This window comes from Methylobacterium sp. AC832 (assembly GCF_979256025.1).
In genome coordinates, this window is record NZ_CEEDMV010000006.1 from 55097 (window position 1) to 112767 (window position 57671).

General features: G+C 66.6%; 46 protein-coding genes (1 of these 46 cut by a window edge). 19 read left to right on the forward strand and 27 right to left on the reverse strand.

What is annotated here, in order from left to right:
• Positions 1–54: 54 nt before the first annotated feature.
• Positions 55–7500 (forward strand): SDR family NAD(P)-dependent oxidoreductase, encoded by a 7446-nt coding sequence (locus AC0IXR_RS19280; protein WP_471761837.1) that lies wholly within the window; start codon positions 55–57, stop codon positions 7498–7500.
• Between the two features lie 66 nt (positions 7501–7566).
• On the forward strand, positions 7567–8940 hold the full coding sequence (locus AC0IXR_RS19285; protein ID WP_461233103.1) for an aminotransferase class I/II-fold pyridoxal phosphate-dependent enzyme: 1374 nt from the start codon (positions 7567–7569) through the stop codon (positions 8938–8940).
• Between the two features lie 177 nt (positions 8941–9117).
• Here the strand turns inward: AC0IXR_RS19285 and AC0IXR_RS19290 are convergent, their stop codons facing one another.
• The 3 genes from AC0IXR_RS19290 to AC0IXR_RS19300 form a co-directional block, all read right to left on the reverse strand.
• Complete coding sequence (locus AC0IXR_RS19290; protein ID WP_471761838.1) at positions 9118–10287, reverse strand: polysaccharide biosynthesis/export family protein; 1170 nt, start codon at positions 10285–10287, stop codon at positions 9118–9120.
• A gap of 234 nt (positions 10288–10521) precedes the next feature.
• On the reverse strand, positions 10522–12015 hold the full coding sequence (locus tag AC0IXR_RS19295; protein ID WP_471761839.1) for an LTA synthase family protein: 1494 nt from the start codon (positions 12013–12015) through the stop codon (positions 10522–10524).
• Complete coding sequence (locus AC0IXR_RS19300; protein ID WP_471761840.1) at positions 12015–13511, reverse strand: capsular polysaccharide export protein, LipB/KpsS family; 1497 nt, start codon at positions 13509–13511, stop codon at positions 12015–12017. The genes AC0IXR_RS19295 and AC0IXR_RS19300 overlap by 1 nt, the downstream gene beginning before the upstream one ends.
• 316 nt (positions 13512–13827) lie before the next feature.
• On the opposite strand from AC0IXR_RS19300, the gene AC0IXR_RS19305 reads away from it, so the two are divergent.
• The 3 genes from AC0IXR_RS19305 (at position 13828) to AC0IXR_RS19315 (ending at position 16874) form a co-directional block, all read left to right on the forward strand.
• Positions 13828–15135, forward strand: coding sequence for a capsule biosynthesis protein (locus AC0IXR_RS19305; protein WP_471761841.1), 1308 nt, complete (start codon positions 13828–13830; stop codon positions 15133–15135).
• A 117-nt stretch (positions 15136–15252) separates the two neighbouring features.
• Positions 15253–16023, forward strand: a complete 771-nt coding sequence (locus tag AC0IXR_RS19310) for an SDR family NAD(P)-dependent oxidoreductase (RefSeq protein WP_471761842.1) — start codon at positions 15253–15255, stop codon at positions 16021–16023.
• Entirely contained in the window at positions 16020–16874 is an 855-nt protein-coding gene (locus tag AC0IXR_RS19315) for a formyltransferase family protein (RefSeq protein WP_471761843.1), read from the forward strand. Before AC0IXR_RS19310 ends, AC0IXR_RS19315 begins: the two co-directional genes overlap by 4 nt.
• Positions 16875–17004: 130 nt before the next feature.
• On the opposite strand, the gene AC0IXR_RS19320 is transcribed toward AC0IXR_RS19315, so the two are convergent.
• The 4 genes from AC0IXR_RS19320 to AC0IXR_RS19335 form a co-directional block, all read right to left on the reverse strand.
• Positions 17005–17871, reverse strand: coding sequence for an outer membrane protein (locus tag AC0IXR_RS19320; protein WP_056429153.1), 867 nt, complete (start codon positions 17869–17871; stop codon positions 17005–17007).
• Between the two features lie 388 nt (positions 17872–18259).
• Positions 18260–19912: an energy-dependent translational throttle protein EttA gene (gene ettA / locus AC0IXR_RS19325; RefSeq protein ID WP_056429151.1), complete on the reverse strand. Its 1653-nt coding sequence runs from the start codon at positions 19910–19912 to the stop codon at positions 18260–18262.
• 308 nt (positions 19913–20220) lie between these two features.
• Positions 20221–20520 (reverse strand): hypothetical protein, encoded by a 300-nt coding sequence (locus AC0IXR_RS19330; protein ID WP_419952728.1) that lies wholly within the window; start codon positions 20518–20520, stop codon positions 20221–20223.
• Positions 20521–20546: 26 nt separating this feature from the next.
• The gene (locus AC0IXR_RS19335) at positions 20547–21398 is read right to left on the reverse strand and encodes a DNA/RNA non-specific endonuclease (RefSeq protein WP_471761844.1); all 852 of its coding nucleotides are present in this window, start codon (positions 21396–21398) and stop codon (positions 20547–20549) included.
• 679 nt (positions 21399–22077) lie between these two features.
• On the opposite strand from AC0IXR_RS19335, the gene dxs reads away from it, so the two are divergent.
• The 7 genes from dxs to AC0IXR_RS19370 all read left to right on the forward strand — a co-directional run bounded on the left by dxs (position 22078) and on the right by AC0IXR_RS19370 (position 31179).
• Entirely contained in the window at positions 22078–24039 is a 1962-nt protein-coding gene (gene dxs / locus AC0IXR_RS19340) for a 1-deoxy-D-xylulose-5-phosphate synthase (protein WP_471761845.1), read from the forward strand.
• 152 nt (positions 24040–24191) lie between these two features.
• Entirely contained in the window at positions 24192–25232 is a 1041-nt protein-coding gene (gene hpnA / locus AC0IXR_RS19345) for a hopanoid-associated sugar epimerase (protein WP_471761846.1), read from the forward strand.
• Positions 25229–26143, forward strand: a complete 915-nt coding sequence (hpnC, locus tag AC0IXR_RS19350) for a squalene synthase HpnC (RefSeq protein WP_471761847.1) — start codon at positions 25229–25231, stop codon at positions 26141–26143. Before hpnA ends, hpnC begins: the two co-directional genes overlap by 4 nt.
• Positions 26140–26994 carry a presqualene diphosphate synthase HpnD gene (gene hpnD / locus AC0IXR_RS19355; protein ID WP_471761848.1) on the forward strand — a complete coding sequence of 285 codons (855 nt, stop codon included), beginning with the start codon at positions 26140–26142 and terminating at the stop codon, positions 26992–26994. Before hpnC ends, hpnD begins: the two co-directional genes overlap by 4 nt.
• Positions 26994–28310, forward strand: a complete 1317-nt coding sequence (hpnE, locus tag AC0IXR_RS19360; protein WP_471761902.1) for a hydroxysqualene dehydroxylase HpnE — start codon at positions 26994–26996, stop codon at positions 28308–28310. The genes hpnD and hpnE overlap by 1 nt, the downstream gene beginning before the upstream one ends.
• A gap of 37 nt (positions 28311–28347) precedes the next feature.
• Positions 28348–30345 carry a squalene--hopene cyclase gene (shc, locus tag AC0IXR_RS19365; RefSeq protein ID WP_471761903.1) on the forward strand — a complete coding sequence of 666 codons (1998 nt, stop codon included), beginning with the start codon at positions 28348–28350 and terminating at the stop codon, positions 30343–30345.
• Between the two features lie 153 nt (positions 30346–30498).
• Positions 30499–31179 carry a phosphorylase gene (locus AC0IXR_RS19370; RefSeq protein WP_471761849.1) on the forward strand — a complete coding sequence of 227 codons (681 nt, stop codon included), beginning with the start codon at positions 30499–30501 and terminating at the stop codon, positions 31177–31179.
• A 125-nt stretch (positions 31180–31304) separates the two neighbouring features.
• Here the strand turns inward: AC0IXR_RS19370 and hpnH are convergent, their stop codons facing one another.
• Positions 31305–32468: an adenosyl-hopene transferase HpnH gene (gene hpnH, locus AC0IXR_RS19375; RefSeq protein WP_018044393.1), complete on the reverse strand. Its 1164-nt coding sequence runs from the start codon at positions 32466–32468 to the stop codon at positions 31305–31307.
• Positions 32469–33231: 763 nt separating this feature from the next.
• Here hpnH and AC0IXR_RS19380 point away from each other — a divergent pair.
• Positions 33232–35898 (forward strand): MMPL family transporter, encoded by a 2667-nt coding sequence (locus AC0IXR_RS19380; protein ID WP_471761850.1) that lies wholly within the window; start codon positions 33232–33234, stop codon positions 35896–35898.
• A gap of 105 nt (positions 35899–36003) precedes the next feature.
• On the opposite strand, the gene hpnK is transcribed toward AC0IXR_RS19380, so the two are convergent.
• From hpnK to AC0IXR_RS19405, 5 genes are all read right to left on the reverse strand, one after another.
• On the reverse strand, positions 36004–36843 hold the full coding sequence (gene hpnK / locus AC0IXR_RS19385) for a hopanoid biosynthesis-associated protein HpnK (RefSeq protein WP_471761904.1): 840 nt from the start codon (positions 36841–36843) through the stop codon (positions 36004–36006).
• A 488-nt stretch (positions 36844–37331) separates the two neighbouring features.
• Complete coding sequence (hpnJ, locus tag AC0IXR_RS19390; protein ID WP_056423872.1) at positions 37332–38768, reverse strand: hopanoid biosynthesis associated radical SAM protein HpnJ; 1437 nt, start codon at positions 38766–38768, stop codon at positions 37332–37334.
• A gap of 57 nt (positions 38769–38825) precedes the next feature.
• On the reverse strand, positions 38826–40040 hold the full coding sequence (gene hpnI / locus AC0IXR_RS19395) for a bacteriohopanetetrol glucosamine biosynthesis glycosyltransferase HpnI (protein WP_419952723.1): 1215 nt from the start codon (positions 40038–40040) through the stop codon (positions 38826–38828).
• Positions 40041–40146: 106 nt separating this feature from the next.
• Entirely contained in the window at positions 40147–40770 is a 624-nt protein-coding gene (locus AC0IXR_RS19400) for an MlaC/ttg2D family ABC transporter substrate-binding protein (protein WP_471761851.1), read from the reverse strand.
• Positions 40761–41912, reverse strand: a complete 1152-nt coding sequence (locus AC0IXR_RS19405) for an HpnL family protein (RefSeq protein ID WP_471761852.1) — start codon at positions 41910–41912, stop codon at positions 40761–40763. Before AC0IXR_RS19405 ends, AC0IXR_RS19400 begins: the two co-directional genes overlap by 10 nt.
• A gap of 211 nt (positions 41913–42123) precedes the next feature.
• Between AC0IXR_RS19405 and AC0IXR_RS19410 the strand changes: the two genes are divergently transcribed.
• Both AC0IXR_RS19410 and AC0IXR_RS19415 read left to right on the forward strand, forming a co-directional pair.
• Entirely contained in the window at positions 42124–43305 is a 1182-nt protein-coding gene (locus AC0IXR_RS19410; RefSeq protein WP_056424469.1) for a hypothetical protein, read from the forward strand.
• 109 nt (positions 43306–43414) lie between these two features.
• Positions 43415–44314, forward strand: coding sequence for a MipA/OmpV family protein (locus tag AC0IXR_RS19415; protein ID WP_471761853.1), 900 nt, complete (start codon positions 43415–43417; stop codon positions 44312–44314).
• Between the two features lie 43 nt (positions 44315–44357).
• Here the strand turns inward: AC0IXR_RS19415 and AC0IXR_RS19420 are convergent, their stop codons facing one another.
• The 9 genes from AC0IXR_RS19420 to AC0IXR_RS19460 all read right to left on the reverse strand — a co-directional run bounded on the left by AC0IXR_RS19420 (position 44358) and on the right by AC0IXR_RS19460 (position 50397).
• On the reverse strand, positions 44358–44591 hold the full coding sequence (locus tag AC0IXR_RS19420; RefSeq protein WP_471761854.1) for a hypothetical protein: 234 nt from the start codon (positions 44589–44591) through the stop codon (positions 44358–44360).
• A gap of 73 nt (positions 44592–44664) precedes the next feature.
• A complete protein-coding gene (locus AC0IXR_RS19425) occupies positions 44665–45276 on the reverse strand; it encodes a glutathione S-transferase family protein (RefSeq protein WP_471761855.1) in 612 nt (203 codons plus the stop codon).
• Positions 45277–45400: 124 nt separating this feature from the next.
• Positions 45401–46585, reverse strand: coding sequence for a dienelactone hydrolase family protein (locus AC0IXR_RS19430; RefSeq protein WP_471761856.1), 1185 nt, complete (start codon positions 46583–46585; stop codon positions 45401–45403).
• 159 nt (positions 46586–46744) lie between these two features.
• Positions 46745–46954, reverse strand: a complete 210-nt coding sequence (locus AC0IXR_RS19435) for a hypothetical protein (protein WP_056423859.1) — start codon at positions 46952–46954, stop codon at positions 46745–46747.
• A gap of 110 nt (positions 46955–47064) precedes the next feature.
• A complete protein-coding gene (locus tag AC0IXR_RS19440; RefSeq protein ID WP_056423856.1) occupies positions 47065–47499 on the reverse strand; it encodes a response regulator in 435 nt (144 codons plus the stop codon).
• Between the two features lie 238 nt (positions 47500–47737).
• The gene (locus tag AC0IXR_RS19445; RefSeq protein ID WP_461226548.1) at positions 47738–48637 is read right to left on the reverse strand and encodes a dienelactone hydrolase family protein; all 900 of its coding nucleotides are present in this window, start codon (positions 48635–48637) and stop codon (positions 47738–47740) included.
• Positions 48638–48706: 69 nt separating this feature from the next.
• Positions 48707–49168 (reverse strand): hypothetical protein, encoded by a 462-nt coding sequence (locus AC0IXR_RS19450; RefSeq protein WP_471761857.1) that lies wholly within the window; start codon positions 49166–49168, stop codon positions 48707–48709.
• Between the two features lie 155 nt (positions 49169–49323).
• Positions 49324–49758, reverse strand: coding sequence for a DUF192 domain-containing protein (locus AC0IXR_RS19455; protein WP_056424462.1), 435 nt, complete (start codon positions 49756–49758; stop codon positions 49324–49326).
• A gap of 63 nt (positions 49759–49821) precedes the next feature.
• Positions 49822–50397 (reverse strand): cold-shock protein, encoded by a 576-nt coding sequence (locus tag AC0IXR_RS19460; RefSeq protein WP_244478141.1) that lies wholly within the window; start codon positions 50395–50397, stop codon positions 49822–49824.
• A 483-nt stretch (positions 50398–50880) separates the two neighbouring features.
• On the opposite strand from AC0IXR_RS19460, the gene AC0IXR_RS19465 reads away from it, so the two are divergent.
• Positions 50881–51921, forward strand: a complete 1041-nt coding sequence (locus AC0IXR_RS19465; RefSeq protein ID WP_471761858.1) for an acetyltransferase domain-containing protein — start codon at positions 50881–50883, stop codon at positions 51919–51921.
• A 93-nt stretch (positions 51922–52014) separates the two neighbouring features.
• On the opposite strand, the gene efp is transcribed toward AC0IXR_RS19465, so the two are convergent.
• Positions 52015–52581, reverse strand: coding sequence for an elongation factor P (gene efp / locus AC0IXR_RS19470; RefSeq protein ID WP_056423850.1), 567 nt, complete (start codon positions 52579–52581; stop codon positions 52015–52017).
• A gap of 160 nt (positions 52582–52741) precedes the next feature.
• On the opposite strand from efp, the gene epmA reads away from it, so the two are divergent.
• The 3 genes from epmA to AC0IXR_RS19485 are packed head-to-tail and all read left to right on the forward strand — an operon-like array spanning position 52742 to position 55757.
• Positions 52742–53815, forward strand: coding sequence for an EF-P lysine aminoacylase EpmA (gene epmA / locus AC0IXR_RS19475; RefSeq protein WP_471761859.1), 1074 nt, complete (start codon positions 52742–52744; stop codon positions 53813–53815).
• 20 nt (positions 53816–53835) lie between these two features.
• Complete coding sequence (locus AC0IXR_RS19480) at positions 53836–54897, forward strand: lysine-2,3-aminomutase-like protein (RefSeq protein ID WP_419952882.1); 1062 nt, start codon at positions 53836–53838, stop codon at positions 54895–54897.
• 47 nt (positions 54898–54944) lie between these two features.
• Entirely contained in the window at positions 54945–55757 is an 813-nt protein-coding gene (locus AC0IXR_RS19485; protein WP_311274690.1) for a YdcF family protein, read from the forward strand.
• Positions 55758–55778: 21 nt separating this feature from the next.
• On the opposite strand, the gene AC0IXR_RS19490 is transcribed toward AC0IXR_RS19485, so the two are convergent.
• The 4 genes from AC0IXR_RS19490 to AC0IXR_RS19505 all read right to left on the reverse strand — a co-directional run.
• On the reverse strand, positions 55779–56075 hold the full coding sequence (locus AC0IXR_RS19490) for a DUF3253 domain-containing protein (RefSeq protein ID WP_056423843.1): 297 nt from the start codon (positions 56073–56075) through the stop codon (positions 55779–55781).
• Complete coding sequence (locus AC0IXR_RS19495) at positions 56072–56809, reverse strand: DUF599 domain-containing protein (RefSeq protein ID WP_471761860.1); 738 nt, start codon at positions 56807–56809, stop codon at positions 56072–56074. The genes AC0IXR_RS19490 and AC0IXR_RS19495 overlap by 4 nt, the downstream gene beginning before the upstream one ends.
• A gap of 169 nt (positions 56810–56978) precedes the next feature.
• Entirely contained in the window at positions 56979–57260 is a 282-nt protein-coding gene (locus AC0IXR_RS19500) for an acylphosphatase (RefSeq protein WP_311274692.1), read from the reverse strand.
• 37 nt (positions 57261–57297) lie between these two features.
• Positions 57298–57671 carry the 3' portion of a gamma-glutamylcyclotransferase gene (locus tag AC0IXR_RS19505; RefSeq protein WP_311274693.1) on the reverse strand. The gene runs 58 nt beyond the window's last position, so the window shows 374 of its 432 coding nt (coding positions 59–432); its start codon lies off the right edge, out of view; it ends in the stop codon at positions 57298–57300.

Sequence of the window (57671 nt, forward strand, 5' to 3'; positions counted from 1 at the left end):
GGCTGCATATTATGCATCCTCACGTCGGTTGTCCGCTGCAGGTGCGAGACGGCGATGTCCTCGATCAAGAGCGTGTGCGAACCGAACGTGATCAAGCGTACAGACATAGCGATCGTCGGCCGTTCGTGCCGGTTGCCCGGCGCTGCAAGCGTCGATGGCCTGTGGCAGCTTCTGAGCGAGGGCCGCTGCGCCGTCGGGCGTATCCCTGACGATCGCTGGTCGTTGGAGCGGTTCGGCCATCCACGCGCGCAGGAGCGCGGCAAGAGCTACACATGGTCGGCGGGCGTCTTGGACGACATCTGGTCGTTCGATCCCGGCGTCTTCGGCATTTCGCCCCGCGAAGCCGAGCAGATGGACCCGCAGCAGCGGCTCCTCCTCGAACTGACTTGGGAGGCCCTGGAGGATGCGGGTCTGCGTCCCTCCGCCGTGGCGGGGTCGCAGATCGGTGTGTTCGTCGGCGCCTCGTCCCTCGACTACGGAAACCTGCGCGTCCTCGATACCTCTTCGGGTGATGCCTATGCGGCGACCGGCAACACGCTCTCGATCCTGTCCAACCGGATCTCCTACATCTACGACCTGAAAGGGCCGAGCTTCACCGTCGATACCGCTTGCTCCTCTTCGCTCGTAGCGCTCGATGCCGCCGTCGCGGCGATCGCCAGTGGCCGGATCGACACCGCGGTCGTGGCGGGCGTGAACCTGCTCGCCAGCCCCTTCAACTTCATCTGCTTTTCCAACGCGCAGATGCTGTCGCGGACCGGGCTGTGCCAAGCCTTCTCGGCCAATGCCGACGGCTATGTCCGGTCCGAGGGCGGCGTCGTTCTCGTCCTGAAATCGGCGCGGGCCGCTTCGCGCGACGGCGATACCGTGCGTGGCGTCATTGCGGCGAGCGGCGTGAATTCCGACGGCCGGACCACCGGCATCTCCCTGCCTTCCGGCTACGCACAGGGTGCGCTGCTCGAACAGGTTTATCGCGAGGCCGAGATCGATTTCGATGCGGTCGCCTTCGTGGAAGCGCACGGCACCGGCACGGCGGTGGGTGACCCGATCGAGGCCGGCGCCATCGGCGGGAAGATCGGCCGGCCCCGCAAGGAGCCGCTGCCGATCGGCTCGATCAAGAGCAATATCGGACATACCGAGCCGGTCTCGGGCCTCGCCGGTCTTCTGAAGGCAAGTCTCGCCCTCGAGCACGATCTGCTGCCGCCTTCGCTGCATGCGACCGTTCTCAATCCCGACATTCCCTTCACCAAGCTCAATCTCTCGGTGGTCACCGCGCCGCTGGCGATCCCGCGTGGCCGGGGTGAGCGTTTCGCCGGCGTCAACTCCTTCGGCTTCGGCGGCACAAACGCCCACATCGTCCTCACCGACGGCGCGCCGGCCTCCGCCGCGAGCGATGCCGGGCGCGGGCCAGAATTGCTACTCCTCTCTGCCCAGAGCCGCGCCGCGCTGAACGAACTCGCTCTCGACTACGCCGATCGGTTCGAACGCGCAGATTCCGCCGAGACCGTGCGGATCGCCGCCGCCGCCGCTCATCGCCGCGAGCGACTGTCGACCCGCCTCGCCATGCCCATGGACGCAGACCTGCCCGCCACGTTGCGCGCGGTCGCCGATGCCGAGGAGACCGACATCGCCCGGGTCGGCACTGCCGTCGACCGTAGCGCCGAGATCGCGTTCGTCTATTCCGGCAATGGCAGCCAATGGGTGGGGATGGGCCGGGAGGCCTATGACCGCAACGCCATCTACCGGTCGGCCTTCGACCGGATCGACGTCCTGTTCGCCGAGATCTCGGGCTGGTCGCTGAAGGAAGCCCTGTTCGCCGAGGATCTGGCCGAGCGCATGGTCCTCACGCGGGTCTCGCAGCCGCTGATCTTCGCCATTTCCAGCGCTTCGACCACGGCCCTGAAGGCCGCCGGTCTCGTCCCGTCCTACGTGCTCGGCCACAGCGTGGGTGAGATCGCGGCGGCCGAGGGAGCCGGCATCCTGAGCCTGGAACAGGCGGTGAAGGTGATCTTCTACCGCAGCCAGCATCAGGAGACGACGCGCGGCCTCGGCACCATGGCGGTGCTGCTGGCACCCGTGGAGGAAATCGAGATCTTCCTCGAAGATTATCCCAGCCTCGACATCGCCGCCTATAACAGCCCGAAGGCCGTCACCGTGGCGGGCCCGGTCGCCGATATCGACGCGGCCATGAAGGCGCTGGCGCGCAAGCGCCGCCGTGGTCGCAAGCTCGACCTCGCCTACCCCTTCCACGGCCGGCTGATGAACCCGACCGAGAAGCCGCTGCTGCGCGATCTCGCAGGATTGAAGCCGCATCCCGGCACGATCCCCATGGTCTCCACCGTGACCGGGGCCGTGCTGCAGGGCGGGGAGTTCGACGCCGGCTATTGGTGGCGCAACATCCGCGAGCCGGTGCGCTTCTGCGAGGCTGTCCAGGAAGCGACCCGCAAGGGCGCCCGCATCTTCGTCGAGGTCGGCCCAAGAGCGACCCTGCTTCCGCATATCGGCGATTGCATCGAGCCCCTCGGCATCGAGAATGCCACGGTCGGCGTCCTCACCAACAAACCCGTTGGCAGTGACCCCTTCGCCCGTGCCCTGGCCTCGGCCCTCGTCCACGGTGCCGCCGTCGACGAGGCGGCGGTCTTCGGCGAGAACCCGAAGGGCGATGTCGCGCTTCCGACCTATCCCTGGCAGCGTCGGCCGTTCCGGCTGTCGGAGACCTCGGAAGGCGTGGGCGCCGCGACGGCCCGCGCCTATCATCCGCTCTACGGATCGCGCCTTTCGGCCGACGGGCTCGAGTGGAACGGCCATCTCGACATCGCTACGGTGCCGGAACTCGATGACCACCGTATCGACGGCCAAGCGATCCTGCCCGGTGCGGCCTTCATCGAGATGGCTTTGGGTGTCGCCCGCGAGGCGATGCGCAGCGACGACGTCGTCCTCGCCGAGTTCGAAATCCAGTCGCCGATGGTCTTCGGTGAGGACGCCCTCCGCGAAGTCGCCGTGCGGCTCTCGGGCAGCGGCAACCAGATCCAGATCCTCAGCCGGCCTCGGCTGACCCAGGCGGGCTGGCAGTTGCACGCCTCCGCCAAGATCGTGGACGGCACCTTCGCGGCGCGTCCCCGGCAGGACATCATCATCCCGGCCGAGAACGCCGTCGAGGGAGAGGGGCTGTATCGTCTCGCCGCCGCCTCAGGTCTCGATTTCGGGCCGAGCTTCCGCCAAGTGGCCCTCAGCGCCCGTGTGGACGAGACCGTGATCGTCTCCGAACTCAAGCCGGCGGAGCCGGATACGCGCTTCGGCCTCGTGCCGGCGCGGCTCGATGCCTGTTTCCACGGCCTGATCCTGCTCTTCGCCGACCTGTTGGGCGAGGGATCGACCAAGGCCTATGTGCCGGTGCGTTTCGGCGAGATTCGGCTGATTCGGCCCGGTGCCGTCATCGCCCGGGCCATGATCCGTACGCGGCGTTGCAACGAGCGCAGCATTCTCGCTGACTTCACCTTGGTGGATGAGGCCGGCGACGTCATCGCAACCCTGCGGGAAGGCCGGTTCCAGGCCTTGCGCGCCAAGTCCGGCCAGGATCTCGCCGCCTACGCCATCGCGCAGAGGTCGGAACTCGCCACGGAGCCGACCGCGATCCCCCTCGATCGCCGCGCCCGCATCGCCGATGCGGTCCGTCCGGGCATCAAGGCGGCTCTCGCGCCCGCCGATGCTGCACTCTCGCCGGGCCATCTTCTCCTCGAAGGCTGGGCCACCTCCCTCGCCTACCGCATGGCCGAAGGGCTGCAGCGCTCAGGCGCCGTCGCCATCGACGATCGTGTGCCGGAATCGATGCGGCCCTGGCTCCTGAACGCCCTCTACGCCCTCGAGAGCAGCGGGCTCGCCACCCTCGACGGAACGCGCTGGACCCTGCGCAAGGACGTGACCCTGCCCGCCCCCGACGAGATCATGCGTTGGATCGCGGCTGACCATCCCGAACTGTCCGCCGAACTGGTGCTCACGGCGGATCTCGGCGCCGTCGTCTCCCGCCTCCTCGACGGTGATCTCGCGAGCCAGCCCACCCTGTCGCAGAACGCTCTCGACGCCTTCGTCCTGCGCAGCGCCAGCGCACGCGCATCCTCGGATGTGATCGCCGGTATTCTCGACGGCGCCCACACCGACCTTCCGACGGACCGGTCCCTGCGCCTGCTTCAGCTCGGGTTCGGGCCGCTCTCGGCCCAGGCGGCCGCCATCGCCGATGGAATCGCCGCGCACCTTACGGTGTTCGAGACCGATCGCCGCCTCGCCGAGCGAGCCCGCCTCGCCCTGCCACGCGGCGTCACCGTGATCGAGGACGAAGCCGACCTGACGGAAGGCGGCTTCGACGCGATCCTGGCAAGCAACGTCCTGCACCGGACCGAGCGCGGCCTTCTCGGCAAGATCGCCGACGCCCTCGCCACGGGTGGGTTCCTGCTGGCGGTGGAGCCGGGCGCTTCGCTCTTCCGCGACCTCGTCTTCGGTCTGCTGCCGGATTGGTTCGAGAGTCTGGACGGGATGCCCCTGGGACGCCTCGACGACATCACCGGCTGGCAACGTTCGCTCAGCGATACCGGTCTCGTCCGCGTCGCCGTCGACCGGGCGGTCTCGGCCAATGGAGACGATCTTCTCTTCCTCGCGGAGGCACCGGTGCGGGCAAAGGCCTCCACCGGCCAGACCTTCACCTTCATCATCGGGTCACAGGATTCCTTCGCGGCGGAAACCGCCTCGTCGCTGGCGACGCTTCTCGCCGCCGCCGGTGTCCATGTCTCGATCATCCTCGATTCCGAGCAATCGCTGCTCGAACTCGAACGCGAGACCCCCGATACGGTGGTGTTCCTCGCCGGAGCCTTCGACACCAAGGGCGACGCCGCCGACCGGCTGCGCGAGCGCTGCCTCGGTCTCAAGCGCTGCGTCGAACATCTCGGGACCCGTCAGACCCGCCTCTGGGTCATCTGTCCGGGCGCGACGCGGCATGACGGAGACGCCGACGGAGCGGTGGAAGCGGGCCTCTGGGCCTTCACCCGCACCCTCGCCAACGAGGTCGCCACCCTCGACATTCGCCGCATCGATCTCACCGCGGCGATGCCGAGCAAGCAGGCATCCGAGCGCCTGCGTGACGTGATCCTGTCCGGCACCACCGAGACGGAGATCATCCTCGACGCGGACGCCACCCGCGTGATCCGGTTCGCGCCGGGGCAGCTTTCACGCCGTCCCGCCTCCGATGCCGTAGCGGCTCCAGCCGCGCAGCTCGAGCGCAGCGTCACCGGCGGCCTCAACGACATGCGTTGGGGACCGGCCGAGCGGCGCACGCCCGGACGCGGCGAGGTCGAGATCGCCGTGGAGGCCACGGGCCTCAACTTCCGCGACGTGCTCTGGGCCCTGTCGATGCTCCCGGAGGAGATCCTGGAGGATGGCTTCGCCGGTCCGCGTCTTGGCCTCGAAGTCGCCGGTCGCGTCGTCTCGGTCGGCAAGGGCGTCGCTGCCTTCAAGGTGGGCGACCCTGTCGTCGCCTTCGCACAATCGGGCTTCTCGACCCATATCGTGGTGCCCGAGCTCGTGGTGGCGCCGAGCCCGCCCGGCCTCGACCCGCAGGCGGCGGCCACCGTGCCGGTGGCCTTCCTCACCGCTTATTACAGCCTCGTCAGCTGCGCCCGGCTGCGGCGCGGCGAATGGGTGCTGGTCCATGGTGGTGCCGGTGGCGTCGGGCTCGCCGCCCTGCAGATCGCCAAGCTGAAGGGAGCCCGCGTCATCGCCACCGCCGGGTCGCGCGAGAAGCGTGCGCTGGTGAAGGCTCTCGGGGCCGAGCACGTCCTCGATTCCCGCTCCCTCGCCTTCGTCGACGAGGTCCGCCGGATCACGGGCGACGGGGTCGGCATCGTGGTGAACAGCCTGTTCGGCGAAGCGATGGAACGCAGCCTGAACTGCCTGAAGCCGTTCGGTCGCTTCATCGAGCTGGGCAAGCGCGACTATGTCGCCAACACCCATATCGGCCTGCGCCCGTTCCGCCGGAACCTCTCCTATTTCGGCGTCGATCTCGATCAGGTGCTCCAGCACCAGGGTGAGGACGGGGCGCGTCTGTTCCGAGAGGTGATGGCCCTGTTCACGGAAGGCGGTCTCAAGCCCCTGCCGTTCCAGCCCTTCACCGCCGACGAGGTCTCGGACGCGTTCCGGCTGATGCAGCAATCCGGGCATGTGGGGAAGATCGTCATCGCCCCGCCGAAGCCGGGCAGCATCGTGGTCGAGCGCAAGTCCGACTTCCGGGTCTCGTCGGAGGGCGTCCATCTCATCACCGGGGGGCTCGGCGGCTTCGGCATCGAGGCAGCCCGGTGGCTCGCCGACCGGGGAGCCCGTCACTTGGTTCTGGTCGGCCGAAAGGGCGCCTCGAGCCCTGAAGCCAAGCAGGTGGTGGCCGATCTGGCGGTCCGTGGCGTCAGCGTCGCGGCGATGGCCTGCGACATCACCAGTCGCGAGGCGGTGGACGATCTCCTTGCCGAGGTCGAGGGCGACGGCCGCAGGCTCGCGGGCGTGATCCATGGGGCGATGGTGCTGCAGGACGGCCTCATCGCTAATCTCGACGCGGCTGCCCTCGACGCGGTCATCCGCCCGAAGGTCGTCGGCGCGGAGCATCTGGATGCAGCCACCCGCGAGCGGCAGCTCGACTACTTCGTGCTGTTCTCCTCGGCCACGACCTTCATCGGCAATCCGGGACAGGGCGCCTACGTCGCGGCCAACGGTTTCATGGAGGGGCTTGCCCGCCGTCGCAAGGCGCTGGGACTGCCCGCCCTCGCGGTCGCCTGGGGCGCGATCGGCGATGTCGGCGTACTGGCGCGCAACCGCGCGGTGATGGAGACCCTGGCCGGCCGCGTCGGCGTGACGCCGATGGATGCCGGCCGCTCCCTCGACCTCATGGCCGAGGCCCTGGAAGGGCAAGGCTCGTCACCCGACGATGCCGTCCTGGCCATTGCCTCGATGCATTGGGGCAAGGCGCGCGAGCGTCTCGCGACCATGCGCTCGCCGAGCTACGGCGATCTCGGTTCCGACCAGCAGGCGGAATCCGGCACCGTGACCGCCATCGATATCGGTGGTTTGCTCAAGAGCCTGGACCTCGATGCGGTGCGCAAGACCGTGTCCGATGCCATCGTTGAGGACATTGCCCGCATCCTGCGTCTGCCCAAGGACGATATCAGCCGTGTCCGCCACCTCTCCGAGATCGGCCTCGACTCGCTGATGGGTGTGGAACTGGGCGCCAGCCTGCAGGAGCGCTTCGCCCTCGACGCGCCGCCTTCGGGTATCTCCTCGGGCCTGACCGTCGTCGAACTGGCAGAAACGCTGATCCAGTCCGTGGCGGCGCCGGTCGATGAGGCCTCGGCGGCGGTGATGAGCCTCGCCCAGCGCCATGCCAGCGAAGGCGTGGATGTCCGCACACTCGAGCCGTTCCACGAGCTCGTCGAGCAGAACAGTCTCCAGATCAAAGAAATTCTGCCATGATCCGCGCGGCCGGCCGAAAGGCCGGTCGCGTTCGGCGGCATCGGTCAATCGGAAGATTCAACACGCATGAGTAATCCAGCCCGCCCCGACGGCGGCCGCGCGGCGCTCGCGGGCTTCGTCACCAACCGGCTCGGCCGCAATGCCAACCGGCAGGCAGCGCCCCGCCCCGAGGCGAAGGCCACGGACGCATCGGTACAGAAATTCGAGACCCTGCCGGGCTACCGCGAGTTGCGGCTACAGCGCTCGGCCGCCGACCTGATCGGCCTCGGCAATCCGTTCTTCCGGGTCCACGAGACCAGGGCGGGCGCCACGACGCGCATCGCCGGCAAGGGCTTCGTCAATTTCTCGTCCTACGATTATCTCGGGCTCAACGGACATCCCGACGTCAGCGAGGCGGCGCGAAGGGCCATCGACGAGTTCGGCACCTCGGCCTCCGCGAGCCGGATCGTTGCCGGCGAGCGCCCAGGCCATATCCGCCTCGAACAGGCGCTGGCCGATCATTACGAGACCGAAGCCTGCGTCGTGATGGTGAGCGGCCACGCCACCAACGTCACCACGATCGGCGCCTTGCTGGAACCCGGCGACGTGATCTTCCACGATGCGCTGAGCCATAACAGCATCGTCACCGGGGCCCAGCTCTCGGGAGCCCAGCGTCGCTCCTTCGCCCATAACGATCTCAACGCCCTGGAGACCCTGCTCGGCGCCACGCGCCACGAGCATCGCCGCGCATTGATCGTGGTCGAAGGCCTCTACAGCATGGACGGGGATGCGCCGGACCTCGCCGGCCTCGTCGCCCTGAAACAGCGCTACGATGCCTGGCTGATGGTGGACGATGCCCACGGGCTCGGCGTCCTCGGCCGTACGGGAACCGGGCTCGCTGAGCATTGCGACGTCGATTCGCACCTCGTCGATATCTGGATGGGCACGCTCTCGAAGACCCTGTCGTCCTGCGGCGGCTACATCGCCGGCCCGGCGGCCCTGATCGAGTACCTCAAATGCACCGCCGGGGGCTTCATCTACAGCGTCGGCCTGTCCCCGCCGCTGGCCGCCGCCGCCGAGGCGTCCCTTGCCCTGATGCAGGCCGAGCCGCACCGGGTCGAGCGACTGCGCCAGAACGGCCACCTGTTCCTGTCATGCGCCAAGAAGCATGGGCTCGATACCGGAACGAGCCTCGGCCTCGCCGTGATTCCCGTCATCGTCGGCGATTCGCTGAAATCGGTCACCTTGTCGGACCGCCTGTACAAGCGCGGCATCAACGTGCAGCCGATCATCCATCCGGCGGTGCCCGAGCGCTCTTCGCGCCTGCGCTTCTTCATCACCTCCGAACACACGCCGGAGCAGATCCGCGAGACCGTGACGGCAGTGGCCGAGGAACTCGCGGAGATCGAGAAGGGCGGCTCCCTCATCGAGCAGCTGATGGCCAAGCGCGGCAAGCCCTGAGGTCATTCGACCGGCTCGGCCGACACGTGTCACGGCATCATCCGATGGGACGCCGTGACGATGGGATGACGATGATGGCAATGCGGCCCTGAGCCCAAGCCGTCCGAAGCTCACGCCGGACGCCCCGTCTCCTGTCGGTATGGGCGTACGGGATTGCCGGAGCCCTTGCGCTCCTTCTCAGAACGCTCCGCCCACGCGTGCGCCGGTCGTGATCGGCTGGGCTGCCGCGGCGAAGACGGAGAGGATCTTCTTGATCTCGGTGAACGGCGCGTTCGAGACGTAGACCATATCGCGGTTGCGCATGCGGAAGGCCTGGGTGAGGAACAGGCTGTTCGGGTCGCGCATGTCGAACCGATAGACCACAGGGACGAGCGGCGTACCGAGAAGCGGGCTTCCGGGCTTCAGGCGACGGACCACCGGCGCCGGCTCGAAGCGGAACAGGAACGTGCCGGTCGGGTCGGCATCGGCATCGCTCTGGCCGCGCGCCTTAGCCAGCGCCTGCGCCAGGGTGATGCCCTCGGCCTGGAACGGAATCTCGTTGGAGGTGCCCAGTGCTCCGATGGCCAGGAAGGTCTGGGGATCGCGCACCAGGGTGAGGTTGTCGTTGGGGCGCAGGTAGATGTTTTCCTTGGGGTTCGACACCACCGTCGTCAGCGGCACCGTCGCCGTCCTGCCGTTGCGCGACAGACGCACGAAGGTTTCGCTGACCGGGGCTTTCACACCACCGGCGGTGGCGATGACGTCGAGGATGCGATCGCCCTGGGTACCGAGCGGGACGCGGGCGCCGCCCACCGCCTCGCCGCCTACCGTGACGGATTGCGAGACCGGGCGGCTCACGGTGACGATCACCTGAGGCTGGATCGCCTTGCCGGCGAGCTCGGTCTCGATCAGCGACTGGACGTCCTGGGCGCGGCGCCCCGCAACCTTGATCCGACCGGCATAGGGGACCGAGATCGCGCCATCGCGCGAGACGACCTGCTCGGGCAGCTGCGCCGCCTTCGAGCCGGCGGACATCGAGTTGACCGTGAGCGGTCCGGAATAGAGGCCACCCGATCCGGCTTCGAACACCGAGACAGCCACGGCGTCGCCAATGCCGATCACCGCTTCCGAGGGCATGCGTCCATCCCCGAACGAGGAGAGCAGGCTGTCGAGGGGGCGTCCGCGCAGGGCCTCCACCACCGCGGCGTTCACGTCGATGAACTCGTAGCGGGCGAAGGTCCCCTCGCTCGTTGTCTGATCCGCGCCGTCCACCACGGCCGAGGTCGACGGACCGGCGGCGGGCAGGAAGGCGTTGCAGCCGGACACCGTGACGGCGATGGCAATGGCCAGGGTGGCTTTGGGAAACATCGAACTCTCCTAGACCCGCCCCCGCGACGAGTGCCTTGTCAGATCACGTGTCGGGTCGGCGGATACGCACCGTCCGTCATCTCCGGTCTCGCTGGCTGGCCACGTGGGCCTGTGCGAGAGCGGACCTTTCGAACGGTCCACCATTCATAGCGTCAAAACTCTTCGATCGTTTAACGATCGCTCTACTATCGCATGGTCGAGCCGATGCGCGGTCTCGCGTCGGTCACGTTCGTGTCAGTACGATGGTGAGGCGATAGCCGATCCGGCCTCGTCTGCCGAGCGCTCCCCGATGCGGAACCGGAGGAAACGACCGAGTCCGTCGGCGCTCATATCGATGCGCTGCGGCGTTTCCCTGAACGCTCCGAAGCCGAAGATCGCGTAATCGGTAGCTGTATCGCCGAAGCCGGGTCTGCAGGTCGGCAGCGATGGGGCGTGATCGCCATAGACGCACAGGATCGCATCGCGCCTTTCCAGACCTTCGATCAAGGTCTCGACGGCCCGGCCGGTATGGGCCACGTGGTGGAGATACTGGTCCAGCGGCTCGGTGATGCCGTCTAGCCGCCCGCGTTTCCACGGCCCATGGTTCTCCATGGTCACGGCGAAAACGAAGACGGGCTCTTGCACCGCATCGACCTCCGCCAGAATGCGGGCCGCGACGGCCTCATCGGCGATATAGGGCCCGATTCTCGCCGCCCCGATGAAATCATCCTCCATCACCAGCCGGGTGAAACCGAACCGCCGCATCACCTCGGCGCGCTGGAAGAAGTCGCGGTGGAAGGGATGCACGAACACGGTGGCGTACCCTGCCCCCGATGCAAGCCGGGCAAGGCTCGTCGGTTCGTCGCCACCGCCGCTGAGATAGGGATCGTAGCGCCCGAACCCGAGGCTTTCCGGTTCTCGTCCGGTGAGGAGGGCGTGCTCCGTCCGCATCGTGTAGGCACCGTGGGCCGGGACCGTCAGCCGGCCATAGCGCGAGGCACGGTGGCGGATCGTCTCCATCAATGGCAGATCCGGACCGCCGAGCCGGGCTGGATCGACGAAGGATTCGAGCTGGACGACGACAACGACCGGTGCCGGAGCGGCCGGTCCGGGCACAGCGGTATCGTCCGGTTCGGGAGCCGGCACGTCGCTGGTCCAGCGCAGGGTATAGGCGATGACCGTCGCCGGCAGCCCGTAGCGGGCGCAATCCGCGTCGAGATCGGGTCGGGGAAACCGGGTCGCGAGCCATGGCGCCGCCATTCCGGTGGTGAGGCCGGAGGCCAATCCGACCAGGAGGCAGGGCAGACCGATAAGCGAGACGACGGCGACGCTCGGCTCTTCAGGCAGCGCGCTGGGCTCGATCCAGTACCACAGGGCGACGACGACGAGGCTTGCCCCGAGGGGTACAGCCATGCGCGGGTCGGTGATCGGTCTCGTATAATAGAGGTCCGGATGGCGAGGCACCTGGCGCAACAGGGCGAAATCGCTGAAGACCAGCGGCTCGCCGATCACCGCCTGCTTCAACCGGCTGACCACGACCAGGATCGCGACGGTGAGCAGGCAGGAAAAGGCCGCGAGCCAGGGGCGCCAGGAGAAGCAGAACCAGAATATCGTCAGGAGGGCATAGCCGCCAAGTCGTACGGCCAGCTCGCTGGGGCGTCTGCCGATGGGCCGCCGGCCCGCACCATCCCACGCCTCGATGGCGAGGGAGCCGATCAACGCCAAGGTGAGAGCGGCGAGCAGAGTCATCACTTGTCGCCGCCTCGCCCGATCCCCCGCCGCGCCCGGATCAGGCGGACGATGGGGTTCAGAACGGCGTAGCGTAGGCGCATGACGGTCTGTGCCCTGCGACTGAGGGCGAGCTTCGAGGGGGCAGCGGCCTCTCGGCTCTGGCTCAGCCGCTCGAGGAGTTGCTCGGGCGTGCACGGCTTCATCGCCACGGGATCGAGATAGAGCGGGTAGACCAGAAGCGCTCCTGCGACGAGTTCGTCGAGGGCGAGCCGCCGCCCCCTGTCGGCGCCCGGTGCGAGATCCTCGGTGAGCCCCCAGCCGGCATAGAAGGGCCGGCCATGGACCGCCACGCTCAAGCCCCGGATCAGGGCCTCGAATCCGGCAAGCGAGGTCATCGTCTCCACATGGTGCGCCCGGTCGAGGAGGTCGACGATGGAGAGCCCCGCCACGATCCTGTCGGCCAAGGCCAGAACCTCGGCCTCCGGGATCGCGCCCGGCCGGAAGCCGGCCTCCACGTCGGGATGCGGTTTATAGAGTAGGAATGCCCCCGGATTACGGCTGCGGGCCGCGCGCAGGAGTTCGAGATTCGAGCGGACATGCGGTGAGCCGTGGCGCACCGAGGCATCGTCCTCGACCTGCCCCGGCACCAGCACGATGCGCCGATCCTCGGGCCAACCCGATGCATCTCCGGCGAGTCCGACATTGTATTTCGTCAGGCGCCGTTCCACCACGAGAAGGCGCAGGAGCGAGGCTCTGGCCACGAGCTCGGGCGAGAAATCCTCGTTCTTCAGGATGCGAGCGAGGCGGCTTTCGGTGCGGGGGTCGTAATAGATGCCGCTGTCATCCACGACGATAGAAGCGCCCGGCTGTAGGCTCGCTCCAAGCCCCACCGACCGCAGGAATCCGTCCTCGATCCGGGCCAGGGGAATACCGTGTTCCGCGCAGAGCGACGGCAAATGTGCCGGCATCCGCGTCGCCCAGGCGAGGATGCGGGCCTTTCCGGCTTGTCCCCTGCTCCTCGCCTTCGCCACCGCCTCCTCGGCATTCATGGCGTAAACGGGCTTACCCGCCGGTCCGCCGACGAAGACATCGAGGGCCGGCCGCTTCCAGCGCGAGATGCCGACGAGGACGGTGAGGCTATTGTTGTCGCGGAACCGGCGCTCCAGCCAGGCCACCCGATCGCGGCATTCGCCGAGGGTGATCGGCTGCCGAGTCCAAGGGTCGAACGCGTGGATCCCGGCCTCGCCACCGAACGGAATTCCGTCGAGGGTGAGGCGCAGGCTGGACAGACCCCTTTCGGGAGAATCGTAGGGGCTGAGCAGAGGCCCCGGTTCGACGGTGAGGAGCCGGCGACTCGCCATTTGCAGGCACCGCCCGGCAAGCCCGCGCCGTCCCCAGATCACCCCGATGGCGCCCGGAGCCCAGGCTTGAGCGAAGGCGAAACCGGTCACGGATTCGATCTCGGCTCGCAGAGCCCGAATCGGCCGGCTCGTGGCAAGCAGCGGCCGGGGCACCGACGAGGCGGCCGGGGGGAAAGGTGGCGAAAGCTCGGGCAATGGTTATGGCGGATCCGGTTATGCGGGGCCGCAGGCATACGACGATCCGCGCCGTCACGCGATCCGATCTCGTGGGAGAACGGGCAATCGAAGCGTTCGAGTTCGGGATCTCAAAGGCGTCGCCAGCGCGTCATGTTGCAGACACATCACGCGGCCAGAAATTCCGTTAAGGACCCCGTGCTACCCAATTGCCACAATGCACCATCCGTGCGATCAGGGCTCTCACGTGCCCATTCGACACGCCCTCGCAGGGCGCAGGAGCAAGCACTTCCGCATGTTGCCGACACGCGTAGACACGACACGCGAGAGGCCAGCGACCTTCCTGTTTCTGCAGGGGATCGCGTCGCCCTTCTTTGCGGATCTCGGCCAAGCGCTCCTCAAGCGCGGCCATCGGGTTCGACGTATCAACTTTTCATCGGGCGACTGGCTGTTCTGGCGCCTCGGCTCCGACAATTATCGCGGCCCTCGCGACGGCTGGGATGCCTATATCGCCGGCTATATCGTCGAGCACGGCGTGACCGATATCGTGCTGTTCGGCGATTGCCGGCCGTATCATGTCGCGGCGCGAGAGGCCGCAAGCCCCCTCGGCGTCCGTATCCACGTGTTCGAGGAAGGCTATCTGCGGCCGAACTGGGTCACGTGCGAACTCGGCGGTGTCAACGGCCATTCCTCGCTGCCTCGCTGTCCCGACGAGATCCACGCCATCGCCCGCCGCCTGCCGCTGGCCGGCCGCGCTATGCCGGCGAGCGGTGACATGGCCCGGCGCAGCCTGTGGGATGTGGCCTACAACGTCGCCAATATCGGCTTTCCCTATTTCTTCCCACATTTTCGCAGCCACCGACCGATTCATATCGCGGCGGAATATGTCGGTTGGATCAAGAAGTTCGCCGGCCGGGCCAGTACACGCCGCCAGGCGCGGGAACTCAATGAAATCTATCTGGCGCGCAAGCACGAGTATTTCCTGCTGCCATTGCAGCTTGACAGCGATTACCAGATTCGCATCCACTCGCCCTTTCTGGGGGTCGAAGGGTTCATGGACCGGGCCATCGCGTCCTTTGCCGCCCATGCCAGCACCGCCGCGCGCCTACTGATCAAGCTTCACCCCCTCGACAGCGGGCTGGTCAATTGGCGCAAACACGCCAGGAACTCCGCCCGGCGTCATGGCGTAGAAGACCGGCTCGATTTCATCGATGGCGGCGACCTGCCGAACCTCATCGCCGGCAGCCGAGGCGTCGTCCTGGTGAACAGCACGGTAGGGATGCTGTCCCTTGAGCTCGGCCGTCCGACGGTCGCCGCGGGTGATGCGATCTACAACATACCCGGCCTCACGCATCAGGGTGGGCTCGACACCTTCTGGACGAAGCCGGAAGCTCCCGACATGCAGCTGGTCGCGGATTTTCGTCGGGTCGTCTTGCATCGGACCCAGGTCAATGGCGGATTCTTCTCCCGTCCGTCGATCGACCGAGCCGTGGCGGGGAGCGTCTCGCGCCTCGAAGCCCGTCTGCCTGCACCGGCCCTGGCCGCCGCAAGGGTGATTCGCGAGCGCACGACGACGACGCCGGAACTCGCGCCGGTCTACTGACCGAGCGCCGCCGGGCTTCGACTCATTCCGGGGACGGTGCGCCTTCATATCGGCACGGCATCATCTTGTCCGAGAACGGGTTCCCGCTTGCCAGGGTGATGCTCTAGAACAGGCCTCATGCCCGTCATTCTCATCACCGGTGCGTCGAGCGGTATCGGCGCGGCTCTCGCCCGGCATTACGCTGCGCCCGGCACGCATCTCGTTCTGAATGCGCGTGGCATCGACAGGCTGAATACCGTCGCCGCCGCGTGCCGCGACCTCGGCGCAACCGTGGCGACCCGGTCCATCGACGTGCGCGACAGGCAGGCCGTGGGCGAATGGCTACGCGAGACGCACGCGGTGACGCCCCTCGATCTCGTCATCGTCAATGCCGGCATCAACGGCGGCCATCCCGGTGGGGATATCGAGACCGAGGCGATGGCGTTCGAGACCGTCGACGTCAATCTCAACGGCGCACTGAATGTCGCCCTCCCCTGCGTGACCCTGATGCTGGCGCGCGGGAGCGGCCAGATCGCCCTGATCTCGTCTCTCGCGGCCTTCGCGCCCTTGCCCGACGCACCGGCCTATAGTGGTACCAAGGCGGCTTTGCTCGCCCACGGATTGGCGCTGCGCGCCAAGCTCGGTCCGCGTGGCGTCCGGATGAACGTGGTGACTCCCGGTTACGTGAAAACCACCATGGGTGGGGATTACGAGGGCTGGCGTCCGATGGAGATGAGTGCCGAGGAGGCGGCTATCCGCATCGCGCGCGGCCTCGCCCGCGACCTCGACATCATCGCCTTCCCAGAGCCCCTCGCCTCCCTGGCACGCGGATCGGCCTTGCTGCCGGAGAGCCTGCGACGCCGCTCCATGCGCGGTTTCCGGTTCAAGGTCGGGCGTAGCAAGCGATGACGCGCCCCCGTATCGCATTGTTCGTGCTCGAAGCGTTGCCGAATGCCCGTGCCGCCCGCCAGTTCGTGCAGGACTATGCCGGCGACATCGCCTTTGTCGGGCTGTCGAATGCGGAGCGTCCGAACTCGGGTGGTCTCACCGGCCAGGTCCGGCGCCACCTCGCCCGGTCGGGCCCGGCATTCCTGCCCTATCTCGCGGTGAATTTCGGCCTGCCCGATCTGCTGGCTCCGGCATCGGGAATGCTGCGGCGCTTGACGGGGGCTGGACATGTGGCCACGGCGACGCCGCTCAAGGCATTGTGCCGGACGCTCGGTATTCCGACTCTCCGCATCGATGACGTCAACGGATCGGATGTGGTCCAGGCCTTCGAGGCCCATGTGCCGGACCTCATCGTCGCGTTCCATTTCGACCAGATCTTTTCCGCCGCGACCCTGGCATTGGCGCCGCTTGGAGGAATCAACGTCCATCCCGGCCTGCTGCCGCGCCATCGTGGGCCGGTGCCGACGATCCACGCGCTGGCAGAGGAGGTTCCCGGCTTCGGCGTCACGATCCATCGCTTGACGCCAGCAATCGACGCGGGGGCGATCCTCGCCCAGGAAGCATCGGACTTTCCGTCCGGCACCACCGCCACCCGCGCGGCGATCCTGCTGCATGAGAGGGGGCGCGTCCTCCTCGATGGGGTGCTCGACGATCTCGCCGCAGGTATCCTAGGCGAAGGCATGGTGGCGGAGGCCCTGCCCTACTGCCCGTTCCCGGACCGGGCGCTGCTGGCGGGTCTCGCGAGACAGAACCGAAAGCTTGTCGATGGCGCCGATCTGCGAGCCGCGTTGAGCGTGCACGCGACGACTTGAATGCGCCCACCGGCCGGAGCAGCCGGATTGATATCATGAGAAAACGGCCCGGTCCTGGGGACCGGGCCGTTTGATGGCTTTCGCTGTCGTTCTACTGCCGAAGCGAAGACCGCTCCGGCAGAGTCGAACCTCAGAGGCCGCCGAACTTGTAGTTGAAGCCGGCCTTGATGAGGTTGCCCTCGGTGCTGAAGCGCGAGGTGTAGGAACCGGTCGAGGGAGCGCCGAGGCCGGTGTTGTTCACCAGGACGTTGCGGCTGCCGAGGTCGTAATGCAGGTACTCGGCCTTCAGCGTGATGGCGCTGGCGCCGATGAAGCTGCCGATGAAGTTGAAACGGTTGAGGAAGCTGTCGGTGGGGATCGCCCACTCGATGCCGCCGCCATAAGCGTAGCCGGTCTCCATGTCGTTATAGCGGCCGGCATAGGCCAGAGCGCCGGCGCCGTTGAAGAAGTTGGCGCCGTAATTGACGTTGCCGTAGGCGAAGCCGCCGGTGCCGTAGACGAGGACCGTGTCGAAGGCGTAGCCGATGCGGCCCTGGACGGTGCCGAGATAGTCGAGGCGCTGGCGCAGGTTAGCGGGATTGAGGGGGCCTCCAACCGTGCTGCTGGGGCCGAAATAGGCGTAGCTCTTGCTGATGTCGGTCCAGGTCACGTCGGCATTGACGCCGAGGACGAAGCCTGAACCGGGGGTCAGCTGATAGTTGTAGCCGATGCCGCCGCCGACATTGCCGATACCGTCCTGCTCGGAACGGAACGTGCCGGGGCGACGGTCCAGACGCACGTTCTCGCGCGTGTTGAATTCGTTGCCGGTGGTGCGGATCGTCTGATCGTCGCTCCAGGCGTAGGAGCTGTGGGTGCCGAGATAGAAGCCGGTCCAGGTGAAGACCGGGACGGGCGAGAAGACCGGCGGGGGAGCGGCGCGGCGCGGAAGATCCGCGGCCGAAGCGGCGCCGGCCAGAAGAACGGAGGCGGTGCCGGCGAGAAGAAGCTTCGCGATCATGATGAGGATGTCCGTGGGGGCTGACCTTGAGGTCAAATTAGCCCCTCTCAAACGGCTCGCCTATGACCCCCGAGCCACACCCTAACGTAGAAACGAGCGTCGTCGGCCGATCTCCATCGATACGGAGGCGGCGCCCTTAGAAATTTCGTTCGACGGGGCGAAAAGACGAAGACATCGAGATCGGTAACGTTTCGATCATCTTTGCTTCAACGCTGAGCCTCCTGCCGACATCGTACCGGTCTTAGGTGAAGACCGGGTGGAGTTCTGCAGGGCTTTGCAAGAACAATGCCGCTACCCGATCGATCAGGTGCGGCATCGTCGCCTCGGCCTCCCGCCCGGCCAAGGGCCGGACATACGAAACGGCCCGGTCTTGGACCGGACCGCGTCGTCAGCGCGAGAACTTCTTGTACTTGATCTTCTTCGGCATCAGGGAATCGGCGCCGAGACGGCGCTTCTTGTCCTCCTCGTAATCCGAGAAGTTGCCCTCGAACCATTCCACATGGCTCTCGCCCTCGAAGGCGAGGATGTGGGTGGCGATCCGGTTCAGGAACCAGCGATCGTGGCTGATGATGACGGCGCAGCCGGCATAATCCTCCAGCGCCTCTTCGAGCGCCCGCAGGGTCTCCATGTCGAGATCGTTGGTGGGCTCGTCGAGCAGCAGCACATTGGCGCCGCCCTTGAGCGTGCGGGCCAGATGCACGCGGTTGCGCTCGCCGCCCGACAGTGTGCCGACCTTCTTCTGCTGGTCGGAGCCCTTGAAGGCGAAGGCCGCGCAATAGGCGCGGGAATTGATCTCGCGCTTGTTGAAATAGATGATGTCGTTGCCGCCCGAGACTTCCTGCCAGACCGTGGCGCCGGGATCGAGGGCGTCGCGCGACTGGTCGACATAGCCGAGATGCACGGTCTCGCCGACGGAGATGGTGCCGCCGTCGGGCTTCTCCTGGCCGGTGATCATCTTGAACAACGTGGTCTTGCCGGCGCCGTTCGGCCCGATGACGCCGACGATACCGCCGGGAGGCAATTTGAACGACAGGTCCTCGATCAGCAGGCGGTCGCCGAACGCCTTGTTGAGGTGCTCGAACTCGATGACGTTGTTGCCGAGGCGCTCGTCGATCGGGATGACGATCTGGGCCGAAGCGTCGATCTTGTCCTGAGACTTCGCCACGAGCTCCTCGTAGCGGGTGATGCGGGCCTTCGACTTCGACTGGCGGGCCTTGGGCGAGGCCGAGATCCATTCCTGCTCGCGATTGATGGCGCGCTGGCGCGCCATGTCCTCACGGCCTTCCTGGGCGAGGCGCTTCTGCTTCTGAATGAGCCAAGCGGAGTAGTTGCCCTCGTAGGGGTAGCCCCGGGTGCGGTCGAGTTCGAGGATCCAGCCGGTGACGTTGTCGAGGAAGTAGCGATCGTGGGTCACGATCAGGATCGCGCCGGGATATTGCTTCAGGTGGCCTTCGAGCCAGTTCACCGTCTCGGCGTCGAGATGGTTGGTGGGCTCGTCGAGGAGGAGCAGTTCCGGCTCCCAGAGCAGCAGCTTGCAGAGCGCCACGCGGCGGCGCTCGCCGCCCGACAGGGTGGCGACCGGCTGCTCGTCGCTGGGGCAGCCGAGGGCCTCCATGGCCTGATCGACCTTCGAGTCGAGCTCCCACAGATCCTTGGCTTCGATCTGGTCCTGGAGGGCGGTCATCTCGTCCGCCGTCTCCTCGGAATAGTTCATCGCGAGTTCGTTGTAGCGGTCGAGCAGCGCCTGCTTCTCGGCGACGCCCTCCATCACGTTCTCGCGCACCGACTTGTTGGGATCGAGCTGCGGCTCCTGCGGCAGGTAGCCGACGCGGGCGCCCTGGGCGACGAAGCCCTCGCCGGTCCATTCTGTGTCGATGCCGGCCATGATCTTGAGCAGGGTCGACTTGCCCGAGCCGTTGATGCCGAGCACGCCGATCTTGGCGTCCGGATAGAACGACAGGTTGACGTTATCGAGGATCTTCTTGCCGCCGGTATAGGTCTTTGTCAGACCCTTCATGTGGTAGATGAATTCGCGCGCCATGAGCGTCCGGTATCCTTGACTATTGCTGGGCGGCGCGGCGCTTGGGCGCTTGATCGGCCGCCGGAAATGGCGTGAATGGGGCTCGCCGCCGAGGTCGCGCGCCATGAGGGCGGCGCGCGTTGCTCTGGTCTGCCCGGTCCATCCCACGTGCGGTGGCATCGAACGGCGTCGTGCCATCCTTGAAACCGCACCGCGTCGGACAATGGTTGGACCTACCAGGGCGGCGGGTCAGCGGCAAGAACGGGTATGGTCCGCAAGGGGAGCGGAAGAGCCCTTTCTGCGCGGGGTCGAAGCTGCGCCGAAGCGGCTCACGCGAAAGGGTTCTCGACTTTTCGCGTGTTCGAGGCCGTTCGTGCCACCTCGTCCGGCAGGTCGGCCGTTTCGAGCACGGCGACGATCTCCTCTGCAATGGTTCTGAGCCTGCGCGCCCGTTCCAGCCCCGCTTTGTCCCGTGAGAGGTCGAGGCTGCCGTGAAGGGCGATCGCCAGGGTGCCGTTCTCCACCGAGAGGCCGCCGATGGTCTCGACCGTGGCGTCATCCGCGAAGGGCGTGAAGGCGTCAGGTTCCGCCCTCATCGTGGGCGCTCCGGTCTCATCCGGCTTCGTCATGTCCGCATCTCGTCTCGTTCGAGCGTTCAGAAGATCGACTTTAGAAACTCGCGAAGCACACGCCGCGCGATCCGCTCGAGGGTTGCAAGGGCCCATTCCTCGAAGCTCGGCTCATCGCGCGTGCGCCCTTTCGGTCGCCCACCCGCCGTGTCGCCCCGGGAATAGGTGCGCGGTTCGGGCAGGTCCATCATGGAAGCGACGAGCCCGGGAAAGACGTCGATCCCCGAGAGCGTCGTCAACTCGCCGAGCGGGATCGACCGCCAGTCCGCATCGGCGCGGTTCGGCACGAGATAAGCCGCCGCCTCGCCGCGGGCCGGATCGTACACCGCCTTGAACAGTGATGTCGGCACCAGGACACGCCCGTCGAGAGAATCGATGCTCGTGCCCGCATAGATCGTCCCGGTGACGACGAAGAGCTGCCCCCGCGCCACGGCGAGGCGTCGGACGCTCTCCTCGATCGCAGCCCACAGGCCCCGGTTCAGGGCACGGTCCTGGGGAACTACATTGGCCAGCGTGAAGGATTCGGCTTGCGCCGACTCACTCGGCATGTCCCCGGCAGGCGCCATATGGCCCCGGTCGAAGCCGCTACGGACATAATCGTCGAGCCGGGCGCGGCTAGCCACCGGCAGTCGGTCTTCCTCGTGGAAGGAATCGGTCCGATCGACGATGCGCGCCGCAGCGACGCTCGCCCGCGTCAGATGTTCGGAGGCGTAGACGGGGGTGCGCGACACGCCCGAATGCAGCACCGCGAAAGCCTCGTAGCAGAGGCTCGTCGTCTCCGCGGAGAGCTTGCGGTTGACGATCACCGGTACCTGCCCGCGAGCGAACAGGGAGGGGCAGGCGACGCCCGCCCGGCTCTCCTCCGCCGAAACCAACATTCCGACGAACAGGAACGCCGCCCCATGTGGCAGCCGCCTGAGGCGTACCCTCGGCGAGGCGGCTTCCGGGAGGATGACCCTCAATAGCAGACCCGGACCTTGCGCGTGCCGGAGGGGGTCGGACGCCAGCGATAGCCACAGGGCCGGCCGAGCGTTCCCTCGAAGGGGTGGACCCGCCGGTCGGGCTGCTGCGACGCGCCGGGATGGCTGCACCCATCGAGTCTGTCGCATGGGAGCCTGAATTCGAAGACCGGCGCCGGGACGCCGTCCCAGAAGCCCTGGCCGGACCGGGGAGACGCCACCGATGGTTCAGGACAAAGCGTCACACAGGCAGAAAGGCCCAAGAGCACCATCGCGGACAGGGGTCGACAACAGGTCATTCGGGCTCGCCGTGAAGTCATCGCCGTGCGAAAAGCCAATCTTCGACATTGATCGATCAGCCACAAATCCTTACCTCCTTCGGCCGTTCCAGGCACCAAATGCGTGGGGCACGGCCAGAAGACTCGATATGGCGACGTGGCATTGACCGACGGTAGCGTTATAATGCGCGTTGGTCACGGCGGCCACGCTGCATGAAAGTCGCCAAAGCCAGGATCGACGGATGTCTCGCCCGAAGCCGATAGCGGCAGGTGGGGCGCGTTGTCGATCGGTTACCTGATTCAAAGAAGTGAGTGAGCCATTGTCACGGATAGAAACCTCGATCCTCGACGGGCTTGACGAGACGTCTGCTCTTCGCGCGCTTCCCGAGAGCCAGCTTCAGGCGGTGGCGGACGCTGTGCGTCTGGAGATGATCGACGCGGTGTCGGTGACGGGCGGTCACCTCGGGTCGGGGCTCGGCGTGGTCGAGCTGACGGTGGCGCTGCATCACGTGTTCGACACGCCCGACGACCGGATCGTGTGGGATGTCGGGCACCAGGCCTACCCGCACAAGATCCTGACGGGGCGGCGCGACCGGATCCGGACGCTGCGCCAGCCGGGCGGGCTGTCGGGCTTCACCAAGCGGTCGGAGAGTGTCTACGACCCGTTCGGGGCGGCGCATTCCTCGACCTCGATCTCGGCGGCGCTCGGCATGGCGGTGGGCCGCGATCTCGACGAGTCGACCGCCAAGGCCAAGGGCCAGCCCGCTCCGAAGCGCCGCAACATGGTGGCGGTGATCGGCGACGGCTCGATGTCGGCGGGCATGGCCTACGAGGCGATGAACAATGCCGGCGCGCTGCATTCGCGGCTGATCGTGATCCTGAACGACAACGACATGTCGATCGCCCCGCCGGTGGGGGCGATGTCGGCCTATTTCGCCAGGCTGGCCTCGGGCGGGACCTATCGCGGCCTGCGCGAGACGGCCAAGCAGCTCGGCAAGTTGCTGCCGAAGGCGATCTACCAGCGCGCCGCGGCGGCGGAGGAATATGCCCGCTCGCTGGTGGTGGGCGGCGGCACGATGTTCGAGGAGATGGGCTTCCACTATGTCGGCCCGGTCGACGGGCACAACCTCGACCACCTCCTGCCGATCCTGAAGAACGTGCGCGACTCGGACCAGGGCCCGATCCTGCTCCATGTCGTGACCCAGAAGGGCAAGGGCTACGCCCCGGCCGAGGCGTCGGCCGACCGCTACCACGGGGTGGTGAAGTTCGACGTCCTGTCGGGCGTCCAGGCCAAGGCCAAGCCGAACGCGCCGGCCTATACCCGCGTCTTCGGCGAGAGCCTGATCAAGGCGGCGGATGCCGACGACAAGGTGGTGGCGATCACGGCGGCGATGCCGGGCGGCACCGGGATCGATCTTTTTGGGAAAGCTCATCCCGAAAGAACTTTCGACGTGGGCATCGCCGAGCAGCATGCGGTGACGTTCGCGGGCGGCCTGGCGACGGAGGGCTACAAGCCGTTCGTGGCGATCTACTCGACCTTCCTGCAGCGGGCCTACGATCAGGTCGTGCACGATGTGGCTTTGCAGAACCTGCCTGTGCGGTTCTGCCTCGACCGGGCGGGTCTGGTGGGCGCGGACGGGGCGACCCATGCGGGCGCCTTCGATCTGGCCTATCTGTGCTGCCTGCCGAACATGGTCGTGATGGCGGCCTCCGACGAGGCCGAGCTGGTCCACATGGTGGCGACCCAGCACGCCCATGACAGTGGCCCGATCGCCCTGCGCTATCCGCGCGGCGAGGGTGTGGGCGTGGATCTGCCCGAGCGCGGCGAGGCCCTGCCCATCGGCAAGGGCCGGATCGTCAAGCGCCCCGAGGGGGCGCGGGTGGCGCTGCTGAGCCTGGGCACGCGTCTGTCGGAGGCGCTGAAGGCGGCCGACCTGCTGGAGAGCGCCGGGATCGCCGTGAGCGTGGCGGATGCGCGCTTCGCCAAGCCGCTGGACGAGGCGATGATCCTGGATCTGGCGGCGAGCCACGAGGTTCTGGTCACCCTGGAAGAGGGTTCGGTGGGCGGGTTCGGCGCAATGGTGCTGCATCTCCTGTCGGAGAAGGGGGCGCTGGACACGGGCCGGGTGCGGGTGCGGACCCTGACGCTTCCGGACACCTACCAGGACCACAACAGCCCGGAGGCGATGTACGCCGAGGCCGGCCTCGACGCCGACGGCATCGTCAGGACCGTCCAGGCCGCCCTCCCCGAGCAGAAGGCCGGACGCCTGCGTCTCGCCTGACCTACGGCCCCCGGCGTGTGGCCGCGCACGGAACTCTTCGTGTGTGGCCGCGCTGCGCTTGTTCGCCCCGCCTAACGATGAGAAAAGGCCGGGCATGATGCCGGTTCGCCCCGGCGCGTCTCCTTGTCCAATCCCCTGACCCTACGAGAGAAATGACAGAGGCCACCCCTTCCGGCAGGTTCGACGAGAGCCGTTACGATGCCGGCCCGGTTCTCATCACCGGAGCGAGTGGGTTCCTCGGTGCCGCCCTTGTGGACGTGTTCCGCAAGGCCGGCTTCTCCGTGCGGATCATGGTGCGAGCCTCCTCCCCGCGCACCAACCTCGTCTGGAACGACGTCGAGATCGTCGAGGGCGACATGCGCGACCGCGCATCGGTCGCCGCCGCGCTCGCCGGCCAGCGTTACCTCGTCCATGCCGCCGCCGATTACCGGCTCTGGGCGCCTGACCCGGAAGAGATCGTCCGCACCAACCGCGACGGCGCCATCATCCTCATGGAGGAGGCGCTGAGGGCGGGGATCGAGCGGATCGTCTACACATCCAGCGTCGCCACCATCAAGCCGCATGACGACGGCACGCCCGCCGACGAAACGCGTCCTCTCACCCCCGGCACGGCCATCGGCGCCTACAAGCGCAGCAAGGTCGTCTCCGAGCGCGTGGTCGAGGAGATGGCGGCGCGTAACGGCCTGCCGGTGGTCATCGTCAACCCGTCGACGCCCATCGGCCCCCGCGACGTCAAGCCGACGCCCACCGGGCGGATCATCGTCGAGGCGGCCCTCGGGCGGATGCCCGCCTTCGTCGATACCGGCCTCAACCTCGCCCATGTGGACGACGTCGCCTACGGCCATCTCCTGGCCCTGCGCCATGGCCGCACCGGCGAGCGCTACATCCTGGGCGGCGAGAACGTGCTTCTGTCGCAGATGCTCGCCGACATCGCCGGCATGGTCGGCCGCAAGGCGCCGACCATCAACCTGCCGCGCGCCGTGGTCTACCCGATCGCGTTCATCTCCGAGCAGATGGCCCGGATCACCGGCAAGACGCCCTTCGCGACCATCGACGGCATCAAGATGTCGCGCTACCGCATGTTCTTCACCGATGCCAAGGCACGGGCCGAACTCGGCTATTCCGCGCGGCCCTACCGCGAGGGTCTGTCGGACGCCCTCGGTTGGTTCCGCCAATCGGGGTATCTGAAGTGACCGCAACCCTCGACAGCGCGACGGACGCGCGTTCGGGCAAGGGGCACAAGGACGAGAACTTTCCCGTCGCCTCCCACCTGATCCATCCGAAGAATCGCGGTGCGATCCTGGCCTTCTACGATTTTGTGCGTGCGGGCGACGACGTCGCCGACCATGCCGAGCTGTCGCCCGAGCGCAAGGTCGAGCTTCTCGACGACCTCGCCGATGCCTTGACCGGCAAGGGGCCCTCCGACCGCGAGGCGGAGCCGCTGAAGCGGGAACTCGCCGCGCGCGGCCTTCCGGCGACGCACGCCCTCGAACTCCTCGACGCCTTCCGCCTCGACGCGCGGAAGAACCGGTATGAGGATTGGGACGACCTCATCGCCTATTGCCGTCTCTCGGCCATGCCCGTGGGCCGCTTCGTCCTCGACATTCATGGCGAGGACCCGGCCGTGGTCTGGGGACCGTCGGACGCGATCTGCGCCGCGCTCCAGATCATCAACCACCTGCAGGATTGCGCGAAGGATTATCGCCGCAACGACCGGGTCTACCTGCCGCGGGACGTGCTGGAGCGCCACGGCGTCTCCGTGGACGCGCTCGCCGCCGACGAGGCCTCCCCTGCCCTGCGCGCGGTCATCCGTGAACTCGCCGAGCGGACCATGCTCCTCCTCGACGAGGGCGCGGTACTGCCCGACCTGATCGACGACCTGCGCCTGAGCCTCGAGATCGCGGCGATCCACCGCCTCGCCGTGGTGCTCACGAAGGGGCTGCTCACGCGCGACCCGCTTTCCGAGAAGGTCCATCACGGCAAGGCGGGCTTTGCCCTGACGGCTCTGGGCGGAATCGCCTCGACCCTGGCGCGGCGTCCGTTCCGCTCGCGCATCCTGCGCCGACACTCCACGCGCGTCGCGAGTCAGGGAGCGCAGTCATGAGCGCCACCGCATCACCCGCCCAGGAACCCGCGATGGCGCAGGACGCCGCCCTGCCGGCCGCCGGGTCTTCGTTCTACACCGCCATGCGGCTGCTGCCGAAGGATCGCCGGGAGGCGATGTACGCGGTCTACGCCTTCTGCCGTTCGGTGGACGACGTCGCCGACGATGGTGGGCCGGCGCCCGTCCGCGCGGCCGAACTCGACCGCTGGCGTGCCGATATCGATGCCCTCTATGCCGGAAATCCGGCTCCGCGCGTGCGCGACCTCGTGGTACCCATCCGCCGCTACGGATTGCTGCGCGAGGATTTCCAGGCGGTCATCGACGGCATGGCGATGGATGCGTTCGAGGACATCGTCGCTCCCGACGAGGCCACCCTCGATCTCTATTGTGACCGGGTCGCCAGCGCGGTCGGGCGACTGTCCGTGCGCATCTTCGGCCTGCCCGAGGCCGATGGCATCCGCCTCGCCCATCACGAGGGCCGCGCGCTGCAGCTCACCAACATCCTGCGCGACATCGACGAGGATGCCGAGCGCGGCCGTCTTTACCTGCCGCGCGAGAAGCTCGCCTCAATCGGCCTCACCGATCCGACGCCCCAGGCCGCCATCGCTCATCCGCGCATCGGCGAGGTCTGCATCGCCGTGGCCAGGGAGGCCGAAGCCCATTACCGCGACACTTGGACGATCATCGACCGCAATCCGCGCAAGGAAACCAAGGCTCCCCGCCTGATGGCGGCCGCCTACCGCCTTTATCTCGACGCGGTGCTGACGCGGGGCTGGACCATGCCGCGCGCTCGCGTGAAGCCCTCGAAGCTGGCCCTGCTCGGCGTCGCGCTGCGCCACGGGATTGTATGATGACGCAAATGCAGACCGGAACGGTCCATGTCGTCGGTGCCGGGCTCGCGGGCCTGTCCGCGGCGGTGTCCCTCGCCGAGCGCGGTCGGCGCGTGGTCGTCCATGAAGCGGCCAAGCAGGCCGGCGGGCGCTGCCGCTCCTACTATGATTCGACGCTCGGCCTGACCATCGACAACGGCAACCACCTGTTGCTGTCGGGCAACCGTTCGTCCCTCGACTTCCTGAAGCTGGTGGGCGCCCCCGCCGATGCCCTGACCGGGCCGGACGAGGCTGAATTCCCCTTCTCCGACCTGAAGACCGGTGAGCGCTGGACCCTTCGGCCGAATGCCGGGCGGGTGCCGTGGTGGGTGCTGCAGGCGTCGCGGCGGGTGCCGGGCAGCCGGGCGATGGATTATCTCGCGCCCCTGAGCATCCTCCGGGCCGCCTCGGGCAAGGCCCCCGGCCGTGCGGGCACGATCGGGGAACGCATGGAATGTTCCGGGCCGCTCTACGAGCGCCTCTGGCATCCGGTGCTGCTCGCCGCCCTGAACACCGACCCGCAGGAAAGCGATGTCGGCCTCGCCGCCACGATCCTGCGCGAAACCCTGGGCGCGGGCGGCGCCGCTTGTCGGCCCCTCATCGCCGTAGGCGGCCTTTCGGTCGCCTTCGTCGATCCCGCCTTGTCGTATCTGGCCAGGCACGGCGCCGAGATGCGCTTCGGCCGTCGCCTGCGCGGCCTCGGCGCCGATGCGGGTCGGGTCGATACCCTCTTGTTCAACGACGAATCGGTGACGCTCGGTCAAGATGATTCGGTGGTGCTGGCCCTGCCGCCGTGGGTCGCGACCGACCTGATCCCAGGACTTTCGGCTCCGCAATCCTACCGCTCCATCGTCAATGCACATTTCGCGATCCTTCCTCCACAGGGCTCGCCGTTATTGCTCGGTGTGGTGAACGGTCTGACGGAATGGCTGTTCGCCTATCCGGATCGACTGTCGGTCACCATCAGCGGTGCCGACCGCCTGCTGGATATGCCGCGGGAAGACTTGGCGAAGCAGATCTGGGCCGAGATCTCGACTTTGACCGGACTTGCACCGGAACTGCCAAGCTGGCAGATTGTCAAGGAGAAACGGGCGACCTTCGCGGCGACGCCCGAAGAGGCTGCGCGGCGCGCGAGTGCCGTGACGGCCCACGACAATCTCGTCCTGGCGGGCGACTGGACCGCGACCGGTCTGCCATCGACGATAGAGGGAGCGATCCGTTCGGGAACGACGGCCGCGCAAGCGCTCCTTAAAGGCGCGCCTGCGCGCCGTGAAGCTGTGACGCGCGGCGCGGCGTGAGGAAGGGGCCGCGTCAGGCGGCACTGAGGCGAGGATGATGCGAGAGGCATTCAAGAAGGTCGAGACGCTCCAGCGTCCCAAGACCCAGGAGATTTCCCTGGACGACGTCGAGCATGGAGTCATGCGGGCGACGCAGGCCCTGACGAATCTCGTCCATGCGGACGGGCATCTCTGTTTCGAACTCGAAGCGGATGCGACGATCCCCTCCGAATACATCATGTTCCACCAGTTCCGGGCGACGACCATTCCGCCCGAACTGATGGCCAAGATCGGCAATTACCTGCGCCGGACGCAAGGAAAGCATGGCGGGTGGTCGCTGGTCCATGACGGGCCGTTCGACATGAGCGCCAGTGTGAAAGCCTATTACGCGCTGAAATTCGTCGGCGACTCGATCGAGGCGCCCCACATGCGTCGCGCCCGCGAGGCGATCCTGTCGCGTGGCGGTGCAGCCAATTCCAACGTGTTCACCCGGTTCCTGCTGGCTCTGTTCGGCGAGGTGCCCTGGCGCGCCGTGCCGGTGATGCCCGTCGAGATCATGCATCTGCCGAAGTGGTTTCCCTTCCACCTCGACAAGATCTCCTATTGGGCACGCTGCGTGATCGTGCCCCTGCTGGTGCTGCAGGCGAAGAAGCCCCTTGCCAAGAACCCGCTCGGCCTCGGCATTCCCGAACTGTTCGTGACGCCGCCGGAGCATGTACGCTCCTGGCCGGGCAGCCCGCATGCGACCTGGCCCTGGACCCCGATCTTCGGCGCCATCGACCGGCTGCTGCAGGTCACGCAGGATTACTTCCCGAAGAAGCGCCGCCAGCGCGGCATCGACAAGGCCGTGGCCTGGACGAGCGAGCGCCTCAACGGCGAGGACGGCCTCGGCGCCATCTTCCCGGCCATGGTCAACACCGTGCTCATGTACGAAGTGCTCGGCTATCCGGCCGATCACCCGCAGGTGCTGATCGCCTGCGAGGCGGTCGAGAAGCTGGTCGTCGTCAAGGAGCACGAGGCCTATGTCCAGCCCTGCCTCTCGCCGGTCTGGGATACGGCCCTGGCCGGTCACGCGCTGCTCGAGGCCGGCGGCTCCGATGCCGAGCACCAGGCCCGGCGCGGGCTCGATTGGCTGCGTCCGCTCCAAGTGCTCGACATCAAGGGCGACTGGGCGGCCGGCCGTCCCAATGTCCGCCCCGGCGGCTGGGCGTTCCAATACGCCAACCCACATTTCCCCGATCTCGACGACACCGCCGTGGTGGTGATGGCGATGGATCGGGCGATGCGCCAGCACGGTCTCGTTGCCGACGTACCGGATTATGCCGTCTCCATCGCCCGCGCGCGGGAATGGGTCGAGGGCCTGCAATCGAGCGACGGCGGCTGGGCGGCGTTCGACGCCGACAACAACCATCATTACCTCAACAACATCCCGTTCTCGGATCACGGCGCCCTCCTCGACCCGCCGACCGCCGACGTCACGGCCCGCGTCGTCTCCATGCTGTCGCAGCTCGGCGAGACCCGGGAGACCTCGAAGGCCCTCGATCGCGGCGTGAAATACCTCCTCGACGATCAGGAGGAGGATGGTTCCTGGTACGGGCGCTGGGGGATGAACTTCATCTATGGCACCTGGTCGGTGCTCTGCGCGCTCAATGCCGCCGGCGTCGATTCGGCCTCGCCGGAGATCCGCAAGTCGGTGTCCTGGTTGATCCGCATCCAGAACCCCGATGGCGGCTGGGGCGAGGATGCCTCGTCGTACAAGATCGATCCGGCCTTCGAGCCCGGTTATTCCACCGCGTCCCAGACCGCCTGGGCTCTCCTCGCCCTGATGGCGGCGGGCGAGGCCGACGATCCGGCGGTGACGCGCGGCATCAACTACCTGACACGGACGCAGGGCGCGGACGGGTTCTGGTCGGAGGAGCGCTATACGGCGACCGGGTTCCCGCGGGTGTTCTACCTGCGCTACCATGGCTACCCGAAATTCTTCCCGCTCTGGGCCATGGCGCGCTACCGCAACCTCAAGCGTAGCAACACGCGGTCTGTCGCCTACGGGATGTAGGCTCTCCTCGACCCTCTCCCCTCTTTGGGAGGGAGTGCCTGCGAAGCATGCGGGAGGGGGCCTCTCCGGAAACGTCGCTCCCCTCTCCCGACCCTCGCTGACGCGAGGGCCACCCTCCCCCGCAGGGGGGAGGGAGTGCTGGCTGGAAATCCCATGCTCCCCATCCTCGTCGTCACCGGACTCTCCAAGGAGGCTCGGCTTGCCGCCGGCCCTGGAATCGAGGCCGTGGGAGCGGGTGGATCTCCGGAGCGCCTTCGTGCGCTGCTCGCCCTTCGCCGGAAGCCCGGATGTCGTGCCGCGATCAGCTTCGGCATCGCAGGAGGGCTTGATCCGTCACTGGTCCCCGGCGACGTGGTGATCGCCACCGGCATCGCCGATGAAACGGGACGCCGCGAGACCGACGCCGCCCTGCGCGACGCGATTCACTCCGCCCTGTCGAGAGCCGATCTGACGACGCACTCGGCGGACCTCGCCGGGGTCGACGCAGCGGTCGTGAGCGTGGCCGCGAAGGCCGAACTGCATGCCCGTACCGGAGCGGCGGCGGTCGATATGGAATCCCATGTGGCGGCGGATTTCGCGGCTCGCCACGGCATTCCGTTCGCTGCGATCCGCGTGGTCTGTGACCCGGCCGAGCGCGCTCTGCCCGCCTTCGTCACGACGGCACTGAAGCCGAACGGCGACCCCGACATCATCGCCGTTCTCACCGCCCTCGGTCGGAACCCGACCCATCTGCCGGCTCTGATCCGTCTGGCCAGGGATTCTGGAAGAGCCTTCGCCGCTCTGGCTCGCTGCCGTCCTGGCCTCGTGCCGGACTTCGATGAGCCCGGCGCATGACGCTCTGCCGGTGATGCCGCGCGGTAGCTGCCCGCCGTATTCAATCGATACGACTAACAAAAAGCCCCGCGATGCTGCTGCATCGCGGGGCTTTTTATTGACGCAGGAACGGCTTCCGCGTGGCGTCAGGCCGCCGTGCGGTTGCGGGCCTCACGCTTGGTGTCGACGCCCGAAGCTTTGATCTCGGACAGCTTCTGCGCCACGTTGCGCGAGAACACGAACTCGGCCGGGCGCTGGTTCTCGAGGCTGACCTCGGGAGCCATCTCGCCTTCGGTCTTGATCCCACGGATCGCGTGGATCAGCGGCTTCCAGGGCTTCTTCACGGAATCGACCACCGAGGAGGCCTCATATCCGGAATGGACCATGCAGTCGGCGCACTTCTCGTAATTGCCGGTGCCGTAGGAATCCCAGTCCGTCTCCTCCATCAATTCCTTGAAGGTGGCGGCGTAGCCCTCACCGAGCAGGTAGCAGGGCTTCTGCCAGCCGAACACGGTGCGGGTCGGGTTGCCCCACGGGGTGCAATGGTAGGTCTGATTACCGGCCAGGAAGTCGAGGAACAGACCCGACTGCTGGAAGGTCCAGTTCTGGCGGCCCTTCTCCTTGCCGTGCCGGAACACGCCGCGGAACAGGTCCTTCGTGGCCTTGCGGTTCAGGAAGTGCTGCTGGTCGGGCGCGCGCTCGTAGGCATAGCCGGGCGAGACGGTGATGCCGTCGATGCCGAGCTTCGTCACGGTGTCGAAGAAGTCGGCGATCTTGTCGGCCGAGGAATTGTTGAAGAAGGTGCAGTTGATGGTGACGCGGAAGCCCATCTCCTTCGCCTTGGCGATGGCGGAGACAGCCTTGTCGTAAACGCCGCGCTGGCACACCGACTGGTCGTGCATCTCCTTGTCGCCATCGAGATGGATCGACCAGGTGAAGTACGGGCTGGGCTTGTAGTCCTTGATCTTCTTCTCGAGCAGAAGCGCGTTCGTGCAGACGATCGCGAATTTCTTCTGCGCGATGATGCCCTCGACGATCTGCGGCAGGTCCTTGTGGAGCAGCGGCTCGCCACCGGCGATCACGACCATGGGTGCGCCGCACTCTCGCACGGATTCCAGGGCGTCGGCCACGGGCAGGCGCTTGTTCAGGATCTCGTCCGGGTAATCGATTTTTCCACAGCCGGCGCAGGCGAGATTGCAGCGGAACAGCGGCTCCATCATCATCACGAGCGGGTAGCGCTTGCGACCGGTGAGGTGCTGCTTAAGAATGTAGCCGCCAATCTTCGCGACGTAACGGAGGGGAATACCCAAGACGCGGCTCCTTATTTTTGGCCCCGATATGATCGGGTGCATTACCGTGAAAAGCGGCGGAATTCCAGCGAACTAGGTTAGAACCACGGTCGATGGGGACGCCTTGGTGGGCGGACGGGACGTGTTTGAGCGATCCTGGGACAATCCAGCCACAGGTAGAGCGTGCCAGCCACAGGTAGAGCGTGGCACATTGGTCCAGGATGACGTCCGCCGCGCCATGATGACGGACCTTATCCCAAAGCACGGTGCTTTTTCCTAGTCGGTCAGGGTATGCCTGAACTGCGCCGGGCCGTGATCACGTCATCGGCATCACTCTGCCATGCGGCGCCCCGGGCATGTCCTAGCTAGGGTTTCGCCTTGCGCCGCAGCGAAGCTCATCCGCAGTGCGCGGACGCACCTCATCCCTTGAACCGGGCCCGATAACCCTGTCTCGTTGCATTTCTACCTGCGGATGACTACGGAAACGGTCGACCGCGAGGTGCTCCCACTGGTATGAGCGCGGTCGAGATTGGATATCTCGTCGGCACGACCCATCTGCGAGAAGCGGCGCGTCGCGGCGATTCTCAAAGGAATTTCTGTCACGATCCTTGTCAGGAGCCTTTGGCAGGGACTCGTGGCCAGGGACTCGTGGATCGCGCCGACAGATGATAACCGACATCCGGACCAAGACCGGTTCCACGTCGAACGTACCGGCCGTCCCACGCATCCGCGGGGACCGGCGGACTCATTCGGGCGACCGCGTCGCTAGGCAGGCAGGATACTTGTGATCGAACGTCTCGTCGCGTTTTCCGTCCACAGGCGCTGGCTCGTCATCACTCTCGTGGCGATTCTCACCATCGGAAGCGCAGCGCTCGGCGCGCATCTGTTCCGGATCAACACCGATGTCGAGCGTCTGATCGATAAGGACGTGCCCTGGCGGCAGGACGAGATCAATTACGAGAAGGCGTTCCCCCAACGGACCGGAACGCTCGTGGCGGTGATCGACGGCAAGACGCCCGAGGTCGCCGAGGAGGCGGCCGCCTCCCTCGCCAATGCGTTGCTCGACCATCCCGAACAGATCGAGACGGTGTACCGCCCGGATGGCGGGCCCTTCTACGACAAGAACGGCTTCCTGCTGATGCCGCAGGAGGAGCTGAGCAAGACCATGGAGCAGCTCGTCCAGCAGCAGGGGCTCCTCGGTCCGCTCGCGGCCGACCCGACCCTGCGCGGCGTCATGCGGGTACTCGGCCTCGGGGCCAAGGGCATCAAGAGCGGCGATGCCAAGCTCGAAGACCTGGACGGTCCAATGACGCGGATCGACGAGGTGCTGCGTAAGGTGCTGGCCGGCGAGCCCGCACGTCTGTCCTGGCAATTGCTCCTCTCCGGCGGCAAGGCCCAGAGTACCGAGCTGCGCAAGTTCATCATGATCCAGCCGAAGCTGGATTATGCCGCGCTCCAGCCCGGCGCGGATGCGACGAAGCTCATTCGTGGCCTTGCCACCGACCTGAAGATCAACACCCTCGGCGGCCTCGATGCGGCCGACAATCCGCGCATGCGCCTCACCGGCCCGGTGGCCGTGGCGGATGACGAGTTCGCCACGCTCTCGGACGACGCGCTCCTCAATAACGGCGTCACCGTCGCGGCGATCGTGCTGTTCCTGTGGCTGGCCCTGCGCTCGCCGTCCTTGGTCACGGCGGTGATCATCACCACCTTCGCGGGTCTCATCGTCACCACCGCCCTCGGCCTCCTCATGGTGGGCGAGCTGAACCCGATCTCGGTGGCGTTCACGGCCCTGTTCGTGGGGTTGGGGATCGATTTCGGCATCCAGTTCGCCGTACGCTACAGGGCCGACCGGTTCGAGCAGCCCGACCTGTCGAGCGCGATCCGCGCCGCGGCGCGCGGGGTTGGCTGGTCTCTAAGCCTCGCTGCCATCTCGCTCCTGGCGGGCTTCTTCGCCTTCCTGCCAACCGCCTTCCGCGGCGTGTCCGAGCTCGGTCTCATCGCCGGCGTCGGCATGATCGTGGCGTATCTGTTCTCGCTGACCCTGCTCCCCGCCCTCATCGCCGTCTTCAAGCCCAAGGGTGAAGCGCGGGCGGTGGAGACGACCTGGCTGTCGGGCGTCGATCCCTGGATCATCCGGAACCGCAAGCTGGTGCTCATCATCGTCGGCGTGATCACGGTGGCGGGCATCCCGCTCCTGTTCAAGCTGCCGTTCGACTCGAACCCGATGCACCTGCGCAGCACCAAGGTCGAATCGATCTCGACCTATCTCGACCTGATCAAGGATCCCGAGACGAGCCCGAACCTCATCGACGTGATCGCGCCTTCGGTCGCGGCGGTGCCCGAACTCGCCGCCAAGCTGAAGGCCCTCCCCTCCGTCGCGAAGGTCATCGACATCGATACCTTCGTGCCGCCGGACCAGGACCAGAAGCTCGCGACCATCGCGGAGACGGCCGAGCTCCTCGGACCGATCCTCAATCCCGTCCGCAAGCCGCCGCCGCCGACTGATGCAGATACGGTCAAGGCGTTGAAGGAGGCTGCCGCTGCCCTTAAGGGGATCGCGACGGGCAATGCCGGTGGCGCGAATGCCGCGGGCTCCCTGGCTGGTACTCTCGACGCACTCTCGACCGCGACCCCGCAGATCCGGGAGGCGGCGAACGTCGCCGTCACCACCGACCTGAAGACCCTGCTGGTCCGCCTTCGGAGCCTGCTGGCTCCAGAAAAGGTCACCCTCGACAACATCCCGCCGAAGCTGAAGGCCGAGTGGATCGCCTCGGACGGTCGGGCACGGATCGAGGTGCATCCGAGCGGGGATGCCAACGACAACGTGGTTCTGCGCCGCTTCGCCAAGGAGGTGCAGTCGGTCGCACCCCACGCCACCGGTGCTCCCGTCGCCACGACCTCGTCGAGCTACACCATCCTCGGCGCCTTCGTTCAGGCGGCGCTGACGGCTCTGGTGGCCATCTTCATCATCCTGTCCGTGGCGCTGCGTAAGCCCTGGGACGTGGCGATGACGCTGGGTCCGCTGGTGCTGGCGACCTTGTGGACACTGATGGCGCTGCACGTGGTCGGCATGCCGCTGAACTTCGCCAACATCATCGCCCTGCCGCTGATGTTGGCGGTGGGTGTCGCCTTCCACATTTACTACGTCATCGCCTGGAGGGCGGGTGTCACCGACATGCTGGCCTCCAGCCTGACGCGTGCGATCTTCTTCTCGGCGCTCACCACCGGCACGGCCTTCGGTTCGCTCGTCCTGTCGAGCCATCCCGGCACGGCCAGCATGGGCAAGCTCCTGGCCCTGTCGCTGTTCTTCACCCTTGTCGCCGCCTTCTTCGTGGTTCCCGCCTTCCTCGGTCCCCCGCCGGAGCAGCCTGACCCGAACCGTCCCGAAGGCGACGAGGCCATGGCCGGCGTGAAAGCCCCGAGGCCGGAGCCGGTCTCGGCTAAATAGGCCGGGATCGCCGACTCGGGGAATCTCTCAAGGTCACCAATGAAAAGGCCGCCGTCGCGTCAAGCGACGGCGGCCTTTTTCGTGTCCGTTCCTGCGATCGGACGGCTACAGGAAATCCGAGAAGCCGCCTCTGTCCGCGCCGACCTGCCTGATCGCGTCGATTGCCTCCGGCGAGATCAGGGCGTCGCGCTCTGCCGCATAGGCGTAGCCCGGCGCCTCGCCGGGGAAGCCGCCGCGCGTGGCGGGATGGGTATAGAGCTCGGTCAACCCATCCGGCAGGTGCCCCAGGAGCCCCGCCACGCGCTGCGGAGTCATCGCGCCGGACCATGCCAAGCCCAGGGTACGGTCGGGGATCAGCAGGCCGGCCTGGCGGGCGCGAACCGCGAGGAGCCCGGCCCAGGGGGCGATATCGAGGGCGGGCTTCGGGGTCGCACCGGGCTCTGCGGCGCGTAGCACGGCGCGGGGCTCGCGCGGCACCCGGATCGCCCGCATGCCGTATCGCCGGCCGATGGCCAGGACGCGCCCGGCGATGAGCGGATGCACATGGAAATGCTTGTGGGCGTTGACGTGGTCGAGGGGTAGGCCAGTGGCTCTGTAAGCTTCGAACTGCGCTGTGATTTCCGCTGAAAGCTGCCGCCGTGCCGAAGGTTTCACCGCGAGGTCGAGGCCGAGGCGACCCATGTCGCGTCGGATCAGCCCGTCCGCATCCACGAGGTCGGGCAGTTCGGCCGGGGGAAGCGTCGGCCAGGCCTCGACCATGACGAGGTGCAGTCCGACGCGAAGGGAGGGAAGGCGCCGGGCGCGGGCCACCGCGTCGGCCGCCGCCGGTGCCGAGACCATCAGGCTGGCAGCGGTGAGGATGCCCTCGCGATGGGCCTGCTCGACAGCCTCGTTCACTTCCCGGCTCAGGCCGAAATCGTCGGCGGTCACGATCAGGCGTTTCATGGCGGCCTTGGTCATGCTCGATGGTCCTCGTCGTTCGGGGGCTCGGGCGATGCGCCGGCGAAAGCATCGCGGCCGTGGTCCAGAGTCGCGCCGCCTTTCCCGCCCGAGAGGGCTTGAAGGAGGCGCAGGTTCACGAGCTCAGGGGTGCTCTTCGGCATCCGGTCGGCAACGTATCCCTCCCGCCGCCGGCCAGCCTCCGTCGCAGTGGGAACGGGCGAACGCCCGTGGCCTGCAGAGCCCGATCCAGACTGCCCGAAGGTCGGAACCGGAGAACGTTCGAGGCTGCCCAAACAGCAGAAAGGCGAACCCTTTCGTCGTTGACCGCGCCCGTACGAGCGCCGCGCCAAGGATCTAGAGCAGGCGGAGTGGGGTTGGAACCGGCTTTCCGAGCCCTGACCACCACCCGGCGGGCGCTTGAAACAAGAACGGCCGGGCGTTGAGCCCGGCCGTTGCTGGAGAAGTATGATGAAGGTTGGGCGACCTGAGGATCAGGCAGCTTTGGACGTGCCGGTCTGACGCTCCTTGAGGAAGCGGTAGAATTCCACACCCTCGCGCAGGCGGCGCTTCATCATGTCGGGCGAGCGCACCATCTCGGAGACGATGGAGGCGATCTTCGGGGCGCGGAAGTAGAACTTCCGGTAGAATTCCTCGACCGCCGCGAAGATCTCGGAATGCGACAGGTGCGGGTAGTGCAGCGGGGCGATCTGTACGCCGTTCTCGTCGACGAGCTCGGCATTCTCCACGTCGAGCCAGCCGTTCTCCACGGCCTGCTTGTAGAGGAAGGTGCCCGGGTAAGGGGCGGCCAGCGAGGCCTGGATCGTGTGCGGGTTGATGCGCTTGGCGAAGGCGATCGTCTCCTGGATCGTCTCGCGGGTTTCGCCCGGCAGGCCGACGATGAAGGTGCCGTGGATGGCGATGCCGAGGTCGTGGCAATCCTTGGTGAACTTCTCGGCCACCTCGACGCGCATGCCCTTCTTGATGTTGTTCAAGATCTTCTGGTTGCCGGACTCGTAGCCGACGAGAAGCAGGCGAAGGCCGTTCTCCTTGAGCACCTTCAGGGTCTCGCGGGGCACGTTCGCCTTGGCATTGCACGACCAGGTCACGCCGAGCTTGCCGAGTTCGCGGGCGATCTCCTCGGCGCGCGGGAGATTGTCGGTAAAGGTGTCGTCGTCGAAGAAGAACTCCTTCGTCTGCGGGAACTCCTTCAGGCAGTACTTGATCTCTTCGATCACATGCGCGACCGAACGGGTGCGGTAGGTGTGGCCACCCACGGTCTGCGGCCAGAGGCAGAAGGTGCAGCGGCTCTTGCAGCCACGGCCCGAATAGAACGAGATGTAGGGGTGCTTGAGGTACCCGATGAAGTACTTCTCCATCTGGAGGTCGCGCTTGTAGACCGAGGTGACGAAGGGCAGCTGGTCCATGTCCGTCATGATTTCGCGGTCCTCGTTATGGACCACGACTCCATTGGCGTCCCGGTAGGACAGGCCCTTGATCTCGGACATCGGCGTGCCGTCGGCGACTTCCTTGACGGTGAAGTCGAACTCGTTGCGGGCACAGAAATCGATACACGGGGCCTGGGCCATGGCACCCGCCGCGTCGACCGCGACCTTGGCGCCGATGAGCCCTGCGATGAGCTTGGGGTTAGCGGCCTTGAGAGCCTCGACGGTCTTCACGTCGGACTTGAAGGACGGCACCGAGGTGTGCAGCACCACGAGGTCGAAATCGTTGGCTTGGGCCACGATCTCGGCGAGCTTGATGTTGTGCGGGGGGGCGTCGATCAGCTTCGAGTTCGGCACGAGGGCGGCCGGCTGGGCGAGCCAGGTCGGGTACCAGAACGACTTGATCTCGCGCTTGGCCTGGTAGCGAGAGCCCGCTCCGCCATCGAAACCGTCGAAGGTGGGGGCCTGGAGGAAGAGCGTGCGCATGGGGTTCAAGGCCTCAGCGAGGGACGGGAATGGGGCGGGTTCAGAGCGAAGCGAGAGTCAGAGCGGGGACGCGCCGGCATCGTGGCCGAGGCTGCGCTCCGGGATCAGCGTACCGTCCGCAACCACCCGATAATCGTGACCTTTCCATGTCACCGCCCCCGACACGAAGCTCCAGGAGAAGTTCATGAAGGAGAGGATGTCGCGAATCGGCAACAGCCAGTAGGGGTGCGGAGCGAGACCGAAGGCGCGCTCCAGGCGGACGCAGAGGATGATGCGGCAGGCGAGCGCCAGGGCCGCCACCACGAGTCCGCTCGTGTCGGCTCCCGGAATCAGGGCGCCGATGAGCGCCAGCGGGAAGGCATGGGTGACGATGGAGCCGGCATACCCGGCCGGATCGACGTTGCGGATGGTCCGGTTCCAGCGCAGCTCGTGCTTCCACAGGCCGGCGAGATCGGTGTCGACGCAGGTATGCCCGATCGTGAAGGTCGGGATCGCCACGAGACCGCCCTTGGCGCGCAGGGCTTCGCCCACCGCGTAATCGTCGGCGAGATCGTCGCGGAAGGCCTCGAAGCCCCCCATCTCGGCGAGCGCCTTGGTGGTGAACGCGATGGTGGAGCCGAAGCAGGGCTTGGCCAGGCCGAGCGAGGTGCCCATCACGACATTGGGCAGGAACTGGACGTCGATGGCGAGCGCCGAGAGATGAGCCCAGACGCCGCGGTTCGCCGGTACGCCATGGTAGAGGCAGGTGACGCCGTTGACGCCGGGCTGAGCCAGCTCGGCAACGATCCGCTCCAGATAATCGGGCTTTGCCACCATGTCGCTGTCGGCGAGCACGATCACCTCGTGGGCGATCAGCGCCGACATGTTGATGAGGTTGGAGACCTTGCGGTTCGAGCCGTGCTGGCGTGCATCGATGACGAGGTCGAGCTTGAGGTCGGGATAGGTTTCGGCGAGGCGGCGCACGACGGCGATCGCCGGATCGGTGGCGTTCTGCACGCCGAAGACGACCTGCATCGGGCCGGCGTAGTCCTGGCGGCAGAAGGTCTCGAGGTTCTCGTAGAGATTGGGCTCCATGCCGCAGAGCGGCTTCAGGATGGTCACCGAGGGACGCGCTGCGTTCGCCGCCAGGAGGGGAACGGGGCGGCGTGCGTAGCGGCTCGCCAGGAAGGCAGCCGTCAGCCCGTAGACACAGCCGGCCAGGGCCATGAATTGGAACAGGAGCGAGAGCCAGCTCAGGTTCGCCGAAGGCAGATCCGTCAAGGTGAGGTCCATGATGGGCGAAGCTCGGTCACGGTTTGGTTGAAGGTGCCGCAAGGTCTGGAAGGCGACACGGGCGGGTTCGTCCGGCCAGGCCCGACGAGGGGCGTCTGGCCTGCGTCTAAGGCTTTGGTTTGGCGGCGAGCATCGCCGTGGTCCGATCACGAAGGAATTTCAGCAGGCTTTCCGCCCCGCCCGCCTTCAGCGGATCGGCGAAGCTGCCGCGCATGGCGGCGATCTCGCTGACATTGCCGTTGAGATAGACGTCCTGGATGCGGTTGCTCGAACCCACGAGGTAGTCGACCTGCGAGGCGTCGCCCTCCGAATTGGCGACCTCGGTCTGGACCACGCGGTTCTGGCCGCGCGCTTCACTCTCGGGCTTGATGTCGAACTTGCCGCCGGCGGCCTGCGACAGGCGGGTGGCATAGGTCGCGGTGAAATACTGTTTGAAGGCTTCCGTCAGCGCGCCCTGCTGCTCGGGGGTGAAGCCTTTCCATTTCGCGCCCACGGCGACCCGCGCCATGGTGGCGAAATCCATGCTCTGGTCGAGCACCGGGCCGATGACCAGGGCCCTGCTCTTCACGTCGGCTTCGGGCGCCTTGAGGGCGCCCTCGAAGCTGGAATAAAGGCCGCGTACGGTCTGCACCGCCGCATCCTCCGCCGCACGGGCGGGCCCGACCGACAGGAGGGTCGCTGCGAGAAGGGTCGAGGCCACCAGCCCCGATGCGAATCTGCTCACGCGCATTTCCGCAGCGTCTCCATCTCGCTCTCCATCGAGCGCGACACGATGTGGTTTCCCGCGGAATTGGCGGGCACCCGCGACACGGGCATGGAATCCAGGCTCACCGCCCGGGCAATGTCGCCTCCGACTTTCGGCGCGTTCTGCTCCACCGACCTCTGGTCCCGAAACGTCCGGTCTTCCACGTCCGGCGCGACCGTCTTGCCTTCCATGAAGTGCCACGCGACGAGACCGGGCACACCGACCATGAGATCGGCCAGACGCTTCACCAGGGAGAGCGCCAGGGCCGCCTCGGCGGGGATGTCGAAGATCGCGCAGAGGGCGATGAGGCCGCCTTCCTGGGCACCGAGCGCCCCCGGCACGGCGAAGGCGGCACCGCGAACCGCCTGGGCCAGGCTTTCGATGACGATGGCCTCGGCGACCGTCACCGGATAACCCATGAAATGCAGAGCCACATAAACTTCGGCGGCGCCGATGATCCAGCCGATCATGTGCACGCCCATGGCGCCCACGACCCGCTTGGGCGAGGAATAAAGTCGGCGCAGGCTGTCGAACAGAACATCGACCGCGCCGAGCGCGCGCCATTCACGGGCGGCGGCAAAGCGGCTCAGCAGGGCCTGGATGATGCGGTGCCCGCTGCGGCGCTGGATCAGGAAGAAGGCGCCGAGAGCTGGGGCCGCGATGGCGAGACCACCGGCGACGGTGCGTACCACGGGGCCATCGCCATGTAGCCAGGCGAGCAGGGCGACGCCGCCGACCGTGAAGAGGAACTGGGTGACCGCCTGGGTCATCAGGTCCACGAACATGCTGGCGCCGGCGAGCCCTCCGGAGAGGCCGCGCTGCGTCAACAGCCGCGCTCCGACGAAGTCGCCGCCGACGGTGGCCACGGGGAGGAGCGTGTTGATGCCCTCCCGCACGAAACGCAGCGAAATGCAGTTCCACAGGCTCGGACGGTCGTCCCGCGGGAAAACCGTGAACCAGCCGAGGCCGGCCCAGCCGACGGCGACCGCACGGGCCAGCACGACGATGCCAGCGCCCCAACCGGCACTCACCACTGCCGCGGCGACGTCATCGAGACCCGATGACAAGAACAGTCCTGCAACTGTGCAGAGGCCGACGATGAGGGCCAATGTCGTCAGACGCTTCATGATCCCCCTTCGACCGTCGGCGCGGACGATTTTTTAGAGAATTTCACCGACGACCCGGACGAAAAGCCTTCCGGAAAACGTTGGCCTCATCGGAAGTTGCAGCTTTGGATTTCGTTGTCTATCACCCGATAGACACAGTGCGAGCCAAAGCGGCGCTGAGGCTTCTGCCTCGAAGAAACAGCCGCGCAAAGGCACGACCAAGGGACGAATGATGGACCGCGAAGCTTTCACCACGGCGCAGGATGCCGTGCTCGCCGACGCGCAGATCGATACCTACGACGCCAATTCGGCAGCCTATCGCGGGACGCCAGCCCCGAAATCGCCGGTCATGGCATGGAACGAGTGGGACCCTCTGGAAGAGGTGATCGTCGGCAGCCTCGACGGTGCGACCATTCCGTCCCACCACCTCACGGTGATCTTCAACCTGCCGCGCGCAGCGCAGCCGTTCTACCGGTTCGCCGCGGGCTTCCGGTATCCGAAGTTCATGAAGAAGCTCGCCCAGGCCGAGCTCGACAACTTCATCTCGATCCTCGCCGGCGAGGGCGTGAAGGTGCGTCGGCCCGACACGGTGGATTTCTCGCGCAAGTACAACGCCCCGCGCTGGTCCTCCCGTGGCTTCTGCGTTGCCTGCCCGCGCGACCCCTACCTGGTCATCGGCGACGAGATCATCGAGAGCCCGATGTGCTGGCGGTCGCGCTATTTCGAGGGCGACGCTTACCGCTCGCTGTTCAAGGAATATTTTCGCAACGGCGCGCGTTGGACCTCGGCGCCTCGGCCGCAGCTGACGGACGAACTCTACAATTACGATTACCGCGTGCCGAACCTGAAGGCCGGCGAGCCGATGCAGTTCACCGTGAACGAGTTCGAGCCGGTCTTCGACGCGGCCGATTTCGTCCGCTGCGGCCGCGACCTCTTCGTCACCCGCTCCAACGTGACGAACCTGATGGGGATCGAGTGGCTGCGCCGCCACCTCGGCTCGGGCTTCCGCGTCCACGAGATCGAGAGCCGTTGCCCGCAGCCGATGCATATCGACTCGTCCTTCATGCCGCTGGCCCCGGGCAAGGTGCTGGTGAACCCGGATTATATCGACGTCGAGAAGCTGCCCGCCGTGCTCAAGAAGTGGGACGTGCTCATCGCGCCCCGCCCCGACCCGGTCGAGGGCTTCATGAGCAAGATTTCGATGTGCTCGCCCTGGACGTCGATCAATGTGCTGGCCATCGACGAAAAGAAGATCGTCGTCGATGCAAGCCAGCCGACCTTGATCAAGGCACTGAAGGATTGGGGCTTCGATCCGATCCCGGCGCCGTTCCTGTCCTATGGGCCCTTCGGTGGCTCGTTCCACTGCGCCACCCTCGACGTGCGTCGCCGCGGTGCGTTGAAGTCCTACTTCTAATCTGAGAATCGCTTCGGCGCGCTTGTCGCGCCGAAGCGATTTTTTGTCGGTGCCAACATAGGTCTATCGTTGCGTCGGCTTTGTCGTGATGCGTTAGGGAATTGTGTCTATGACCTCCGTCATGGACACGATGCTTCTCAACCCATCCTCGCGCCCTGTCCAAAGGACGAGCCTTGCCGCCATGCCGGCGCTGGCCCTCGCGGGCTCGCTCATCGCGGCGAGCGGCGCCGGAGCCGCGGATCTCATGGAGTTGCAGAGGCCGCCGACGTTCCTCGCCTTGGACCAGAATCTCTGGGTCGTGACGGTGACGGCGACGGTGCAGGCGACGCCGAGTTTTCCGGGGTCGAACGAGTATACCGCCATCGGCTACCCATCGATCAGCATCGCCAAGGCCGGTACGCCACGCCGGTTCTCGTCGCCGGATGACGGGATCAGCTTCTCGCTCTACGATTCGCCGCTCTTCAATGCCGGGCTGACGGCGGAGTACGTGCCCGGCCGCTATTACGGCGACAACCGACGGGACCTGTTCGGTCTCCGCGATGCCCAGTTCGCCATCGAGCCGGGTGTCTTCGTCGAGTATTACCCCACGCAATGGCTGCGCGCCCGGGCCGAACTGCGCCATGGAATCTTCGGGCATCACGGCTTCGTCGGCTCGCTCGGCGCCGACGTGATCCAGCCCTTCGACCGCTGGCAGGTCTCGGTGGGCCCGCGCTTCAACTTTGGCGATGCCAGCTTCGCCAGGCGCTATTTCGGCGTCAAACCGTTCGAGGCTGCGCTCAACGGGACGCTGACGCCGTTCCAGCCCGACAGCTACGTCACCGTCGGCGGATTGGGAGCAGTGACCTATACGTTCGACGAGCGGTGGGCCGCCACTGGGTACGTTGGCTATAACCGGATCGTCGGCTCATCCGCCGAGAGCCCGTTGGTGCGCCGCCAGTTCGGATCGCAGAACCAATACACCTTTGGCATGAAGGTGAATTACAGTTTCACCACGCAGCCCTGGTTCTAGAGACCAAGGCCTGAGGTAGCGGGCGCCTGTCCGAGCCGCCGTTTCACCCGACGGTATGGGCTTGGCCACCCCCGTTCGGGACGGCATGCGCGACGAGCGCCCGCCGCCACGTGAATCCGGCGAGGGCGAGAGCGAGCCCGTATTGCAGCATTCCGTTCTCGGCGAGATCCGCCGGCGCGATTTGTGTCTGGATCGCCCAGCGCGTCAGGGCATTGAGCAGGATCAGCCCCGCGCAGAAAACCGCGGCGGTGATCAAGGCGGCAACGAAATCGGGCATGGCGCGACCTCCGGAGAACCGGAGGCGAACTTTGCAAGGCGCGCGCCAGTCTGACGGCTGAAGCGGTGCCGGTTCAGGCCGCCGGTGGTTTCGTCACCACCATCGCGGGATGTTCGGCAAAGCCCGCGAACCACGCCGCCAAATCCCTATGGTCCCGCGTCCAGCCGAGTTCGGCAAAGCGCAGGTCGAGATATCCGAGGGCGCAGCCCAGGCTGATCGTTCCGATATCGACCCGGCCGAGGAGGCGTTCCGCCCCTGCGTCGAGGGACGCGAGCGAGCTCCGGATCTTGGCCTCCTGACCGTCCATCCAGGTGCTGGAGCGTTCGGAGGCGTCGCGTGCCGTGAGTTCGTAGCGGATCAGCAGAGCCGCATCGAGAATGCCGTCGGCGATGGATTGGTCGTTGAGCGCCGTCCATCTCGCGGGACCGGCCGAGGGGAACAGCCCTCCCCCGGCTTGGGTGTCGAGATACTCGCAGATGACCCTGCTGTCGGCCAATGCGTGGCCCTCGTCGTCCAGCAGGGTCGGAACCTGTGCCAGCGGATGATGGGTCAGGATGGTGCCGTCGCGCTTCACCGGATGGGCCGCGCTCGGCAGCAGCTCGATACGGTCGACGATGCCCAGCACGTGGGCACAGGCCATGACCTTCCGCGCGAAGGGAGAGAAGTGCGAGTGGAACAGCTTCATCGTGACCTGTAGAGCTCGTTGCGCAGGCACAAGACCGTGCCGGCCTGCTGTTTGCGAGAAGCTACCGCGATGACAGGCCCCGGTGCCCCGCGCCTGAACCCTGACTCATCTCGGGTGTGATGGATCAGGGACGTCGCACCGGCTTGGGCTTGGGTTGCGTAGCCGCTGCAGGCGTCGGAGCCGGCGCATGCGCGGCCGCCGGAGCAGCACGGGGCGTCTCCACGACCAGACGCTTCACTGGCCAGCCGTCGCTCCAGCGTTCCATGTCGCTGAGCCGCGGATTGGCCCTGAGGGTGGTGGCGTCGCCGCCGAACGCCGCTGCGGCGGCCAGATCGAACGTCTTCCAATAGGCGAGGTAATCGAGGCTATCTGCCCGAGAATTATTCAGTTGCGCGAGCAGTGTCGTCTGCTCGCCGGTCAGCGACATGTCGGCCGACCATTTGAACGGTGTCGGCGGCTGCTTGGGATCTTTCGGCGGCTCCGGCGGAAGCTTGATGGCTCCCCCATCATAGGCCGTGTCCACGGCACCCGGCGAGGTCAAGGTCGCCGTCAGCGAGGGAAAGCCGTGGTCGTCGGAGAGCGCGCGGATGAAGAGTTTGCGCTCGGGCGCGACACCGCTCGCCTCACGCAGGAGCCGCTTGGCGGCGAGATCCGCCGCGCGGGCATCGCGGTCGCCGATGACGGTGATGACGAGTGTCTCGGATGGGATCTTCGACAGGTCGCGTAGCACGACGCCCCTGGATTTGGCGTCGCTGGCGATCCCCCCCGGCATGATGGCGAAGACGAGGCGCGGTACGGGCAAGCCGGTGCTGTCGGCATCGGCGGCGAGGTTGGCGGCGATCGGAGCCCCCGCGAGGTGGCCGATCAGGGCGACTCGCTTCGGATCCGGTTTGGCGTCGGGATCGGATTCGAGTTCCGCGAGGGCGGCCTTCACGAGTTTCTCGGCATTGCCCGTGGCGTCAGCCGGCCGCGTCCGGTTGACCTCCTGGAAGCGCGGAAACAGCACGAGATATCCGGCGCGGGCGAGGTGATCGATCCAGGCCCCGTAGGGCTGCGGGTTCGGGGCCCCCCAGGCGTGGAGGAACACCACGACGGGCCGTCCCTCCGTAGGCGCGGCACCAGCTGAGTAGAAGACGAAGGTCGCGGCACTCGGCCGTCCCAGCGCCCGCTTCACGATCGAGAGGGAGCGGTTTCCCACACCGCCGGGGCCGTCGGCAGGCTGGTTGGGGGGCGTCGCGGCGAAGGCCGGTTCGCATAACGGCGCAGCGACCAGCAAAGCGCCGAGAACGAGGCAGGCTTTCAAACGCATGACGGGCTCGTCAGATCGATCCGGAAGGGTCCGTTCGACATATCAGGTTTTAGGACATCGATGGGGAGGCGATCCAAGTCTTGCGCCAAGTCTCAGCGGCCGTGCGTCATTCGGGCCGCACCGATCACGTCGTCCCGATCGCGGCAGGGGCGAACGATGCTAGCGCCCGGCCTCGGTTTCATTGCGCCTTTCATCGATCAGCGCCGCCAGACGAAGCAGTTCGTCGGGCGCGGAACGATCAATCATATCACCGTAAAGGAAGCGTAGATCCTCGCCGACTTTCTGCATCATCCGCGCCTCCGAGAAGACCGTATAGGAATGCCCGGGGCGGCTGATATTGGCCATATTGGTATTGGCGGCGCTGGTCATTGGAAACCCATGGCCCGTCACTGATCGACGGGGGACTGAACCAACCAACGGTTGGAGCCCGTCAAGTTTCCCTATGATCTATGATATTTTTAGAGCGGCCCGGTGGCACGTCAGGGAGCGGTACCACCGATCACGTCTATGCCCGCGCCTTGCGCGGGAGCACGGCCCGCCGCTTCCTCGACCCAAGCGAGGATGTCGGATGCCCGCCACGGTTTCGGGATGAAAGTCGCGGAAATCCGCAGGTCACTGGGCTGGTCGCCCGCATCACCGGATGTGAGAAGCACGCGTACCCGCGGCCAGGTGACTCCGATGATCCGCGCGAGTTCGAAGCCGCCGATGGGGCCAGGGGTTCGCACATCGGAGAAGACGACGCTCACAGCGCCGTCCTTCTCGTTCAGGATGGCGAGGGCGCGTTCGGCCGTTTCCGCCTCGATGACGCTGAACCCGGTCTCTTCGAGGAGTGCGGCCGCAAGGTAGCGCTCATCCGGCTCGTCCTCGACGACGAGGATGATGGGTCTCTCGCCTGATGGATTCGCAGCACTCATGGGTCCGGAACGCTCTTCAGGCTTGACAGCCGCTCTAGCCGTTATCCCAGCAACGCTATGTAGTCCTGCCCGTCAATGTGTCGAACCGGCGCTCGGATCGTAATTTCCGACATGCATCCATCCCTGAAATCATGATCAGAGCGGCGGTTTCTCCATTGTAACAGAGGGAACGCTCCTGTGGGAGGTGCCCGAACTCTCCGATTCGGTCGATCGTCGCGTTGGTCGATGAGGGTACGATTTAGCCGACCCCGTGGCTTTTGAGGAACGCCAGCGCGCGTGCCCAGCCCTGCTCCGCACTGTCCTTGCGATAGCTCGGCCGGTAATCGGCATGGAACCCGTGCGGTGCGTCGGGGAAGACGACGAGCTCGACACTCCGCCCCGCAGCATTCGCCCGGTCGCGGGCCTCCTCGACGCTGGCGATGGGAATGCCGGTATCGGCGCCGCCATAGAGTGCCAGAAGCGGTGCGCGGATGTCCGCTGCGACGTCCCCTGCCGTTTTCGGCTGCAGGCTCGTACGGTCGCCGCCGAGTGGGCCGTACCACGCCACCGCGGCTTTCAGATCGCGCCGATGCGCCGCGTAGAGCCATGCCCCGCGACCGCCCCGGCACCATCCCATCGTGCCGATCCGCTCAGGATCGGCCTTCGAATCGGCAACGGCCCAGGACGCTGCCGCATCGAGATCCGCGATCCACTCGGCATCGGGCGTCTTCAGGATGACGTCGCGAACGATCGCCTTCACATCCGTCATAGTCGATAGATCGCCCTGCCTTGCGTAGAGCTCGGGCGCCACGGCGCAATAGCCGGCCTTGGCCAGGCGGCGGCACACGTCCTTGATATATTCGTGGACCCCGAAAATCTCTTCGATGACGAGAACGAGGGGAAACGGGCCCGCTCCCTCGGGCATCGCCCGATAACCCGGCATCGGCCCGTCGGTCGCGGGGATTTTCACCTCGCCGGCGACGAGACCATTGGAATCGGTCGTAACGGCCTGAGCCTGCGCATTCGCCTCGGCCAGGGTGAACCCGGCGATCAGGCTCGTCATCACGAAGCCCCGGCGCGAGAGGGGGGGAACGACGAGCCCATCGAGGCCGCCCAGTCCCTTGCTCCGATCGTCCTTGTCCGTCACGCGCTCGTCCATGGATTGACCTCCTGCACGGCGCCCCTCGACGCCTTTCAGGAAACTAGGGCGTCGCGGCGGGAGGTCACGTCAGGACAGGGCGATGCGCGCCGTATCCTTCTCTTCCTTCCGCCCCGCGACGTTGCGGTGGGGAACGGCCCGGCCCTCGGATGCGGTGGGTCTCCGCCGAGCGAGGGATTTCGGACGCACCAGTTCCGCCAGTTTCGTGAAGCCTTCGGTGCCGCTCTGTCCGCCCTGCCCCATCCTGAGGCCAAAACCGGTGACGAAGGATTGCGACAACGCCTCGTCGCGCTCGACGTTGAAGAGATCGGCAGCCGCCTGAAACGCGTCGCGGAACGGACGCAGCGAACACCAGCTCTTCTCCGCCAGATGCAGAGGCCATTCCCACAGGCCGGACTCGGAGCGCCGGCCCAAGCTCTCGCGGGCGATGAAATACCCGGTCCCGCGATGTTCGAGACCGTCCGCGATCACGCGCCAATCGGCATTCTCGAACAGGATCGTTTCATCGCTGGAAGCTTGAACGTCGAGCATCGCGTTCCCCTGTCATCGTCGAGGAACCCGCTCTCGCAGGTTCGCTCGCCTTTGGAACAATATGGGAACATTGGTCAGAAACGAGGCGGCCGTCAAGATGCTCGTTCACGCTGTGTTCGCGGGGTGGTGCCGCGACGATCCTCGTTTCGCTATGGTCAGCGCGATGGGAACATCGTGTGGTCGACTTGGTCACCCGCCTTGATTCCGAGCTTAGCCGTGACACCGGCATTGAGTTCGAGAACGGCGACCACTGGCTCTCCCGACGGAATGACCTTGGTCGAAAGCGGCTCGGTATTGGTCGCGATCCGGGCAATGCTTCCATCCGGGCGGATGAACAGCATGTCGAGGGGCAGGTAGGTGTTCTTCATCCACATCGCGACGCGCTCGACTTTCTGGAAGTCGAAGAGCATCCCGTGCTCAGGCGCCATCGCGCGGCGGAACATCAGGCCGCGCGAGCGCGATTCGTCGTCGCGCATCACCTCGACGGAGAAGCTGTGCCTGCCGCTCTTGCCCGTGATCGCAAGGGGCTCCTGCGCGGCCGAATCCTGAGCATTGGCGAGGCCGAGACCAGCGAGAATCGTGATCAGGATCAGGAGCGCGCGCAAGGGCGCGGACGAGCGAACGTCTTGGATTGGTGTCACGTGGTCATTCCGTCAATGGGAGGCGGGCAGCGCGCCGTCCAGAAGCCTGACTTCGGCTGCCATCTTGCCCTTCGAACCGTCGCCGTAGCGCACGAGAACGGTTTCGCCGGGCTTCAGTTCGGCGATGCCGTAGCGACGCAACGTCTCCATATGGACGAAGATGTCGGGGGAGCCGTCCCCCCGGCTGAGGAAGCCGAAACCGCGCAACCGGTTGAACCATTTCACCACGGCCGTCTCGAGCCCGCTCGTCGCCGTGACGCTCACATGGGTGCGGGGCATCGGGAGTTCGGACGGGTGGATCGCCGTCGACTGATCGAGGGATATCACCCGGAAGGCCTGCCATCCGCGTGGCCGCTCGGTGGCTTCCACCACGATGCGCGCGCCCTCGCTGGCGGCCGAGAATCCGTCGCGGCGCAGGCACGTGATGTGAACCAAGACGTCGGCCGAGCCGTCATCGGGAAGGATGAAGCCGAAGCCCTTCGACACATCGAACCATTTGATGCGCCCCGAAACCTCGATGAGGTCGAGGGGGCGCTGCACCTCTCCGTCGCCGAGGTCGGTGCCACGTCCACCGGTCGATTCACCCATCGCGCGCTGGCCGTGCGAGCCTGATTCGAAATCGTCGGACATGTAAGCAACCCACACCGAATCACGCGACGCGATCCGCACCATAGATTAACAAAGTCATGACTCGGCGGAAGCCCGTTTGGCGGACATCGACTGCGGCGATTGAGACATTCTTCATCATATTGGCATGAGAGCAACAAGGAACCGGGCAACCGGCGGCGCGGCGCCTTTCTCGCCCGCAACGGTGACACAGCGGCTTCCGCCGAAAAGTCTGGATACGGCCTATCCGCCCGCGACCCGCCGCCTCTCATTCGGGAGTTGAACGGTTTTCGACGCTTCACGCGGAGCGCCGGTCACACTGGGCGATGCTGGGCCCTTGCATCCGCCTCGCCACCGGCGATAGCCAACGCGCATGACTCAGATCGTATCGTCCGAGATCGGACGCTCGCCTCGCGCGGGCTCGTCGCGCCACTCCGAACGGTTCAAGCCGGCGAGGCCGTTCGCATGAGTGCCTCCACGGCGAGACCTGTCGCTGCGTCCTCCGCATCGCCGGCCTCCAAAGAACTCGGTGGAACGCCGCGGCGGTTCGATAGTCTCGATGTCGCGCGGGGCGGCGCCCTGCTGGCGATGGCCGCCTACCACACTACCTGGGACCTCGGGCACCTCGCGCTCACGCCCGAGAACTACGCTCTGGCCCCGTTGGGCAAGGTCGCGGCGCACCTCATCGCGGGTACGTTCCTCGTTCTGGTCGGGATCGGCCTCGTCCTGATGAACCGGGATGGCCTCCGGCCCCGCGCGTTCCTCCTGCGGCTCGCACGGATCGGCATCGCCGCCCTCCTCATCACGGCCGCGACGGTCTACGCGTTTCCGGACAGCTTCATCTTCTTCGGCATCCTGCATTGCATCGCCGTGTCGAGCGTGCTCGCCGTGCCGTTCCTGCGGGTGTCGCCGGCCGTCGCACTGGTGGTGGGGATCGTCGTTCTGGCGACGCCGGCCGTGATGGCGAACCCGGATTATCACCTCGCGGTCTTCGACGACCCGATCCTGAGCTTCCTCGGCCTCGGCATGGTTCCGCCGCGGACCAACGATTACGTGCCGCTGTTTCCCTGGTTCGGCCTGGTTCTCCTGGGGCTGGCAGCGGCGCGGCTCGGTCTGCCGGCTTTCCTGCGCACGAAATGGGCGACGTGGCAGCCGGGATCGATGGCCTCGCGCGGGCTGGCTTTGGCCGGGCGCCACAGCCTCGCCGTGTATCTCGTGCATCAGCCGGTGCTGCTCGCCCTGCTCACGGGCGTCGTGACGGTGACCGGCCCTCATCCGAAGGCCGGTCTCGCGGCGTTCCGTCAGGATTACCGGGTCCAGTGCGAGACGACCGGAGGTTCCGCGCAGACATGCCGGGTGGCAGCGCGCTGTGTCGCCGATGCCCTCCAGCGAGAGAATCTCTGGGCGATCACGGGGCGGGGATTCAGCGTCGAAGAGCGGGCGAAGGCCCAGGCTCTGTCTCAGTCCTGTTACGACGCCGCCGAGGGGCCGGCGCCGTCGCCCTGAGGCGGAATCAGGCCGGCATCGGTCTCCCGCGGGAGATCGATGCCCGAGCCTCGAAGTCCGAGCCTCGAAGTCCGAGCCTCGAACCGGCGGGTCTCAATCCTTGGCGCGTTCCACGTAGGAACCGTCTTCCGTCAGGATGACCACACGGGTGCCGACCGCCACATGCGGCGGGACGGCGGTGCGCACGCCGTTCGACAGGATCGCCGGCTTGTAGGAAGACGAGGCCGTCTGACCCTTCATCGCCGGTTCGGTCTCGGTGATCTCGAGGGTGACGCGCTGCGGCAGTTCGACCGTGAGCGGCACGTCGTTGTGCAGGGCCAGCATCACCTTCATGCCCTCCTGAAGGTAGGGCGCCGCGCTGCCGATCACGTCCTTGGGAACCGCGACCTGATCGTAGTTCTCAGGGTTCATGAAGTGGTAGCCCTCGCCATCCTCGTACAGGAAGGTGTGCTCGCGATCCTCCACGAAGGCACGCTCCACCGACTCGGTGGTGCGGTAGCGCTCGGACACCTTCACCCCATCGGTGATGCGGCGCATGTCGAGCTGCGTGACGGGGGTGCCCTTGCCGGGATGGATGTTCTCCACCGTCAAGATGACGTAGAGCTTGCCGTCCTTGTCGACGACGTTGCCCTTGCGGAGCGTAGAGGCGATCACCTTCACGGGGTCAGATCCTGTTCGAGACAATATATGCGACGCCCCGGCGTGGATTCGGCCCACGGGAGCGACATCTGTGCCCCGCCACTATCCTATCCTGCGTCGCGTTGCCAGCAGCCCGGCGCCTGTGCCCGCAATTGGTGCGCCGGCTAGGGGGAGAACCGGCGTGAGCGGCTCACCGTCTCCGTGGTGGGCGCCGCATCGGCATGCCGATCGCCGCCCGGCCCTGCTCGCGCGAAACCGTATCGTCGCTGCTCTGCGCGGGCATTTCGCGGCCCGCGACTTCGTCGAGGTCGAAGCCGCCGCCCTCCAGGTCTCGCCGGGCAACGAGGCGCATCTCTCGGCCTTCGCCACCTCCGCCATCGGCCATGACGGTGCCGCCTCCCCGCTCTATCTCCACACCTCGCCGGAATTCGCCTGCAAGAAGCTGTTGGCCGCGGGTGAGACGCGCCTGTTCAGCTTGGCGCGGGTCTTCCGCAACCGTGAGCGCGGTCCCCTGCACCATCCGGAATTCACCATGCTGGAATGGTACCGGGCGGGGCAGGATTACGAGGTGCTGATGCGTGACTGCGCCGACATCCTGGCGCTGGCGGCCGACGAGGCGAAGACGCGCTCCCTCCGCTTTCGGGGAAGGGAATCCGATCCCTTCGCGGATTTCGAGCGCCTCACCCTCGCCGAGGCGTTCGAGCGCCATGCCGACATCGACCTCCTGGCGACGATCGAGCCCGGCGGCCGCACGGACAGGGACGGCCTCGCCGCCGGCGTGGTCGCATGCGGCCTGCGGGTGGCGGCCGACGATACCTGGGCCGACCTGTTCAGCCGCGTCCTCGTCGCCCTGATCGAGCCGAAGCTCGGCGACGGGCGGCCGACCCTGCTCTACGAATATCCCGTGAGCGAGGCGGCACTGGCCCGTCCCAGCGCCCGCGACCCCCGCGTAGCGGAGAGGTTCGAGCTCTACGCATGCGGCGTGGAACTCGCCAACGCCTTCGGCGAACTCACCGACCCGCACGAGCAGAGGGGGCGCTTCGAGATCGAGATGGCGGAGAAGGCGCGGATCTACGGCGAGACCTACCCGATCGACGAGGATTTCCTCTCGGCACTGGCCATCATGCCGGAGGCGAGCGGCATCGCACTGGGCCTCGACAGGCTGGTCATGCTCGCGGTCGGCGCGCCGCGCATCGACGACGTGATCTGGACGCCGGTCGCGGAGACGTCGGCGGCGATGGATGGCAACGCGTGAACAGGCCGCTTCCCCGTCCCCTGCCCCGCTCCCTTCGCAACCCCGCGCAGCTCGTCGAAGCCGGGCTCGTCGCTCCGTCCGATCTTTCCGCGCTCGAAGCGGTGGCGGCGCGATACGCGGTCTCGGTGACGCCCGACATGGCCGAACTGATCGACCCGACCGATCCCGCCGACCCCATCGCCCGCCAGTTCCTGCCCCGCGCGGAGGAACTGGTGACACGTGCGGAGGAAGATTCGGACCCGATCGGCGATGCGGCGCATTCGCCGCTTCCGGGCCTCGTCCACCGCTATCCCGACCGGGTGCTGCTGAAGCCGCTCCATGTCTGCCCGGTCTATTGCCGCTTCTGCTTCCGCCGCGAGATGGTGGGGCCGGACGGGCTCGGCACCCTGAGCGAGGACGAACTCGCCGCCGCTTTCGCCTACATCGCCGACCGGCCCGACATCTGGGAGGTGATCCTCACCGGCGGCGACCCGTTCGCGCTCTCGGCCCGCCGGCTCGGGCAGATCGCCGAGGCCCTTGGCCTCATCCCGCACGTCAAGGTCCTGCGCATCCATACCCGTGTGCCGGTGGTCGAGCCCGCCCGCGTGGACGACGATCTCGTCGTTGCCCTGAAGCGCTTCGGCGGTGCGGTCTATGTCGCGCTCCACGCCAATCATCCGCGCGAATTCACGCCGGCCGCGAAAGGCGCCATCGCCCGTCTCGTCGATGCCGGCATCCCGATGGTGAGCCAGTCGGTGCTGCTCGCCGGGGTCAACGACGACCCGGAGACCCTCGCGAGCCTGATGCGAAGCTTCGTCGAGAACCGGGTGAAGCCCTACTATCTTCATCATGGCGATCTCGCGCCCGGCACCGGGCACCTGCGCACCGGATTGGCGGCGGGTCGCAACCTCATGGAACGCCTGCGCGGGCGCCTGTCCGGCCTCGCCCAACCGCTCTACGTGCTCGATATTCCCGGCGGCCACGGCAAGGTGCCGGTGGGACCGTCCTATCTCGCAAGCGACAGGTCCGGCTGGCGGGTCACCGACCCTCACGGGCTGGAACATCCCTACCCGCCGGATGCTGACAGGCCGGACCGAGACTGACCCGCGCGCGGAAGCGCCCGACTGAGACGAGGCTTCAGGGTCCAGACATGTTCTTTCCGCTCTCGAAACTGATCTATTTCGTCATCACGCCCTCGAACTTCTTTATCCTGATCGGGCTCCTCGGCTGCGTCCTGATGTTCGGCGGCTGGACGCCGCGCCTCGGGCGCGGTCTGGCCCTCCTCGGCTTCGCCGGGCTCTTCCTCGGCGGTCTCCTGCCCCTCTCTGCCTGGATCACCCTGCCCCTCGAAAACCGTTTCCCGCGCTTCGCGGAGGACGGCGCACCGATCAAGGGCGTGATCGTGCTCGGTGGCGCCGTGGAAACCCAGACGACGCTGGCGCGCGGCCAGCTCTCGGTGAACGATGCCGGCGAGCGCCAGATCGCCTTTGCGGATCTCGCGCGCCGCTACCCGGAGGCACGGCTGCTTTTCTCCGGGGGCAGCGGCTTGCTCGGCACCGATGGAACGTCGGAGGCCGAGATCGTCAGCCGCTTCGCCGACACGCTCGGGCTGCCGCGCACGCGGCTGATCCTGGAAGACCGCTCGCGCAACACCCACGAGAACGCGCGTTTCTCGGCCGATCTCGTCAAGCCGGTGGCGGGTGAACGCTGGCTGCTCGTCACCTCCGCCTGGCACATGCCGCGCGCCATCGGCTGCTTTCGCCAGGCCGGTTTCGACGTGACGGCCTATCCGGTCGATTACCGCACGGTGGGATGGAGCGACGCGTGGAAGCTGAAGAGCTTCGCCTCCGACGGGCTGCTGGTCCTCGACCTCGTGGTCAAGGAATGGATCGGCTTGGTCGTCTACCGGCTCGCCGGCTATACCGACGCGATGCTGCCGGCGCCGCGGACGAAGGCCGACTGATCTTTTCGCGTCGACGAGGGTTCAGGCTTCGCCGGTAGCCGGGACGGGCATTCCGAGACGATAGATCCCGCGAAAATCGTCGGGGTCGGCGACGGGTTTCCCTTTGCGCATGATGGCGATGTGGCCCTCCTTGGTAAGGCGCACGGCCATGCGGCGAATCGGCTGCATCAGCGGGCTCCAGCCGTCCGGATGCGGCCCGCCGAGGTGGCGCGCCACTTCCGATGGGCAGACGGTCTTGCCTTCTCCCCGCTCTGAAACGAGGCGGAGGATCGATTCGCCGATCTCCTCCTCGCTCACGGATCTGCGCTCTGTGCTCATGACTCGGTGTCCTGCATGGTGGCCTCGTCGTCCTCGTTGAGGAGGATGGCGCGGATATCGGAGGTGAATTGCCGTCGCCACATGACACAGATGACGCCCGTGGTGGCGAGGATGAGAAACCAGGCGTTCACGAACCAGCCGAGATAGGCCAGCGCGAACAGGAAGGCACGCTGCCCCTTTGCGAAATGGGTCCCGGCGGCGATGTTCATGGCGGCGGCCCGGCGGGCGGCGCGGTCCATGTCGCGTTGCGCGGCGCCAGCGCCCTTGGGCGGCACCGCGCCGATGAGGATCGCACCGTAATTGAACAGACGGTAGGCCCAGGCGAATTTGAAGAACGCATAGACGAAGACGACGGCGAGGCCCGCCACCTTGACCTCCCAGGTGACGCGCGTGGCGATGGCGCCGAAGGGCAGCGCGCCGAACAGGGTCAGTACATCGTCACCGGAGCGGGACAGGGTCAGCACCCCGCCGAGCGCGATGAGGGACGTGGAGGCGAAGAAAGCCGTCCCGTTCTGGAGGGAGGCGTTGATCGTGGTGTCGACCACCCTGTTGTCGCGGACGATGAGCTGCCGCGACCATTCCTCCCGCTGGCGGTTCATGATCTGGCTCAGGCTCGTACGCCGCCCGCGCATCCGCGCCACCGCTATCCCATAGCCAGCCCAGGCGGCGACGAAATAGAGAAGGCCAGCAATGTCCAGCGGCGAGAAATCCGCGAAGGTGAACGGCTGCTTCATGGGTTCTGATCGCTTCCCGGCCTATGGCCGACCGGAACCCGGTCTCACCGGTCCGGCGCCGTTCCGCCTGCGGCGCGGACCATAGGCCATCGGCCCGATCCGCGGGAAACGAATCTCTGACGGTGAAGGATAAGAGAAACCCGTTATCGTGCCCGTCGGCACGGAGAGATCACGTTCGCAGGATGCGAAATCCCGCATCGGGGGGATTGGCGGAGTCCACCGCCTCCACCGAGGACACGACGGCACCGGCGGGCCCCAGCTTGCACGCATCGAGCATGGCGGCGACCGCATCGGCGGGACCGCTAAACGTCGCTTCTACACCGCCATCCGAACGGTTGCGGACATGGCCGTCGAGGCCGCGACGTTCCGCTTCACGCGAGGTCCAGTACCGGTAGCCGACACCCTGCACCCGGCCACGGATGACGACATCGACGGTTCTGATCGTAGCCAAGAATAAACCTCCTCGCGTCCAACCCTGTCTGCGATCCTCAGCCGCGTCCTGCCCGCAGCCAGCGGCGCATCTCCGTGATGTAGGCGGGCGGAAGGGAGGCGGCTTCGGCCGCGGCCAGGACCGGTTGCAGGTAGTCCGGTCGCGGAACCCCCGGAACAGCGCTGCAGCCCAGATAGATCAAGGCCCGTTTCACGCCGGTCGATGTGGTCACCGGCTGGTAGGCTTTGGTGTAGAGCCGCCCGGCGACGCCCTCGTAGCGGTCGAGGGCCGGCACGTCGGCCAAGGCCAGATCCCAGAGGACGCCCCAGACGGTGGATGTCGGGTCGCGCACCACCGAGGCATAGCCCTCTCGCATGATGATGAAGCGGTGCCGGTTCAGGCGGGCGGTGCCGAGGGAGGTCGAGCCGGGGC

Coding starts and splice junctions, on each gene's coding strand:
- hpnJ (WP_056423872.1), bottom strand. CDS start 38,768: ATGCGCACGCTCTTCCTCCAGGCCCCCACCTTCGACGGTTTCGATGGC.
- AC0IXR_RS19410 (WP_056424469.1), top strand. CDS start 42,124: ATGGACCGCGAAGCTTTCACCACGGCGCAGGATGCCGTGCTCGCCGAC.
- AC0IXR_RS19435 (WP_056423859.1), bottom strand. CDS start 46,954: ATGACCAGCGCCGCCAATACCAATATGGCCAATATCAGCCGCCCCGGG.
- AC0IXR_RS19465 (WP_471761858.1), top strand. CDS start 50,881: ATGAGTGCCTCCACGGCGAGACCTGTCGCTGCGTCCTCCGCATCGCCG.
- AC0IXR_RS19335 (WP_471761844.1), bottom strand. CDS start 21,398: ATGTTGGTTTCGGCGGAGGAGAGCCGGGCGGGCGTCGCCTGCCCCTCC.
- AC0IXR_RS19400 (WP_471761851.1), bottom strand. CDS start 40,770: ATGCGCGTGAGCAGATTCGCATCGGGGCTGGTGGCCTCGACCCTTCTC.
- AC0IXR_RS19460 (WP_244478141.1), bottom strand. CDS start 50,397: ATGGGTGAATCGACCGGTGGACGTGGCACCGACCTCGGCGACGGAGAG.
- AC0IXR_RS19295 (WP_471761839.1), bottom strand. CDS start 12,015: ATGACTCTGCTCGCCGCTCTCACCTTGGCGTTGATCGGCTCCCTCGCC.
- AC0IXR_RS19310 (WP_471761842.1), top strand. CDS start 15,253: ATGCCCGTCATTCTCATCACCGGTGCGTCGAGCGGTATCGGCGCGGCT.
- AC0IXR_RS19450 (WP_471761857.1), bottom strand. CDS start 49,168: ATGCTCGACGTTCAAGCTTCCAGCGATGAAACGATCCTGTTCGAGAAT.
- AC0IXR_RS19420 (WP_471761854.1), bottom strand. CDS start 44,591: ATGCCCGATTTCGTTGCCGCCTTGATCACCGCCGCGGTTTTCTGCGCG.
- shc (WP_471761903.1), top strand. CDS start 28,348: ATGCGAGAGGCATTCAAGAAGGTCGAGACGCTCCAGCGTCCCAAGACC.
- AC0IXR_RS19440 (WP_056423856.1), bottom strand. CDS start 47,499: ATGAGTGCTGCGAATCCATCAGGCGAGAGACCCATCATCCTCGTCGTC.
- AC0IXR_RS19330 (WP_419952728.1), bottom strand. CDS start 20,520: ATGACGAAGCCGGATGAGACCGGAGCGCCCACGATGAGGGCGGAACCT.
- AC0IXR_RS19320 (WP_056429153.1), bottom strand. CDS start 17,871: ATGATCGCGAAGCTTCTTCTCGCCGGCACCGCCTCCGTTCTTCTGGCC.
- AC0IXR_RS19315 (WP_471761843.1), top strand. CDS start 16,020: ATGACGCGCCCCCGTATCGCATTGTTCGTGCTCGAAGCGTTGCCGAAT.
- AC0IXR_RS19280 (WP_471761837.1), top strand. CDS start 55: ATGTCCTCGATCAAGAGCGTGTGCGAACCGAACGTGATCAAGCGTACA.
- AC0IXR_RS19485 (WP_311274690.1), top strand. CDS start 54,945: ATGTTCTTTCCGCTCTCGAAACTGATCTATTTCGTCATCACGCCCTCG.
- AC0IXR_RS19445 (WP_461226548.1), bottom strand. CDS start 48,637: ATGGACGAGCGCGTGACGGACAAGGACGATCGGAGCAAGGGACTGGGC.
- AC0IXR_RS19290 (WP_471761838.1), bottom strand. CDS start 10,287: ATGTTTCCCAAAGCCACCCTGGCCATTGCCATCGCCGTCACGGTGTCC.
- hpnA (WP_471761846.1), top strand. CDS start 24,192: ATGACAGAGGCCACCCCTTCCGGCAGGTTCGACGAGAGCCGTTACGAT.
- hpnE (WP_471761902.1), top strand. CDS start 26,994: ATGACGCAAATGCAGACCGGAACGGTCCATGTCGTCGGTGCCGGGCTC.
- AC0IXR_RS19370 (WP_471761849.1), top strand. CDS start 30,499: ATGCTCCCCATCCTCGTCGTCACCGGACTCTCCAAGGAGGCTCGGCTT.
- AC0IXR_RS19415 (WP_471761853.1), top strand. CDS start 43,415: ATGACCTCCGTCATGGACACGATGCTTCTCAACCCATCCTCGCGCCCT.
- AC0IXR_RS19305 (WP_471761841.1), top strand. CDS start 13,828: ATGTTGCCGACACGCGTAGACACGACACGCGAGAGGCCAGCGACCTTC.
- AC0IXR_RS19425 (WP_471761855.1), bottom strand. CDS start 45,276: ATGAAGCTGTTCCACTCGCACTTCTCTCCCTTCGCGCGGAAGGTCATG.
- hpnI (WP_419952723.1), bottom strand. CDS start 40,040: ATGGACCTCACCTTGACGGATCTGCCTTCGGCGAACCTGAGCTGGCTC.
- AC0IXR_RS19430 (WP_471761856.1), bottom strand. CDS start 46,585: ATGCGTTTGAAAGCCTGCCTCGTTCTCGGCGCTTTGCTGGTCGCTGCG.
- hpnD (WP_471761848.1), top strand. CDS start 26,140: ATGAGCGCCACCGCATCACCCGCCCAGGAACCCGCGATGGCGCAGGAC.
- AC0IXR_RS19495 (WP_471761860.1), bottom strand. CDS start 56,809: ATGAAGCAGCCGTTCACCTTCGCGGATTTCTCGCCGCTGGACATTGCT.
- hpnK (WP_471761904.1), bottom strand. CDS start 36,843: ATGAAACGCCTGATCGTGACCGCCGACGATTTCGGCCTGAGCCGGGAA.
- AC0IXR_RS19285 (WP_461233103.1), top strand. CDS start 7,567: ATGAGTAATCCAGCCCGCCCCGACGGCGGCCGCGCGGCGCTCGCGGGC.
- AC0IXR_RS19490 (WP_056423843.1), bottom strand. CDS start 56,075: ATGAGCACAGAGCGCAGATCCGTGAGCGAGGAGGAGATCGGCGAATCG.
- AC0IXR_RS19405 (WP_471761852.1), bottom strand. CDS start 41,912: ATGAAGCGTCTGACGACATTGGCCCTCATCGTCGGCCTCTGCACAGTT.
- ettA (WP_056429151.1), bottom strand. CDS start 19,912: ATGGCGCGCGAATTCATCTACCACATGAAGGGTCTGACAAAGACCTAT.